This is a genomic window from Pseudomonas sp., assembly GCF_033723075.1.
Classification (GTDB): Bacteria; Pseudomonadota; Gammaproteobacteria; order Pseudomonadales; family Pseudomonadaceae; genus Aquipseudomonas.
The window spans coordinates 55395-111941 of sequence record NZ_JAWVXU010000002.1 but is presented as its reverse complement, the minus strand read 5'-3'; the positions used below and the strand labels follow the sequence as shown (position 1 = coordinate 111941).

The 56547-nt window shown below is 65.1% G+C and carries 48 protein-coding genes (2 of these 48 running past the window's edge); 24 read left to right on the top strand and 24 right to left on the bottom strand.

The genetic code is table 11. The features are described 5' to 3' along the window. The 7 genes from R3355_RS03130 to R3355_RS03100 form a co-directional block, all read left to right on the top strand. Positions 1-883, top strand: the 3' portion of a protein-coding gene (locus tag R3355_RS03130; protein WP_318960015.1) for a carbamoyltransferase. 872 nt of this gene lie to the left of the window's left edge; 883 of the gene's 1755 nt are visible here — the last part of the coding sequence; the start codon falls outside the window, past its left edge; the stop codon is at positions 881-883. After that, the gene (locus R3355_RS03125) at positions 870-1964 is read left to right on the top strand and encodes a glycosyltransferase (RefSeq protein ID WP_318960014.1); all 1095 of its coding nucleotides are present in this window, start codon (positions 870-872) and stop codon (positions 1962-1964) included. Before R3355_RS03130 ends, R3355_RS03125 begins: the two co-directional genes overlap by 14 nt. 2 nt (positions 1965-1966) lie before the next feature. Continuing rightward, positions 1967-2863, top strand: a complete 897-nt coding sequence (locus tag R3355_RS03120; RefSeq protein ID WP_318960013.1) for a DUF6625 family protein — start codon at positions 1967-1969, stop codon at positions 2861-2863. 151 nt (positions 2864-3014) lie between these two features. Next, complete coding sequence (locus R3355_RS03115) at positions 3015-4103, top strand: capsule biosynthesis protein (protein WP_318960012.1); 1089 nt, start codon at positions 3015-3017, stop codon at positions 4101-4103. Continuing rightward, positions 4104-4877 carry a glycosyltransferase family 25 protein gene (locus R3355_RS03110; RefSeq protein WP_318960011.1) on the top strand — a complete coding sequence of 258 codons (774 nt, stop codon included), beginning with the start codon at positions 4104-4106 and terminating at the stop codon, positions 4875-4877. Further along, positions 4874-6094, top strand: coding sequence for an O-antigen ligase family protein (locus R3355_RS03105; protein ID WP_318960010.1), 1221 nt, complete (start codon positions 4874-4876; stop codon positions 6092-6094). Before R3355_RS03110 ends, R3355_RS03105 begins: the two co-directional genes overlap by 4 nt. A gap of 554 nt (positions 6095-6648) precedes the next feature. Further along, on the top strand, positions 6649-7392 hold the full coding sequence (locus R3355_RS03100) for a glycosyltransferase family 32 protein (protein WP_318960009.1): 744 nt from the start codon (positions 6649-6651) through the stop codon (positions 7390-7392). Between the two features lie 125 nt (positions 7393-7517). On the opposite strand, the gene R3355_RS03095 is transcribed toward R3355_RS03100, so the two are convergent. Next, positions 7518-8120, bottom strand: a complete 603-nt coding sequence (locus R3355_RS03095; RefSeq protein WP_318960008.1) for a toluene tolerance protein — start codon at positions 8118-8120, stop codon at positions 7518-7520. Between the two features lie 35 nt (positions 8121-8155). Here R3355_RS03095 and msbA point away from each other — a divergent pair, with 35 nt between their 5' ends. Both msbA and hldE read left to right on the top strand, forming a co-directional pair. Continuing rightward, entirely contained in the window at positions 8156-9934 is a 1779-nt protein-coding gene (msbA, locus tag R3355_RS03090; protein ID WP_318960007.1) for a lipid A export permease/ATP-binding protein MsbA, read from the top strand. Positions 9935-9973: 39 nt separating this feature from the next. Further along, positions 9974-11395: a bifunctional D-glycero-beta-D-manno-heptose-7-phosphate kinase/D-glycero-beta-D-manno-heptose 1-phosphate adenylyltransferase HldE gene (gene hldE, locus R3355_RS03085; protein ID WP_318960006.1), complete on the top strand. Its 1422-nt coding sequence runs from the start codon at positions 9974-9976 to the stop codon at positions 11393-11395. Between the two features lie 134 nt (positions 11396-11529). On the opposite strand, the gene R3355_RS03080 is transcribed toward hldE, so the two are convergent. Continuing rightward, the gene (locus R3355_RS03080) at positions 11530-14811 is read right to left on the bottom strand and encodes a carboxyl transferase domain-containing protein (protein ID WP_318960005.1); all 3282 of its coding nucleotides are present in this window, start codon (positions 14809-14811) and stop codon (positions 11530-11532) included. Positions 14812-14860: 49 nt separating this feature from the next. Further along, the gene (locus R3355_RS03075; protein ID WP_318960004.1) at positions 14861-16552 is read right to left on the bottom strand and encodes an AMP-binding protein; all 1692 of its coding nucleotides are present in this window, start codon (positions 16550-16552) and stop codon (positions 14861-14863) included. A gap of 159 nt (positions 16553-16711) precedes the next feature. Here R3355_RS03075 and R3355_RS03070 point away from each other — a divergent pair, with 159 nt between their 5' ends. After that, complete coding sequence (locus R3355_RS03070; protein WP_318960003.1) at positions 16712-17632, top strand: LysR family transcriptional regulator; 921 nt, start codon at positions 16712-16714, stop codon at positions 17630-17632. Positions 17633-17836: 204 nt separating this feature from the next. On the opposite strand, the gene ispA is transcribed toward R3355_RS03070, so the two are convergent. The 5 genes from ispA to R3355_RS03045 form a co-directional block, all read right to left on the bottom strand. Further along, the gene (gene ispA, locus R3355_RS03065) at positions 17837-18724 is read right to left on the bottom strand and encodes a (2E,6E)-farnesyl diphosphate synthase (RefSeq protein WP_318960002.1); all 888 of its coding nucleotides are present in this window, start codon (positions 18722-18724) and stop codon (positions 17837-17839) included. After that, the gene (locus R3355_RS03060; RefSeq protein WP_318946237.1) at positions 18721-18963 is read right to left on the bottom strand and encodes an exodeoxyribonuclease VII small subunit; all 243 of its coding nucleotides are present in this window, start codon (positions 18961-18963) and stop codon (positions 18721-18723) included. The genes ispA and R3355_RS03060 overlap by 4 nt, the downstream gene beginning before the upstream one ends. Before the next feature lie 131 nt (positions 18964-19094). Beyond that, on the bottom strand, positions 19095-19865 hold the full coding sequence (locus R3355_RS03055; protein WP_318960001.1) for a sulfite exporter TauE/SafE family protein: 771 nt from the start codon (positions 19863-19865) through the stop codon (positions 19095-19097). A gap of 115 nt (positions 19866-19980) precedes the next feature. Continuing rightward, positions 19981-20508 (bottom strand): inorganic diphosphatase, encoded by a 528-nt coding sequence (gene ppa / locus R3355_RS03050; protein WP_318946239.1) that lies wholly within the window; start codon positions 20506-20508, stop codon positions 19981-19983. A 78-nt stretch (positions 20509-20586) separates the two neighbouring features. Then, on the bottom strand, positions 20587-21426 hold the full coding sequence (locus R3355_RS03045) for a zinc-dependent peptidase (RefSeq protein ID WP_318960201.1): 840 nt from the start codon (positions 21424-21426) through the stop codon (positions 20587-20589). Between the two features lie 120 nt (positions 21427-21546). Between R3355_RS03045 and R3355_RS03040 the strand changes: the two genes are divergently transcribed. Continuing rightward, positions 21547-23142: a protein kinase gene (locus R3355_RS03040; protein WP_318960000.1), complete on the top strand. Its 1596-nt coding sequence runs from the start codon at positions 21547-21549 to the stop codon at positions 23140-23142. 84 nt (positions 23143-23226) lie between these two features. Here the strand turns inward: R3355_RS03040 and R3355_RS03035 are convergent, their stop codons facing one another. From R3355_RS03035 to R3355_RS03025, 3 genes are all read right to left on the bottom strand, one after another. Beyond that, positions 23227-23682: a GNAT family N-acetyltransferase gene (locus R3355_RS03035; protein WP_318946241.1), complete on the bottom strand. Its 456-nt coding sequence runs from the start codon at positions 23680-23682 to the stop codon at positions 23227-23229. 164 nt (positions 23683-23846) lie between these two features. Then, the gene (gene eutC / locus R3355_RS03030; protein WP_318959999.1) at positions 23847-24695 is read right to left on the bottom strand and encodes an ethanolamine ammonia-lyase subunit EutC; all 849 of its coding nucleotides are present in this window, start codon (positions 24693-24695) and stop codon (positions 23847-23849) included. Between the two features lie 31 nt (positions 24696-24726). Continuing rightward, positions 24727-26121: an ethanolamine ammonia-lyase subunit EutB gene (locus R3355_RS03025; protein ID WP_318959998.1), complete on the bottom strand. Its 1395-nt coding sequence runs from the start codon at positions 26119-26121 to the stop codon at positions 24727-24729. 663 nt (positions 26122-26784) lie between these two features. Between R3355_RS03025 and mpl the strand changes: the two genes are divergently transcribed. From mpl to R3355_RS03010, 3 genes are read left to right on the top strand one after another with little or no spacing between them, the layout of a single operon-like run. Beyond that, the gene (mpl, locus tag R3355_RS03020) at positions 26785-28137 is read left to right on the top strand and encodes a UDP-N-acetylmuramate:L-alanyl-gamma-D-glutamyl-meso-diaminopimelate ligase (protein ID WP_318959997.1); all 1353 of its coding nucleotides are present in this window, start codon (positions 26785-26787) and stop codon (positions 28135-28137) included. Continuing rightward, a complete protein-coding gene (gene ubiX, locus R3355_RS03015) occupies positions 28138-28767 on the top strand; it encodes a flavin prenyltransferase UbiX (protein WP_318946245.1) in 630 nt (209 codons plus the stop codon). A 37-nt stretch (positions 28768-28804) separates the two neighbouring features. Further along, on the top strand, positions 28805-29056 hold the full coding sequence (locus R3355_RS03010) for a YceK/YidQ family lipoprotein (protein ID WP_318960200.1): 252 nt from the start codon (positions 28805-28807) through the stop codon (positions 29054-29056). A gap of 210 nt (positions 29057-29266) precedes the next feature. Here the strand turns inward: R3355_RS03010 and R3355_RS03005 are convergent, their stop codons facing one another. The 5 genes from R3355_RS03005 to R3355_RS02985 all read right to left on the bottom strand — a co-directional run bounded on the left by R3355_RS03005 (position 29267) and on the right by R3355_RS02985 (position 36536). Then, positions 29267-30133, bottom strand: coding sequence for an MBL fold metallo-hydrolase (locus tag R3355_RS03005; RefSeq protein WP_318959996.1), 867 nt, complete (start codon positions 30131-30133; stop codon positions 29267-29269). Positions 30134-30300: 167 nt separating this feature from the next. Continuing rightward, positions 30301-31479, bottom strand: a complete 1179-nt coding sequence (locus R3355_RS03000) for an acetyl-CoA C-acetyltransferase (protein WP_318959995.1) — start codon at positions 31477-31479, stop codon at positions 30301-30303. Positions 31480-31625: 146 nt separating this feature from the next. Then, positions 31626-33398, bottom strand: coding sequence for an acyl-CoA dehydrogenase C-terminal domain-containing protein (locus R3355_RS02995; RefSeq protein WP_318959994.1), 1773 nt, complete (start codon positions 33396-33398; stop codon positions 31626-31628). Positions 33399-33460: 62 nt separating this feature from the next. Continuing rightward, positions 33461-34834: a solute carrier family 23 protein gene (locus R3355_RS02990; protein WP_318959993.1), complete on the bottom strand. Its 1374-nt coding sequence runs from the start codon at positions 34832-34834 to the stop codon at positions 33461-33463. A gap of 79 nt (positions 34835-34913) precedes the next feature. Further along, positions 34914-36536 (bottom strand): acyl-CoA synthetase, encoded by a 1623-nt coding sequence (locus R3355_RS02985; RefSeq protein ID WP_318959992.1) that lies wholly within the window; start codon positions 36534-36536, stop codon positions 34914-34916. A gap of 257 nt (positions 36537-36793) precedes the next feature. On the opposite strand from R3355_RS02985, the gene R3355_RS02980 reads away from it, so the two are divergent. From R3355_RS02980 to R3355_RS02970, 3 genes are all read left to right on the top strand, one after another. Next, complete coding sequence (locus R3355_RS02980) at positions 36794-39067, top strand: PAS domain S-box protein (protein WP_318959991.1); 2274 nt, start codon at positions 36794-36796, stop codon at positions 39065-39067. A gap of 54 nt (positions 39068-39121) precedes the next feature. After that, positions 39122-39769: a response regulator transcription factor gene (locus tag R3355_RS02975; RefSeq protein ID WP_318959990.1), complete on the top strand. Its 648-nt coding sequence runs from the start codon at positions 39122-39124 to the stop codon at positions 39767-39769. A gap of 113 nt (positions 39770-39882) precedes the next feature. Further along, entirely contained in the window at positions 39883-42525 is a 2643-nt protein-coding gene (locus tag R3355_RS02970) for an EAL domain-containing protein (protein ID WP_318959989.1), read from the top strand. Between the two features lie 31 nt (positions 42526-42556). On the opposite strand, the gene R3355_RS02965 is transcribed toward R3355_RS02970, so the two are convergent. The 6 genes from R3355_RS02965 to R3355_RS02940 form a co-directional block, all read right to left on the bottom strand. Then, complete coding sequence (locus tag R3355_RS02965) at positions 42557-45154, bottom strand: EAL domain-containing protein (protein ID WP_318959988.1); 2598 nt, start codon at positions 45152-45154, stop codon at positions 42557-42559. A gap of 97 nt (positions 45155-45251) precedes the next feature. Then, positions 45252-45863, bottom strand: coding sequence for a class I SAM-dependent methyltransferase (locus tag R3355_RS02960; protein WP_318959987.1), 612 nt, complete (start codon positions 45861-45863; stop codon positions 45252-45254). A 19-nt stretch (positions 45864-45882) separates the two neighbouring features. Beyond that, positions 45883-46233 carry a DUF5629 family protein gene (locus tag R3355_RS02955; protein ID WP_318947935.1) on the bottom strand — a complete coding sequence of 117 codons (351 nt, stop codon included), beginning with the start codon at positions 46231-46233 and terminating at the stop codon, positions 45883-45885. A gap of 28 nt (positions 46234-46261) precedes the next feature. After that, positions 46262-46903 (bottom strand): oxidoreductase, encoded by a 642-nt coding sequence (locus R3355_RS02950; protein WP_318959986.1) that lies wholly within the window; start codon positions 46901-46903, stop codon positions 46262-46264. 50 nt (positions 46904-46953) lie between these two features. Continuing rightward, positions 46954-48729, bottom strand: coding sequence for a C13 family peptidase (locus tag R3355_RS02945; RefSeq protein ID WP_318959985.1), 1776 nt, complete (start codon positions 48727-48729; stop codon positions 46954-46956). 131 nt (positions 48730-48860) lie between these two features. Then, positions 48861-49316 (bottom strand): MaoC family dehydratase, encoded by a 456-nt coding sequence (locus tag R3355_RS02940; RefSeq protein ID WP_318959984.1) that lies wholly within the window; start codon positions 49314-49316, stop codon positions 48861-48863. A 509-nt stretch (positions 49317-49825) separates the two neighbouring features. Here R3355_RS02940 and R3355_RS02935 point away from each other — a divergent pair. Genes R3355_RS02935 through R3355_RS02925 form a run of 3 tightly spaced genes read left to right on the top strand, consistent with a single transcriptional unit; the run spans position 49826 to position 51515 of the window. After that, a complete protein-coding gene (locus tag R3355_RS02935) occupies positions 49826-50188 on the top strand; it encodes a CidA/LrgA family protein (RefSeq protein ID WP_318947943.1) in 363 nt (120 codons plus the stop codon). Then, positions 50185-50901 carry an LrgB family protein gene (locus R3355_RS02930; RefSeq protein ID WP_318959983.1) on the top strand — a complete coding sequence of 239 codons (717 nt, stop codon included), beginning with the start codon at positions 50185-50187 and terminating at the stop codon, positions 50899-50901. The genes R3355_RS02935 and R3355_RS02930 overlap by 4 nt, the downstream gene beginning before the upstream one ends. Positions 50902-50912: 11 nt before the next feature. Beyond that, on the top strand, positions 50913-51515 hold the full coding sequence (locus tag R3355_RS02925) for an LON peptidase substrate-binding domain-containing protein (protein WP_318959982.1): 603 nt from the start codon (positions 50913-50915) through the stop codon (positions 51513-51515). A 40-nt stretch (positions 51516-51555) separates the two neighbouring features. On the opposite strand, the gene R3355_RS02920 is transcribed toward R3355_RS02925, so the two are convergent. Both R3355_RS02920 and R3355_RS02915 read right to left on the bottom strand, forming a co-directional pair. Beyond that, positions 51556-52872, bottom strand: a complete 1317-nt coding sequence (locus R3355_RS02920; protein ID WP_318959981.1) for a bifunctional DedA family/phosphatase PAP2 family protein — start codon at positions 52870-52872, stop codon at positions 51556-51558. Beyond that, on the bottom strand, positions 52869-53585 hold the full coding sequence (locus R3355_RS02915; RefSeq protein ID WP_318959980.1) for a DNA-3-methyladenine glycosylase: 717 nt from the start codon (positions 53583-53585) through the stop codon (positions 52869-52871). Before R3355_RS02915 ends, R3355_RS02920 begins: the two co-directional genes overlap by 4 nt. Positions 53586-53777: 192 nt before the next feature. Here R3355_RS02915 and R3355_RS02910 point away from each other — a divergent pair, with 192 nt between their 5' ends. The 4 genes in view from R3355_RS02910 to rlmH are tightly spaced (at most 37 nt apart) and all read left to right on the top strand, a layout consistent with a single transcriptional unit that may run on beyond the window. Further along, positions 53778-55046 carry a glutamate-5-semialdehyde dehydrogenase gene (locus tag R3355_RS02910; RefSeq protein ID WP_318959979.1) on the top strand — a complete coding sequence of 423 codons (1269 nt, stop codon included), beginning with the start codon at positions 53778-53780 and terminating at the stop codon, positions 55044-55046. Next, complete coding sequence (gene nadD, locus R3355_RS02905) at positions 55039-55683, top strand: nicotinate-nucleotide adenylyltransferase (RefSeq protein ID WP_318959978.1); 645 nt, start codon at positions 55039-55041, stop codon at positions 55681-55683. Before R3355_RS02910 ends, nadD begins: the two co-directional genes overlap by 8 nt. Positions 55684-55720: 37 nt before the next feature. Further along, positions 55721-56086 carry a ribosome silencing factor gene (gene rsfS, locus R3355_RS02900; protein WP_318947969.1) on the top strand — a complete coding sequence of 122 codons (366 nt, stop codon included), beginning with the start codon at positions 55721-55723 and terminating at the stop codon, positions 56084-56086. Between the two features lie 12 nt (positions 56087-56098). Then, positions 56099-56547, top strand: the 5' portion of a protein-coding gene (rlmH, locus tag R3355_RS02895; RefSeq protein ID WP_318959977.1) for a 23S rRNA (pseudouridine(1915)-N(3))-methyltransferase RlmH. The gene runs 19 nt beyond the window's last position; the window shows 449 of its 468 coding nt (coding positions 1-449); the start codon lies at positions 56099-56101; its stop codon lies beyond the right edge, outside the window.

Here is a 56547-nt window from a genome sequence, read left to right as displayed (position 1 = left end):
CGAGAAGCTGGCGCTGCAGATGATGGATTACTACCTCGGCGACATCCTCAAGGAAACCGGCAAGATCGCCTTCGCCGGCGGCTGCGCGCTGAACGTCAAGCTGAACCAGAAGATCATCGCCCGCGACGAGGTCAAGGAACTGTTCGTCCAGCCGGCTTCCGGCGACGCCGGCACCGCGGTCGGCGCGGCCGCCTTTGTGTCGCATGCCCGCGGCGTGCCGGTGGAGAAGATGGAGCACGTTTACCTCGGCCCGTCCTTCTCCAACGAAGACGTGATCGCCGCCTGCGCCAAGCACCCGAGCAAGCCGGTATACAAACAGATCGACAATATGCCGCAGCGCATCGCCGAGATCATGGTCGCGGGCAACCCGGTGGCCTGGTTCCAGGGGCGCATGGAGTTCGGCCCGCGTGCCCTCGGCGGCCGCTCGATCGTCGGTTGCCCGAGCATCCCCGGGGTGGCCAACCGGATCAACGAACAGATCAAATTCCGCGAGCGCTGGCGGCCCTTCTGCCCGTCGATGCTCGACACCGTCGGTCCGCAGATGCTCAAGGTCGATCATCCATCGCCGTTCATGACCTTCACCTTCGAAGTCAACGAGGAATGGAAGACCCGCGTCAGCGAAGTGGTCCACGAAGACGGCACCTCGCGCGCCCAGGTGCTCAAGCGCGAATACAACCCGCGCTACTACGACATGATGCTCGAACTGGAAAAACTCACCGGCAACGGCGTGTCGCTGAACACCTCACTGAACCGCCGCGGCGAACCGATGATCTGCTCGCCCACCGACGCGCTGAACATGTTCTACGGCTCCGATCTGCAGTACCTGATCATGGAAGATATTCTGGTGGTGAAGGACGGCATGGACTGGCATGAGCAGGCCTGAGCCGCGCGTCCTGCAACTCTGTCACGGCTATGACGGGCCTTTCCTCGACTGCGCCCGGCAATATGCTGTGCTGTTCGCCGGCACTGAATACAAGGTGACGACGGTCTACCTGACCGGCGCGCCCAGTGCCGAGGTGGAGGCTGGCTCGGCCTCCGACGAAGTGATCTTTCTCGACTACTCGAGCCGCGAGGTTCGCGGCCTCAAGCTGAAAGCGATCCGCGATATCAGGCGAATCGTCGCGGGCCGCGATTTCAAATTCTGCATCGCCCACCGTTTCAAACCGATCTACATCAGTTTGCTCGCCTGCAAGCTGCCGGTGATCGGCGTGCACCATGCCTTTGGCGTATACAGCCGCTTCTCGCGTCGCCTGTTTATCAACCGCTTCAGGCCGCGCCTGTTGCTGCTCGGTGTATCCAACGCCGTGCGCGACGAGATGCGCGGCCACCTGCCTGACTGGGCGCCCGAACGCATCGAAACCCTGTACAACCGCATCGATGTCGAGGCGGTACAGGCCGAACAGGTTAGTCGCGAGACAGCCCGTGAAACCCTCGAACTGCCGCAGGACGCCTGGGTCGTCGGCAATGTCGGTCGCCTGCACCCGGACAAGGACCAGGCCACCCTGATCCGCGGTTTCGCCCGCGCCTTGCCGCAGTTGCCGGCCGGCAGCCTACTGGCGATCATGGGCAGCGGCCGCCTGGAGGCTGAATTGAAGGCGCTGGCCGCTGAGCTGGGCGTGGCCGCGTCGGTGCGTTTTCTCGGCCAGGTGCCAAATGCTCGGCGTTATTTCAAGGCTTTCGATGCCTTCGTCCTGAGTTCCGACCACGAGCCCTTCGGCATGGTGTTGCTGGAGGCCATGGCCGCGGGCGTGCCGCTGGTCTGCAGCGATTGTGGCGGTGGGCGGGAAGTGGTGGAGGGGGTCGGGCAGTTGTTTCCGTGGGGCGATGCCGCGGCGCTTGCTGGCGAGTTGCAGGCGCTTGCCAAGGCCGAAGCACAGGTGCAGCCAGCGTTGCTGCGATTGCGTGAATCCTTCGCCGATGAAGCCGTCAGATCCCGTTTCTGGGACTTATGCCGAGGACTTTAGCTGTGCGTAACCCACCGAGCATCATCTTGCTGATCCCTTATTTCGGTCAGTGGCCGTTCTGGATGCCTTTTTTCATCGAAAGCTGTCGGTGCAACCCGGATATCGACTGGCTGTTGATCGGTGATTGCGCGGAGCTTGATGATCTGCCGGATAATGTCCGGCAGCAGCGTATCGGCTTTGAGGACTACTGCCGTTTTGTCTCTTCGCGACTGGGGTTTCTGTTCGCCCCGGCAAACCCCTACAAGCTCTGCGACCTCAAGCCTGCCCTGGGATTCATCCATGAGGCCGAGATTAAGGGGTATGACTACTGGGGGTTCAGTGATCTCGACCTGATCTATGGCGACTTACGGGCCTATTTCACCGCGGAGAAACTACATCGCTTGAAGTTCTTTTCCACTCACGAACGCCGCGTATCGGGCCATCTGTGTTTGCTGCGCAACGAAAAACCATTGCGTGAGCTGTTCTGGAAAATTCGTGACTTCCAACAGCGGCTTGAGGATCAGAGAAATCATGCGCTGGACGAGGGCGGCTTTACCCGGCTGTTCCTGTGGCGCAAAAACTTCCCCAGGCCGTTGTTCAAACTGGTCGGGTTGCTCAATCCCTGGCGGCGGGTTGCCGAGTTCAGGGAAGCGTTCAGCACACCTAACTCGTCGCGATGCTGGACAGACGGTACGCGAGAGTTTCCTTCGTTTTGGGTGTGGCATAAGGGCGTTCTGCATAACGCCAAGGATGGGCAGATGACCTTCCCCTACCTGCATTTTCTGGGCTGGAAAAACAACGAATGGAAGGCTCTCCCCCGTCAGCCAGATGAAGGGTTGAAGGCGTTGGCGGCCTCACAGTGCTGGCGGGTCGATGCCCAGGGTTTCCATGCATTCGGTACCAACCACAGTGAAAGTTGAAACACCCTGGCAGGTGAAGGCCCGGCAGCTGGATCGCTACCGCTGGCTGCTGCTGCGCGAACGGCACGGTCGCCTCGGCAGCACTCTGCGCTTTGTCCGCGAGGCGCTTGTCGACCTCTGTTTCGGCCTGGGCGCCCGCCTGCGCCTGGCAATGCACATCGACGCGCAATCCTGTGACTTCCTGCTGCTGCAGTCTGCGCCCAAGGTGATCAAACTGCGGCGCAAGAAGCTGCTGATCGAGGCGCTTGCCCAGCGCGGTCACAGCCTGGTGGAAACTGCACTGCAGGAGGTCGGGATCATCCTCCGCCAGCGTCTGCTGGCCCGCCCCCCCGCGGCCGTTCCGCTGCGCTATTTCGGCTATGCCGCTCATGCCGAGTGGCTGGTGTCGCGATATCGACCAAAGGTGCTGCTCAACGATCGCAATGGCAGCCTGTATTCGCCTTTCCTGCGCTTGGCCCTCAATTCACGCGGCAGCCTGCTGGTACACCTCGCCCATGCGACCACATTGGAGGCATCGAGGCGGCTGGGGATGAATGACTATGACTACTATTTCCTGTTCGGCCAGAGCTCACTGCAGGCGCTGCAGGCGCGATCGCTTCGTTTCGGCGATTCCCAGGCGGTCCTCGCTGGCTCGCATATGATCGACCGATCTTATGACCAGCCTCTGGCCGAACCTGCTCAGCGGGTGATGCTGGTCCTGGGCGTCGGTCCGGACAAGGAGAAGGAAGCCGGTTACCAGCGTACCTACGCTCTACTGCGCGACTGGGCGACCGGCCACCCCGAGTACCGGGTGCTGGTTAAGGCCCACCCGCGCAGCCAGGTGCCTTTCTGGCGGCAGGCTGTCGCGGAACTTTCCAACCTTGAGGTCCTGCCCCGCGAGTGCAGTCTGGCCGAGGCGCTCGGGCGCGCTTCGCTGGTGGTCAATATCATGTCCAATGCGGTGATTGAGGCGGCGCTGGCGGGGCGCCCGGTGATCTACGCCAATGCCAGCGGGCAGGCCGATATTTTCGCCCAGGAGCAATACTTTGGAGGCTGCGTGGATTCGCCCGAGGGAATGGAGCGGCGTGGCCGGCAAATCGAGGCAGAGTATGTGCAAAATTGTGAAGCTGCGAGGCGTTTTGCCGACTATCACCTCGCTCAGGGGGTGGCCGGTCTCGAACGAACCCTGGAGCTGCTGGAGCGACTGCTGGCCGGCGAGGTGATCGAAAGTCAGTCACTGGTCGGGACTGTGGATATATAAATGCTAATGGATAACGACAAGTTGAAAGCCACTACTCCGGAGCCGATCAGGCGCATTGCCGATTGTGCCTATGTGATCAATCTGGACAGTCGGCCGGATCGCTGGGCGTGCATGCAGGACAACCTCCAGTCCGCCGGGCTGGAGGCGGAACGCTTTTGCGCGATCGGCATTGGGGATCTGGCCGATAATCCACCTCCACAGGCGCTGGGTGACTTTCTCCTGCGGGTGGACGGGCCTGGGCCGACCTTCGAGCACAAGCTGCAGGCTACCTGGGCCTGCATGCACAGCCATCTGGCGGTGATCAGTCGGGCCCGCGAGTGCGGCAAGGCTTCGGTGCTGATTCTGGAAGACGACTGCGAATTCGAGAGTTACACAAAGGTGGTTTTGCGCCGCGTTGCCGCTCAACTGGACGATCAGAAATGGGACCTGCTGTATCTGGGCGGCACCCTGAAGAAGGGCAGCCTGCGCAGGCGGGTCTCGAGCAATCTCCGTGCGGTCGATCGGGTACGCCTAGCCCATGCCTATGTGGTCAGTGCCAGCCTTTATGAGCGCATTCTTGCCGAGGCCCCGGCTTCCGGGTTGCCTCTCGACTGGTATTACTCCGAACAGTTGTTGCCCAGTGTGCGGGCCTTTATGGTCGAGCCCATGCTGGCTCGCCAGCGCCTATTGGACATGAGCGATATCGAGCAGGTCGAGCGCAAGCCCAAGCTCAAGACGCGCCAGCGTCTTCGTCGTTGGCTGGCCAAATTGCGCTATGGAGAGCTTTTCAATTGAAACGACCGCTTGATCTGACACAGGGGTGTTGGGCTGTACTCGATGCACGAGCCATTTTCCGTGTGTGGCTTGGTATCGGCCTATGCTGGCTGCTGCTGGGGATGCAGGTGCTTCCCACCAACAAGCTCTATCATCAGGGGCTGATTGCCTTTGCCTGGCTGCCGGGGCTGTTGGCGCTGTTGATAGTGCCGGAGGTTCGCCGAAATTGGGATCGGCCTCTCTTGGCGCTACTGATGTTGTTCGCCAGCTGGACTGCGCTATCGGTGTTCTGGGGGGGGGACGCAGGGCGCCTCAAGGTCATACTGTACGTATTCCTTGCAGCCAATGCCTGGGTTGCCCTGGCATCATTCGATAGCCGCTTGCTTTGGCGTCTTGTAGCACTGTCCGCTCTGCTGACTGGCCTGCTGTCATGGGCTGCCTTGATCAGCTTCTATGGCTGGCACGCGAGACCCTTGGGCGATCGGGTTGTGGCGCTTGGGCACCTGGATCATACGATACTGGCTTCCCAGGTCATTGGCGCCTTGGGCCTGCTACTGCTGTTTCTGCGCGAGTATCTTCCAGCCCGCATGCGCACCTGGATGTGGTTGGTTGCGTGCCTGGGGATCGTGGTTTTCCTGTTGATGTCCAAGAGCAAAGGGCCTTTGCTCGCCTTTGTGGGTGCCCTTGCTTTCGCTTGTGTGTGCAGGCCGTGCCGACGCACCCTGTTGCTGCTGTGCTGCGGGATATCGGTTGCAGCTCTGGCTGTGTGGCTCATGCCGGAGGTCTTGCTGCGTGGTGGCTTGTCCTATCGTCCACAGCTTCTCCAGGCCGGTTATCAGCAGTTCCTCAACCATCCGTGGCTGGGGTTGGGCGTTGGCGCAGACTACCGGCTGCCGGTCGCCGAGCTGAAAACATTCTTTGAGCATGCGCATAACCTGTATCTGCACATCGCCATACGGTTCGGCGCTATAGGGCTCGCACTCTGGTTGAGCCTGCAACTAGCAGTGTTTCTGAGGGTTCTGGCGTGGCGCGACTCCGCCAATGGCCTTGCCTTGTGCGTCCTGTATGGATTCAGCGCCATTGCGCTGTTCACCGATGGAATTGGCCCCTGGGTTAAGCCCAGGGAAGAATGGTTTGTCGTCTGGTTACCTCTTTTCATTTGTCTGGCGATGACGGCTGGATTGGCTGGGAGTGCGCGGAAGCCAGTGGGGACGTATCTTGAAGAAGACTCTCTGTGAAGGTGGTTTATCCGATCGGTAGCGTTAATGTCGGGAATGAGCTCAATGCCTGGATGTGGAGTCAGCTACTTAGCGGTCTTCCATGGGAGGATTTAGCCTTGCTGGGCGTCGGTACCAAGATATGACGCGGATTCTGGTTCTCGGTGCCGGAGCCGGATAAGTGGTTCTACTGGAGCGAGGCGTCGACTTGCCGCTGGAGATTGCCACGCTTCAGGGCTTCTATGATCCCTCGCATTATCTGTCCGACAAGTCCGCGCTGAAGCATCTGGGGCTGGATTGAAGGCCGGATTGGCCAGAGGTGGCTTGGGAAAAGGTAAGTGGAGCACTGTTACCCCTCCTGGTTGGCCGGTGAAGTCAGCCCTTGGGCGCCTGGCTCGAGATCTGAGCCATCGGGCCGTTCAGGAAGGGCAATTATCCAGTGGGTTAGTCCTGGAGGCTCGCGTTTCACAGCTATACGAGTGGCTTGATGACATGCGGCGTGACCATGGCCTGGGGCCAGTTGCACCCCTGAAGGGGGATCAGGGTTGCCTATTCAGTCCAACAGGAGTCGTTCAATGATCGCGCGGAAAATCCACTACTGCTGGTTCGGCGGGCGGCCGCTGCCCCTGCAAGCCAGGCGTTGTCTGGCTTCATGGGCCTACCACTTGCCTGACTATGAAATAGTGCGTTGGGATGAGTCCAACTTCGATCCTGCGCACCACCCCTTTACGTCAGCGGCCTATGCGGCCGGGCTTTACGCATTCGTCTCCGACTACGCCCGTATGTCCATATTGCAGGCGCATGGCGGTATTTATTTGGATGTCGACGTCGAGGTGTGTGGACGCTTCGATGCGCTGCTCGATCTTGACCTGTTTATAGGGCTGGAGGACAGGCAGCGTTTTGCAACTTCGATTATTGGGGTTACGGCTGAGCATTGGTTGCCATCGCTGATGCTTGAGTACTATGAACGCACTCCTTTCAATGAGGCGGGTTTGTCGGAGCTGGTAAATGTTAACGAGGTAAGTCGCCTGCTGCTCGCACAGGGCTTTTCCGGTTCAGGTGAAGATGAGCGGCGCGGTACCGAACAGGTATTGGCCATCGGCCGGTTGTCAGATGCTCGTGGCCAGGCTCCAGGCACGATTCGACCGTTGGCCAGGCATCTGTATGCCGGGAGCTGGCGCAAGCGCAGGGGCAAGAGTCCGCTCAGTAATGCCTGGCACGCATTGCGCAAGCTGCCGGAGCGTCTAGCCGCAATAGCTGGGCTGTATGCCTACAGGCTGGGAGCCGTTTGGCGAAAGCTGACTCAATGGCAGGGCTGATTTTTACCTCCCTACGCATGCAAGACGCTACGTATTTCGCGCAAGCTGGAAATCAGCCGGGCAGGCATGTCACATGGTCGGCGGATAAAACTGTGTGGTGCAAGGGCGCAGTAACGCCGTGGCTATCAGTGCTGTTCTTCGTAGAGTTTCAAAAGCTCTCGCAGGGGAAAGCCCTCCAGCTTTTTGCGGCCCAGATAGTTTTCGAGATGCTTGAAATTTCGCTGAATCTGCCATGCATTCAAAGGCAGTAGGTTGCGTTTCATGTCCAGGAAGTCGATTAGCCCGAAGCGCTCATCGGGTAGCAGAAGGATGTTACCGAGGTGCAGGGAGCGAAAGTAGACCCTTTTGCCATGCAGATGCTTGATGAACTCTGCCAGGCGCGGCAGTAGTTCGTTGAAGCGCTGTGGGCAATCGCTATAGACCTGCTCCAGTGCGATACCCGGCAAGGGGCTGTATATGCATCCGCTCAGGCCGCGGCCGGGATCCAGCCAGAACGTTTCCTCGATTGAGGGGCTGGCAATACCCAGTTGCTTTAGCAGATGCGCATTGCGCTCGAATCGCTTGGCGGCCGGTTGCAAGCGCGCCAGCCATGGATACTGACGGGTATGGAATATCTTCAGAAACAGCCCGTTGTCCAGCGCGACCACCTTGGGGCCGCGTGCATCCTTTTCCAGTACCTTGCCGCTGGTCAGCCAACTTTCCAGTTCCTGCGCTGTTACAATCCGCATCTTGTCTCTCTAGCCAGTCGTACGAGGCTCGCCTAATGGCCAACTCCGCACAGCAATCCAGTTTGAAGGTCTACCTGCGATTGCTGAAGTATGTCGTCCCCTATTGGGGCGCTTTCGCCGTTAGCATCATCGGTTTTCTGCTGTTTGCCTCAAGTCAGCCGATGCTGGCGCATATGCTCAAGCTGTTCCTGGACGGTTTGCAGAACCCTGAGCACGCTACCTTGCTCGGGGTGCCGATGATCTACGGCGTGCCGTTGCTGATTGTACTCATTGCTCTCTATCAGGGCATAGGCTCATTTCTGGGCAACTATTACCTGGCCAAGGTGGCGCGTGGAGTGGTGCACGATCTGCGCTGCAGCTTGTTCGACAATCTACTGACCCTGCCCAATCGCTATTTCGACAGTCACAACTCCGGTCATCTGATCTCGCGCATCACCTATAACGTGACCATGGTCACCGGCGCCGCGACCGATGCGATCAAGGTGGTGATTCGCGAGGGACTGACGGTCGTATTTCTGTTCGGTTATCTGCTCTACATCAATTGGAAATTGACCCTGGTGCTGCTCAGCATACTGCCGGTGATTGGTCTGATGGTGGGGTCGGCAAGCAAGAAATTTCGCAAGCAAAGCAAGAAGATCCAGGAGGCGATGGGTGATGTCACCCATGTCGCCTCCGAAACCATTCAGGGCTATCGGGTGGTGCGCAGTTTTGGCGGTGAAACCTACGAGCAGCAGCGTTTTCATCGCTCCAGCGCCGACAATATGAACAAGTCACTGAAGATGACGCGGACCCAGGCGGTCTATACGCCGATGCTGCAGTTGGTGATTTTCAGCGCCATGGCGGTGCTGATGTATCTGGTGCTTTACATGCGCGGCGATGCGTCGGTCGGCGAGTTGGTGGCCTATATCACCGCTGCCGGTCTGCTGCCCAAGCCGATCCGCCAGCTCTCCGAGGTCAGTGCGACTATTCAGAAAGGCCTGGCTGCCGCCGACAGCATCTTCGAGCAGCTCGATGAAGCCCCCGAGGTCGACCGCGGCACGGTCGAGCTCGAGCGGGTCAGTGGTCGTCTGGAGGTGCGCAATCTGAGCTTCCAGTACCCTGGTGCCGAGAAGCCGGTGCTCAACGATATCTGCTTCAGCGCCGAACCCGGGCAGATGATCGCCCTGGTCGGGCGCTCCGGCAGCGGCAAGTCGACCCTGGCCAGCCTGATTCCGCGTTTCTATCACCATGAGACCGGGCAGATTCTGCTCGATGGGGTGGATGTCGAAAGCTACACCTTGCGTAACCTGCGCCGCCATATCGCCCTGGTGACTCAGCAGGTCACCCTGTTCAACGACAGCGTGGCCAATAACATCGCTTACGGCGACCTGGCCGATGCGCCGCGTGAGGCTATCGAACAGGCGGTCGAGGCGGCCTACGCCAAGGAATTCATCGACAAGCTGCCGCAGGGGCTGGATACCGAAGTCGGCGAGAATGGCGTGCTGCTCTCCGGCGGTCAGCGTCAGCGTCTGGCGATTGCCCGGGCGCTGCTCAAGGACGCACCGATTCTGGTGCTGGATGAGGCGACGTCGGCCCTCGATACCGAATCCGAGCGGCATATTCAGGCCGCCCTGGATCGGGTCATGAAGGGGCGGACCACGCTGGTCATCGCCCATCGCCTGTCGACCATCGAGAAAGCCGACCTGATTCTGGTCATGGACCAGGGGCGGATCGTCGAGCGTGGCACCCATGCCAGTCTGCTCGAACAGAACGGTTTCTATGCGCGCCTGCATGCGCTGGGACTGGATGAAAGCGCGCCATTGGATATCGCCTGATAAACTACGCGCCCGCCACTTGAGGCCACCGGAGTTCACATGAAGTTGTCCATGCCCCGTTTCGACCAAGCCCCTGTCCTGGTGGTGGGCGATGTCATGCTCGACCGCTACTGGCATGGCGGCACCTCGCGGATTTCGCCGGAGGCGCCGGTGCCGGTGGTCAAGGTCGAGCAGATCGAAGACCGCCCGGGCGGTGCGGCCAACGTGGCGCTGAACATTGCCGCGCTGGGTGCACCGGCGCTGCTGGTTGGCGTGACCGGCGACGACGAGGCGGCCGCCAGCCTGAGCGACAGCCTGCAGGCGGTGGGGGTCAAGACCCATTTCCAGCGGATCGTCGGCCAACCGACCATCGTCAAGCTGCGAGTCATGAGCCGACATCAGCAACTGCTGCGCATGGACTTCGAGCAGCCCTTCAATACCGATGCCGCGGCCTTGGCGGTCGAGGTCGAGGCGTTGCTCGCCGGGGTCAAGGTGCTGGTGCTGTCGGACTACGGCAAGGGCGCGCTGCAGAATCATCAGGTGCTGATCCAGGCGGCGCTGGCCAAGGGCATTGCGGTGCTGGCCGATCCCAAGGGCAAGGATTTCTCGATCTACCGCGGCGTCAGCCTGATCACGCCGAACCTCAACGAGTTCGAGACCATCGTCGGCCATTGCGTCGACGAGGCCGAACTGGTGGCCAAGGGCGCACGCATGATGCGCGAGCTGGAGTTGGGCGCGCTGCTGATTACCCGCGGCGAGCACGGCATGACCCTGCTGCGCCCCGATCATCCGGCGCTGCACCTGCCGGCCCGCGCCCGTGAAGTGTTCGACGTCACCGGTGCCGGCGATACGGTGATCTCGACCCTGGCGGCCTCCCTGGCCGCCGGCGAGGAATTGCCCCAGGCCGTGGCCTTGGCCAACCTGGCCGCCGGTATCGTGGTCGGCAAGCTGGGTACCGCCGCCATCAGTGCACCGGAACTGCGTCGGGCGATCCAGCGCGAAGCAGGTTCCGAACGTGGGGTGCTGAGCCCGGATCAGCTGTTGCTGGCCATCGAGGACGCCCGCGCCCATGGCGAGAAGATCGTCTTCACCAACGGCTGTTTCGACATCCTCCACGCCGGCCATGTGGCCTACCTGGAGCAGGCCCGGGCCCAGGGGGATCGCCTGGTGCTGGCGGTCAACGACGACGCCTCGGTCAGTCGCCTGAAAGGCCCGGGTCGACCGATCAATTCGGTGGATCGGCGCATGGCCGTGCTCGCCGGCCTCGGCGCGGTGGATTGGGTGGTGAGCTTCAGCGAAGACACCCCGGAGAACCTGCTGCGCGAGGTCAAGCCGGACGTGCTGGTCAAGGGTGGCGACTACGGCATCGATCAGGTGGTCGGCGCCGACATCGTCAGCGCCTACGGTGGTGAGGTGCGGGTGCTGGGGCTGGTGGCAAACAGTTCGACCACCGCCATCGTCGAGAAAATCCGCAGCAACTGATCCGGCCGAGCGACCAGCGGCGTTGGCCTCGAGCCGTGATGACGCTCTGCTCATGTGCGCCTGATCCGGTTAGCCGCCTTGCAGGGCAGGCGGCCGCTGAGGCCGGGAGAGCGGTTTGCGCTGCGCTGGGCGCGCTACCAGGTATCGACAGGGTGCTTCTTGCCGTCGCGCGGCGCAGGCCCGGGCGTGGCATTCAGCCCGCGCAGCAGCCAGGCGCGGGTTTCCAGGGGATCGATCACCGCATCGATCTCGAGAAAGCTGGCCATGTTGATGCCCTTGCCGCTCTGGTAGGCCTTGGCCACCAGTTTGTCGAACAGCTGCTGGCGGGCGCCGGGCTCCTCGACGGCCGCCAGTTCCTTGGCGAAGCCCAGGCGCACCGCGCCCTCCAGGCCCATGGCGCCGAACTCTCCGCTGGGCCAGGCAATGGTGAACAGCGGCGAGTGGAAGCTGCCGGCGGCCATGGCCTGGGCGCCGAGGCCGTAGCCCTTGCGCAAGACCACGGTGAAGAAGGGCACCGTCAGGCTGGCGGCGGCGACGAACATGCGTGACACATGGCGCACCGTGGCCTGTTTCTCCGCCTCGGGGCCAACCATGAAGCCGGGGGTGTCGCACAGCGACAGCATGGGGATGTCGAAGGCATCGCACAGCTGCATGAAGCGCGCGGCCTTGTCGCCCGCCACGGCATCGATGGCGCCGCCCAGGTGCGCGGGGTTGTTGGCGAGCAGGCCGAAGGGCCGGCCTTCGATGCGCACCAGGGCGGTGATCAGGCCGGGGGCGAACTGCCGACGCAGCTCCAGCACCGAGCCGCTGTCGGCCAGGGTGGCGATCACCTGGCGGATGTCGTAGACGCGCAGGCGGTTTTCCGGGATCAAGTGGCGCAGCTCGCGCTGGTCGGCGCACTGCCAGTCGGCCAGCGGTCCCTGGAAGTAGCTCAGGTACTGCTTGGCCACCCGCACCGCCTCGGTCTCGTCGGCCACTTGCACGTCGATGACCCCATTAGGCCCCTGCACGCTGACCGGGCCGACTTCTTCCGGCTTGAAACTGCCCAGGCCGCCGCCTTCGATCATCGCCGGGCCGGCCATGCCGATGGTCGCGTTCTCCGTGGCGATAATCACATCGCAGCAGCCGAGCAGCGCCCCATTGCCGGCAAAGCAGCGGCCGGAGACCACCCCGACCAGCGGCACCAGCCCGGACAATTTGGCCATGCCGACAAAGGTGTGGCAGTCGAGCCCGGCGACGCCGACGAAATCGCTGTCGCCGGGTCGGCCGCCACCGCCCTCGGCGAACAGCACCAGGGGCAGGCGCCACTGTTCGGCTAGGCCGAGCATGCGGTCGGTCTTCTTGTGGTTCATCACCCCCTGGGTGCCGGCGAACACCGTGTAGTCGTAGGCGATGGTCATGCAGCGCGCGGCCTGGCTGCCGAACAAGTCGGCGTTGACCGTGCCGATGCCGGCCACCAGGCCGTCGGCCGGGCTCTGTTCGATCAGCTCCTCCAGCGAACGACGGCGGCGCTGGGCGGCCAGGGCCAGGGCGCCGTATTCACTGAAGCTGCCGTCATCGAGCAGCTCGGCGAGGTTCTCGCGCACCGTCCGTTGGCCGGTCTTGCGCCGCTTGGCCACGGCCTGCGGGCGGCGTTCGTCGCGGGTAATGGCGTGGCGTTCGAGCACTTCGGCCAAGTCCGCGCGAATGTGTTCGAGATCCAGGCTTTGCTCGCTCCGGGCCTGATCGCCGTCGACCTCGGCCGGTTCGATAAACAGCAGCGGCTGGCCTTCGCCGACCACGCTGCCGGGCTGCACGGCGAGGGCGCGGACGATTCCGCTGTGACTGGCCCTGACCACGAACTCCATCTTCATCGCCTCCAGCACGGCGATGCTCTGGCCGACCGCCACGGCATCGCCTGCGGCCACCTCCAGGCACACCAGCACGCCGCTGCTCGGCGCGTGCAAGGGCAGGCAGCCGGGCGGCGCATCGAGCGCCTGCTGCGCCGCACCGGCAGCCGCCGGGCTGCCGGCAAAGAACAGGTGGGGATGGGCCTGCTGCTGGGGCGCCAGCAATTGCTCCAGCCGGCTTTCGACGAAGCGCGTGCTGACCCGATTGGCGGCGACTTCAGGTAGACGCAGCAGGTTCTGCAGCAGGTGCAGGTTGCTCGCCACACCCTCCAGGCGGAACTCGCAGAGTGCGCGGTAGGCGCGGCGCAGGGCGCTCGGGTAGTCCGGCGCGTGGGCGATCAGTTTGGCCAGCAGAGAGTCATAAGCGGGGCTGACCGGGTAGCCGGCGTAGCCGTAGCCGTCAACGCGCAGGCCGGGGCCGCTGGGCGGCTCGTAGGCCGTCAGGGTGCCGCTGGCCGGACGGGTACCGCCGTCGGCGTTCATGCTTTCCAGGTTGATCCGCAGTTGCACGGCGCAGCCATGGATCGGCGACGGCGGCAGCAGATGCAGTTGCTCCAGGCTGTGCCCGGCAGCCAGCCTGAGCTGGGTCTGCAGCAGGTCGATGCCGGTGACCTGCTCGGTGACCGTGTGCTCGACCTGGATGCGCGGGTTGGCCTCCATAAAGTAGAAGCGCTCGGGCTGCTGGTTATCCAGCAGGAACTCGAAGGTGCCCAGGCCCTGATAACGCGCCGCGCCGGCCAGCTTGAGCGCCGCGGCGATCATCCGCGCGCGGGTGGCGGCCGGCAGATCCGGACTGGGGGCGATCTCCACCAGCTTCTGCTGGCGCCGCTGCAGGCTGCAATCGCGTTCCCACAGGTGGCTGACCGCGCCCGTATGGTCGCCCAGCACCTGGATCTCGATATGCCGGGCATCGCCCACCAACTGCTCGATATAGAGCGAGTCACTGCCGAAGGCCGCCCGGGCTTCCGACTGACAGCGGGCGAAGGCCTGGTCCAGCTCGGCGGCCGCAAACACCGGGCGCATGCCGCGACCGCCGCCGCCGGCCAGGGCCTTGAGCATCACCGCGCCGCCGTCGCCCAGGCTGCGCAGAAAATCATGGGCCTCGGCCAGGCTGACCGCGTGATTGAGCCCGCGCACCAAGGGCACGTCGCAGCGTTCGGCCAGCGCGCGCGCGGCGGCCTTGTCGCCGAACAGTTCCAGCACCTCGGCGCTGGGGCCGATAAAGCACAGGCCGGCGGCCTGACAGCGGCGGGCGAACTCGGCGTTCTCGGCGAGAAAACCGTAACCGGGATGGATCGCCGCGCAACCCTGTTCCCGGGCGATGGCGATCAGCTGGTCCATGGCCAGATAGGCCGCCACCCCGCGCCCCGCGAGGGCGACCGCGCTGTCGGCCTTGCGCACATGCAGGGAGGCGGCGTCGTCCTCGGCGTACACCGCCACCGAGCGAATGCCCAGCTCTGCGGCGGCGCGGGCGATACGGATGGCGATCTCGCCGCGGTTGGCGATCAGCAGGGCGGCAAAGGGCATGGCGGCTCCGTAGGGTGCGCCGTGCGCACCGGTTGGATTGATTGGGGGACTAGAGCAGAGCTTCCAGTTCGTTCTTCTTCACCTTGCCGGTGGCGGTCAGCGGCAGGCTGTCGAGCAGGCGGATCTGTGGCACCTTGTAGACCGCCATGGCCTCGCGGCACCAGGCCTGCAGACTGTCCGCGCTGGCGCCGCTGCCGGGTTTGAGCACCACGAAGGCCACCGGGCGCTGGCCGCTGTGTTCGTCGCTACAGCCGAGCACGGCGCTGGCGAGGATCGCCGGGTGCTGGCCGAGCAGGGCCTCCAGTTCGCTGGGGAATACGCTCATGCCGTTGACCTTGAGCATCTCCTTGCGCCGGCCGAGGTAGCGGATAAAGCCCTGTTCGCTGATCTGACCGAGGTCGCCGCTGTGCAGCCAGCCGTCGCGCAGCGCGGCGGCGGATTCCTCCGGGCGATTCCAGTAACCCTTGAGCAGCGACGGGCTGCGCAGGCACAGCTCGCCCTCCTGACCGAGCGGCAGCAGTTCGCCGCTGGCGAAGTCACAGACCTTGAACTGGGTGCCCGGCACCGGCAGGCCGACGAAGGTCGGCGCGCTCCTGAGGTCGAAGTCGTCGTCCTGCAGGCCGGCGGTGAAGGTGTCGCAGGTGTGGCTCTCGGTCATGCCGAAGCTGAACTCGAACAGGCTGGTGCCGGTCAGCGCGCGCCAGCGCGCACGGTAGTCGGGGGTGAGCTTCTTGATAAAGGAGATGCTGCCGGTCTGCTGCAGCGAACTGAAATCGAAGTCGCCGACCCGTGGGTGTTCCAGCACCTCGGCGGCGTTGTCCACCAGCAGGCCGCAGTGGCTGACCCGGTAGTGCTCGACCGCCGCCATGAAGGCCGGGGCGTCCCAGCGCGCCAGCAGCACCAGCTGGCAGCCGCTGAATACCGGGAACAGCAGGCCGGCGTTCTCCCCGGCGATCCAGAATTCCGGGAGGAAGTTCAGCAGCACACTGTCCGGGCGCAGTTGCAAGGCCACCGCGAGGAAGCTGGCGCAGGTGTAGAGCATGTCGCCGTGGCTATGCACGCAGCCCTTGGGCAGACCGGTGGTGCCGCCGGTGTAGTTGAGCGCGGCGATGTCGTCCAGTTGTGGGCGGTGCGTCGGCGTTGGCGCCTTGCAGGCCGTCAGCGCCGGGTAGAAGTCGATGAAGTCGTCTCCCGTGATCTTCGCCGCCAGCAGCAGCTCCGGCACCGGGATGCTCGGCTCGGCCGGGCACAGCTCGGACAGGCTGGTCGCCAGCACCTGGGCAAGCTGGCAGTCCTCGCGCACCGCGCGTACCAGCGGCAATAGTTGGTCGAAACAGAGAATGACCCGCGCGCCGCTGTCCTTGAGCTGGTAGCTCAGCTCCAGCGCCTTGCTCAGCGGGCTGACCGGCGCATAGACCGCACCGCACTTGAGGATGGCGTAGAAGGCGATATGCAGTTGCGGACAGTTGGGCATGAACAGCGCGACCCTATCCCCCGGCGCGACCCCCAGCTCCACCAGCAGCGCGGCGCAGCGATCGGGCAGGCGATCCAGTTCGGCATAGCTCAGGGACAGGCCGTAGAAGTCCAGGGCCGGCGCCTCGGGCTGCAGGCGGGCCCAGGCGCGCAGGTACTCGGATAGCGGCTGCTGGCCGTGCGGGTAAGACGGCTCGCGCGGGGTGCCAGCCGGCCAGGCGGCGGTCTGCAATGCATGCAGCTGTTGCAGGTAGAGGTCTTCGGTCATCTGTTGTGCCCCTGTCGTTTGGCTCTGCGGGCAGCTTAGGCGGTCGGGGCAGGGAGCAGAACTGATGCTTATGCATCGCCATCCATGAATGCTATGCATGGTTCGCTCCAAGCCTGGCACTGCTAGGCTCGGAGTGATTCGGATAATGCGGAAATAATCATGAATCAAGCGCATGAATGGCCAACCTTGGAGCGCCTCGACCTCAACCTGTTCCGCGTGTTCGAGGTGGTCTATCGCGAGCGTAACCTGACCCGTGCGGCGCTGCTGCTGCACCTCAGCCAGTCGGCAGTCAGCCACGCCCTGGCGCGCTTGCGCGAGCAACTGGGCGATCCGCTGTTCGTCCGCGCGGGGCGCGGGGTGGCACCGACGCCCCTGGCCGAGCAGTTGGCGCCGGGCATCCAGGATGCGCTGAGCGGCCTGCGCCACAGCGTGACCCGCGGGCGGCTGTTCGACCCGCGCTGCGACAGGCGCAACTTTACCCTGAACATGCCGGAACAGATGGAGCCTCTGGTGCTGCCGGCGCTGCTCGACCATCTGCGACACCTGGCGCCGCAGGTGGAAGTGCGCAGCGGCAGCCTGCACTGGGCCGAGTTGCGGCGTGAGCTGGCGAGCGGTCGGGTCGATCTGGCCATCGAGATCGCCCGCCCCACCGATGCCGAACTGCGCCAGCAGCTATTGCTGCAGGAGCCGCTGTGCGTGGTTGCCGGCCCGGCCTTCGCGGGCGAGCTGAGCGCCGAGCGCTACTTGGCCGCCGAGCATGTGGCGGTCACCTCGCGGCGCCGCGGGATCTGCGTGGAAGATCTGGCCCTCGGTCATCTCGGCCTGGTTCGCCAGGTGCGCCAGCGCTGCCAGCATTACCTGACTGCGGCGCTGCTGCTGGCACACAACGACTGGCTGCTGACCATGCCGCGGCGCTATGCCGAGCTGATCAATGCCGGGCTGGACAACCGCCTGCTGGCGATGCCCCTGGAACTGCCGCCGGTGACGCTCAATCTGTACTGGTCGCAGCAGGCCGAGAATGAGCCGGGCAGTCAATGGCTGCGCGGGCAGTTGCTGGAGCTGGCGCGGCAGCGGTTTTGATCGGGTGACCGCTGTGTCGGAGCGGGGAGGGCGCCTAGTTGCCATGCCCGCGATGCTTTTTGCAGGCATGCCCTATCGCGGCCATGGGCCGTTCCTACGTCACGCCCGAAAACCGTAGCCCAAGGCAATCCGGGAGCGGTTGCTCGACACTGGAGTTCCCCCGGATTTCATCCGGGCTACAAGAGCGTTTGACCCGACGGTCTGCTAGTGCTGGCGTTCGACGATATAGCGGGCCAGCTCGCGCAGCGGTTCGGCGGCGTGGTCGAAGGGGCGCAGGGCGTGCAGCGCCTGATCGCGCAGCTCCAGGGCGTAGGCCTTGGCGGCGTCGAGGCCGAGCAGCGCCGGGTAGGTCGGCTTGTCGTGAGCCTGATCCTTGCCTTGGGTCTTGCCCAGGGTGGCGGTGTCGCTTTCCACGTCGAGGATGTCGTCCTGCACCTGGAACGCCAGGCCGATGGCCCGGGCATAGCGGTGCAGGGCTTGCAGCGTACGGTCGTCGGCGCGGGCGCTGGCCAGGGCGCCGAGGCGCACGCTGGCTTCGATCAGGGCGCCGGTCTTGTGCCGGTGCATGATTTCAAGGGCTGCCTGATCGAGCTTGTGGCCGACCGATCCGAGGTCGATGGCCTGGCCGCCGACCATCCCGGCGGGGCCGGCGGCGCGGGCCAGGCTGGCAATCATCGCCAGGCGCAGCTCGGCGCCATGCGGGTTGCAGTGAGCATCGGCGAGCACTTCGAAGGCCAGGCTCTGCAGACCATCACCGGCGAGGATAGCCAAGGCTTCGTCGAAAGCCTTGTGGGTGGTGGGCTGACCACGGCGCAGGTCGTCGTCGTCCATCGCCGGCAAATCGTCGTGCACCAGCGAGTAGGCGTGGATCAGCTCGACCGCGCAGGCCGCGCCATCGGCCTGTTCCGGCTCGCCACCGAGGGCTTCGCAGGCGGCGTAAACCAGCAACGGGCGCACCCGCTTGCCACCGTTGATCACGCTGTAACGCATGGCTTGGTAGAGCCGCTGCAATTCGTCAGGGGGCGCCTCGAACAGGCTTTCCAGCGCCGCATCGACACGCCGCTGGCAGTGCGCCTGGTAGGTCGCGATCATGCTTGTCGATCCGCGTCGAAGGGGGCTTCCTCCAGCTCGCCGTCGCGCTCCATGAGGATTTGCACTTTCTGCTCGGCCTGAGCCAGGGCTGCCTGGCAGTCGCGGGTCAGGCGGACGCCCTGCTCGAAGGCGGTCAGCGAGTCCTCCAGCGACAGCTCGCCGTTTTCCAGGCGCTCGACCAGGTTCTGCAAGTCGGTGAGGGAGTGCTCGAAGTCGAGCGCGGCTTTTTTACGGGCCATGGCGGGCATTCTCTGGCGGGGGTTCGGGCAGGCGTTGTAACCGGCGCGACACTAGCAGAGCCGCGCCGTGCGGGCAAATCGACGGAAGTCGCACAGGGGCAGGCTGACTGCGAGAAAATCCCGCCCTGCCCTCATCCGGCGAAATAGGTCACCCAGAAATAATAGAGGGTCATGCTGGCGCCCACCAGGATGACCAACGCGCGCAGCAGCGCCGGCGGCAAGCGCTGGCCCAGGGCGCCGCCGGCATAGCCGCCGATTGTCGCGCCGACCAGCAGGACTGCCAGCTCGTACCAGCTGACCCGCCCGGCGACGATAAAGGTGATGCTGGCGACGCTGTAGATCACCGCCGAGATCAGATTCTTCAGGGCATTGGCGCGGCCCAGCGGGTGGCCTTCGATGGAAAATGCCGCCAGCTGCAGGATGCCCATGCCGGCACCGAAGTAGCCGCCGTAGATCGACACGCTGATATGCGCGGCGAGCGACAGTTTGCCGTGCGGCGGTTGCGCGGCTTCGGCGCGGCGCGCTGCCAGCCAGCGACTGAGCCAGGGGCTGGCGGTGAACAGTACGGTGGCCGCGAGCAGCAGCCAGGGGATCAGATTGGCGAACACATCATCGCCGCCGGCCAGCAGCAGCAGGCCGCCGAGCAAACCACCGCATAAACCGGCCAACAGCAGCGGCAGCAGATAGCGGCCGAGCGGGCGCAACGAGGCCCGCGCCGCCCAGGCCCCGGCCAGGCTGGCCGGCCACAGTGCCACGGCATTGGTGGCGTTGGCCGTCACCGGCGGCAGACCGGCCGCGAGCAGGGCAGGGAAGGAGAAGAAGGTGCCACCACCGGCCAGGGCATTCATGCCGCCAGCGGCGAAACCGGCAAGCACCAGCAGGAGGATGTCTGAATAGGGCATGGACCGTGCTCACGGCAAAAGCGTGCAGAGTAAGGCCTGACCACCGGGCCAGCCAAGCGCGAACTGCAGGCATAAAAAAACCGGCTTGTGGCCGGTTTCAGGGGGTGGTGTCGGCTTATTTTTGGTAAGCCGCCACTGCCTTGATGATTTCGGCGCGGGCTGCGTCGGCGTTGCCCCAGCCTTCTACCTTGACCCACTTGCCTTTCTCGAGATCCTTGTAGTTCTCGAAGAAGTGCTTGATCTGCTCGAGCAGCAGGGCTGGCAGGTCGGTGTATTCCTTTACGTCCACATACAGCTGGCTGAGCTTGTCGTGGGGCACGGCGATCAGCTTGGCATCGCCGCCGGCTTCGTCGGTCATGTGCAGCACGCCAACCGGACGCGCGCGGATCACCGCGCCGGGGGCTACTGGATACGGGGTCACGACCAGCACGTCGAGGGCGTCGCCGTCGTCGGCCAGGGTGTTGGGGATGTAGCCATAGTTGGCCGGGTAGAACATCGGCGTGGCCATGAAACGATCGACGAACAGGCAATCGCTGTCCTTGTCGATTTCATACTTGATCGGCGCGTGGTTGGCCGGGATTTCGATGGCGACGTAGATGTCGTTCGGCAGGTCGAGACCGGCTGGAATCTTGCTGTAGCTCATGGAGTGACTCCCGGGGGATGGGCTAAAAAAGTGGCGCGATTATAGGCGTATTCCCCGGCCGTTGCTATGCCGGGGTGCCTAGCCATTGGTCGTGTGCTGGCTGTCTTTGGATGTAGCTCGATAGTCAGGATGCGTCGCCTGCAGGCGCTGCAGGCGCGTCAGCGGGTCCTGGCGGTAGAACAGCGCGAGCTGCGCATAGACCGCGGGGAAGGCCTCGACCAGCAGGTCCGGGGCGCTGAAGAAGTACTCGCTGGTTACCGCGAAGAATTCCGCCGGGTTTTCCGCGGCGTAGGCGTCGATGACGCTATCGGCATGCGGATCAGCGTCGAGCCGGGCATTCATGGCGTCGTAGGCGCTTTGCATGGTGCTGGCCCAGTCGCTGATGCGCATGCTGCGGTGCAAGGGCGGCAGGCCGTTGGCGTCGCCATTGAGCATGTCCAGCTTGTGTGCCAGTTCGTGAATCACCAGGTTGTAGCCGTCCCAGCCGCCACTGGCCTGGACCCCGGGCCAGGCGAGGATCACCGGGCCCTGCTGCCAGGCTTCGCCGCTGTGCGCGGCATCCCATTCGTGGACCACGCCGCTGGCGTCGCGATGGCGTTGCGGGCTGACGAAGTCGTCGGGGTACAGCACGATCTCGTGGAAGCCCTGGTACCAGTCGAGTTCGGCCAGGTGCAGCAGCGGCAGCTCGGCCTGCGCCGCCAGGGTCAGGCGGTCGATGGCGTCCAGTTCGACGCCGGGCAGAGCGCTCAGGTGCTTGTTGTGGAGGAACAGCACGGCGCGTTCGCGCAGGCGCTGCTCTTCGCTGTCGCTGAGGCCATCGAGCAGCGGCAGGCGCCGACGCACCTCGGCCCAGGTTGGCGGGGTGATTGGCTGGCGGGCAAGAATGCGCCGGCGGCGCCAGGCGCGGAACGACCACATGGGGACGGGCTCGGGATGCACGGCTGCTCACCATAAGCGGCGGCTGTGAATGCGGCAAGCTGCGGCGAATCGGCATAAAGGCTGCAACGGTCCTGGCAGAACTGTCCAGGAGGGCTACCGATGTCGATAGAACGCATGGACCATCCTGCCGTCAGCCTGCTGCTGGGCGGCGGCATCGACCTGCCAACCCAGGCGGCACGGGCGCGGGCGATGTGGCTGGCGGGTCGCCAGGGACGACCACCGCTGTTGCTGGTGGCCTTGTTGTGGGCGCGCGACTGCCCCGATGTGGTGCAGCAGCTGCAGGGTTATCTGGATGCGCTGTTTGCCGACTATCGCTGTACGCCCGCGGGCTGGAGCGAGGCGCAGGCGGCGCGGCAGGTGCTGGCGGCGCTCAATCAGCAGCTGTTCCGCAGCCTGCGGACGGGGCGCAGTGTGCCGCGTCTGGATGCCGGGTTGCTGTTGCTGCAGGGTGACAATGCGCAGTTCCTGCAGGCCGGTGCGGTGGGGCTGCTGCGCCACAAGGGCGGCAGCCTGCAGTGTCTGCCGGGGCGTGAGGACATGCAGTTGGGCATGCAGGCCGAGCTGGCGCTGGTGCAGCACAGCCTGCCGCTGAGTGAGGGCGAGGCACTGTTGCTGGCGCCGCAGCCATTGCTCGGCGTGGCCGATCTGGACGCCTTTCGCGCCAACTGCCAGACGCTTGCCGTGGCGAGCCTGCCGGCGCTGCTGGCGCCCTTGCTCAAGGCGCCCGGCGCGGCGGCGCTGCTGCTGCCGGGAGCGGCCGCAAGCCTGGCGCCGGCTGCGCCGCGGGAGCAGTGGCCGGCGCTGGCCGAGGCCGTGACCGGCATGCAGGTGGATGGCTGGACGCTGCTCGGCGAGTGCCCGTTCGGCCCACCCGGTCGGTTGTTCCGAGCGCGCGACGAAAGCGCCCGCGAAGCCTTGCTGTGGCTCGCCGAGCAGGCCGCCGACGAGGTGTTCTGGCAGCGTGAATGGGCCTTGCGGCGCAGTCCGGTCGCCAGCTTGCCGCGGGTGTTGTCGTCGCACCGGCCACGCCAGCATGCCTTCATGCTGTTCGAGCCGCCTGCACCGGGGCTGCGCAGCCTGGTCGACTGGGCCGCGGCCCATGGGCCTGTGGATGGGGCTACCCTGCTGGCCTTGCTCGATCAGGCGATTGCGGCCGTGCGCGCCCTGCAGCGCCGGGGCATGCAGGGGCTGTGGCTGAGCCCGCGGAATATCCTGATCAGCGCGGGCGGGCGTCTGTTGCTGTTGCCGGAACATGCCGCGCTATTGCCGGGCGTGCCCCGTCAGCAGCTGCCCGCCGAGGCGATCCCGCTGGCGCCGGAGTTGCGCGGCGAGCGGCGGGTGGATGGGCGCGCCGATCAGTTCGCCCTGGCGGCCCTGGCCTATTGGTTGATCTGTGGCCAATGGCCGGAAATCGCGTGCCCGGAAGGTGGGTCGCTGAGCCGTTATGTGCCGCTGGCCAGCTTCACCACCCACTTGCCGGCCGGTTGGGACGGCGTACTGGCGCGGGCCTTGGCGCCCCAGCCGGCCGCGCGGTTCGAGGCCTTGTCGGAGTTTCGCCAGGCGTTGCAGCAGCCCCTGGCGCATCCACCGGTCCCGGTTCGGGTCAACCTGCGTGCACAGCCCTGGCGGCTGGCGTTGCTCGGCGCCTTGGTGGTTCAGCTCGTGGTTGGCTTGTGGCTTAGCCTGCAGGGGTAGGCGGACGGCCACAGTAGGCGAGAGTTTTTTCACCGCCTCTCAACCCGGCTGCCGACCCGGCAGCCGGGCTGGCTTTTTACCCGGTCAATCGCCGTTGATGGGCAGCACGTAGTTCTTGAACTGCTCGTCTTCGACGAAACCGATCGATTCATAGACCTTCTGCGCCACCTCGTTATCCCGGCTGGTGGCAACGCGCATGCGCACGGCGTTGGTTTCCTTGGCCATTTTCTTGGCGGTTTGCAGCAGGCGGTCGGCGACCAGTTGCCGGCGGGCGTCCTTGGCGACATAGATGTCGTTGAGGATCCATACGCGTTTGAGCGCAAGCGACGAATAGCTGGGGTAGAGCTGGCAGAAACCGAGCAGCTTGTCCTCATCGTCGGCCAGGGCCAGGTAGATCGTCGACTCCTTGCGGCGCAGGCGGGTTTCCAGGAACTTGCGCGAAGAGTCCGGGAAAGGCAGTTCGCCATAGAACTCACGGTACTCGACGAACAGCGGAGTCAGCAGGTCCAGGTGCTCCAGGGTGGCTTGGACTATGCGCATGGCGGGCCTCGGCATTAGTGATGGGCTGGGTTGGCAACGCAGAAGCTATGCCATGGATGACCGGATGCTGCCTAAAGCTTTTGGAAAGCGCAATCCAAGCAAGCGTTTGATTTTATTTTTCTTCGCGCGGTGCCCAGGTGCAGGCTTTCGGTGCGCTGGTGGTGTCAGCCAGGCGGCTCCGCCAGCAGGAAGTTGCTTGCCGCTGGAGGCTGAGGATCCGACTCGAGGGCGTGCAACTCGGCCTCGTCTTTCAGGTTGACCCCGGAAAGTTGGCGGTGGCAGGCCTCGCGCATCAGGTAGAGCAGGCGGTGGGCGGCCATGCCGTAGCTCAGCCCCTCCCGGCGCACATTGGAGATGCAGTTGCGGTAGGCGTCGGTGAGGCCGACCCTGGGGGCGTAGGTGAAGTACAGGCCGAGGCTGTCCGGCGAGCTCAGGCCGGGGCGCTCGCCGATCAGGATTACCACCATGCGTGCGCCGAGCAGTTCGCCGACCTCGTCGGCCACCGCCACCCGCGCCTGTTCCACCAGCACCACTGGCGACAGCGACCAGCCTTCCAGGCGCGCCAGCTCTTCCATGCGCGAGAGAAACGGCAGGCTATGCCGATGCACCGCGAGTGCCGAGAGGCCGTCGGCCACCACCACCGCCAGATCGACACCGCCGGGATGCGCCTGGGCATGGTCGCGCAGGCGTTGCACCGAGGCCGGATCCAGGCGCCGGCCCAGATCCGGGCGTTGCAGGTAGGTATGCCGATCCGCCGCGGCACTGTGCAGCAGCAGGCTGGCACGCCCGCGCTCGGCCAGGCCGGCGCCGAGACCCTGGTGGTCGAAGGCCAGGTGCACGGCATCGCGGGCCTGGGCGTGGGCGTACTGGAAATCCAGCAAGGCCTCGGTCGGCAGGCTGGTACCGCTGCGGCCCAGGCCGATGCGCGCCGGGGTCAGCCGGCGCAGCGCCTGCCAGGGTTTGGCGTTGGCATCGGCGTCTAATGCTGGAGGATTGTTGTCCTGCTCGATCATGCACATCTCAGTTGTCCTCGCCCAATCCTCATTAACCCAATTGCGCCAAGGCCTGGCGAAATGCCGGCGGCAGCTCTTTGCCGAAACGCACACGGCCGTCGGCCTGGCTGAATATGCCCATGCGTTGCAGCCAGGCTTCGAACTCGGGCGCGGGTTTTAGCCCCAGGGTTTGTCGCGCATAGAGCGCGTCGTGAAACGAGGTGCTCTGGTAGTTGAGCATCACGTCGTCGGATCCGGGGATGCCCATGATGAAATTGATGCCGGCCACGCCCAGCAGCGTGAGCAGGGTGTCCATGTCGTCCTGGTCGGCCTCGGCATGGTTGGTGTAACAGATGTCGCAACCCATCGGCAGGCCGAGCAGCTTGCCGCAGAAGTGATCCTCCAGGCCGGCGCGGATGATCTGCTTGCCGTTGTAGAGGTACTCGGGGCCGATAAAGCCGACCACGGTATTGACCAGGAACGGCTTGAAATGCCGGGCCACCGCGTAGGCGCGGGTTTCGCAGGTCTGCTGATCGAGGCCGTGGTGGGCGTTGGCCGACAGCGCGCTGCCCTGGCCGGTTTCGAAGTACATCAGGTTGTCGCCCAGGCTGCCGCGTTTGAGCGAAAGCCCCGCCTCGTAGCCTTCCTGGAGGATCTTCAGGTCGATGCCGAAGCTGGCGTTGGCCGCCTCGGTGCCGGCAATCGACTGAAACACCAGATCCAGCGGCACGCCGCGCTCGATCGCCTCGATCGAGGTGGTGACATGGGTCAGCACGCAGGCCTGGGTGGGGATTTCGTAGCGCTGGATGATCGCATCGAGCATCTTCAATAGTTCGCAAATGCCGGCGGTGCTGTCGGTGGCCGGGTTGATCCCGAGCATGGCGTCGCCGTTGCCGTAGAGCAGGCCGTCGAGGATGCTCGCGGCGATGCCGGATGGCTCGTCGGTCGGGTGGTTCGGCTGCAGGCGGGTGGACAGGCGCCCGCGCAGGCCGAGGGTGTTGCGAAAGCGGGTGACCACGCGGATCTTCTGCGCCACCAGGACCAGATCCTGTACGCGCATCAGCTTCGACACGGCAGCGGCCATTTCCGGGGTCAGGCCCGGGGCCAGGGCGCGCAGCGAGCTTTCGTCGGCCGCGTCGCCGAGCAGCCAGTCGCGCAGGCCGCCGACCGTCAGGTGGCTGACCGCGGCGAAGGCTTCGCGGTCATGGCTGTCGATGATCAGCCGGGTGACTTCGTCGGCCTCGTAGGGAATCAGCGCCTCGTCGAGAAAATGCCTGAGCGGGATATCCGCCAGGGCCATCTGCGCGGCGACTCGTTCGGCGTCACTGCTGGCGGCGACCTCGGCCAGATAATCGCCGGAACGTGCCGGGCTGGCCTTGGCCATGACGTCCTTGAGGCTGTCAAAACGGTAGGTTTCACCGCCGATGCTATGTCGAAAACCAGGCATTCCGCGTCTCCATCCTTGTCCAAGGTTGTTGGTTGCCGGGCAGGGCAGGCCGGCCCCGAGCGCCCTGCACTGGGCAGGGCGGTACGAATTGCCCCGAATAAGTGCGCAGTGCCCGGCGGGCGGCGCTGGCCGTAGCCGCGCCATGCCGGCAGGCCGGCCTGCACAGCGCATCTTGTGCGGCCGTGGGCAGTATGGGGTAGCGAGCAACAGCTGTGCCAACGCCCGGGCTGCCCGGTGCTGCAGGTGTCGCGCAGGCGGTTCGGTTGAGGGCCGAGGTGTTCTGGAGCACTCCCCCGCGGGTTGATGGCGTAGCGGATCGGCAGGTTCCTGGTCTGCTGGTGGCGCGCTGGAACTGCCGGCGTTGCGCGCGGGTGACGCGCGGCCTGACGGCAGCTTCGCGGGCATGGTCCGCTCCTGCGGTGCCGGTGGCGGATCATCGCGACTTTTCTCGCGAGGATGCGGTCGAACAGCGGCGGTTGAGGTGCAGGCCGTGCCAGGGGCCACTGTGCTAATCTGCGGCGAGTTTCCGGGCCCGGATGCGCTTGTCGTGGGAGCGGCTGCAGTCGCGGCTGAGGTCACTCCCAGGAGTGCCAAAATGCCCGCAGCCCGTGGTTGGGATAGCCTTCCCGGTGGCCTCAGTCTATTGGTCTTTCGAGGTTTTTCATGCATATCCATATTCTCGGCATCTGCGGCACCTTCATGGGGTCGCTGGCCGTGCTGGCCAAGGAACTCGGCCATCGGGTCACCGGCTCCGACGCCAATGTCTACCCGCCGATGAGCACCCAGCTGGAGGCCCAGGGCATCGAGTTGACCCAGGGCTACGCCGCCGCCCAGCTCGATCCGGCGCCGGATCTGGTGGTGATCGGCAACGCCCTGTCGCGCGGCAACCCGGCGGTGGAGTACGTGCTGAACCAGGGCCTGCCCTATGTCAGCGGCCCGCAGTGGCTGGCCGACCATGTGCTGCAGGGCCGTTGGGTGCTGGCGGTGGCCGGCACCCATGGCAAGACCAGCAGCGCCAGTATGCTGGCCTGGGTGCTGGAACACGCCGGCATGAGCCCGGGCTTCCTGATCGGCGGAGTGCCGCAGAATTTCGACATCTCCGCGCGGCTGGGCGGCACGCCGTTTTTTGTGGTCGAGGCCGACGAGTACGACAGCGCCTTCTTCGACAAGCGCAGCAAGTTCGTTCACTACCGCCCGCGCACCGCGATCCTGAATAATCTGGAGTTCGATCACGCGGACATCTTCCCGGATCTGGCAGCCATCGAGCGGCAGTTCCATCATCTGGTGCGGACCATTCCCGGCGATGGCCTGATCATCCACCCGGCTGCCGACGTGGCGCTGCAGCGGGTGATCGAGATGGGCTGCTGGACGCCGGTGCAAACCACCGGCGAAGGCGGCCAGTGGCAGGCACGCCTGCTCAGCGCCGATGGTTCGCGTTTCGAGGTGAGCTTCGCCGGCAAAACCGCCGGCATGGTGGACTGGCAACTGACTGGCCAGCACAACGTGGCCAATGCCCTGGCGGTCTTGGCAGCGGCGCGGCATGTCGGCGTGGTGCCGGAACTTGGCATCGCCGCGCTGTGCAGTTTCATCAACGCCAAGCGGCGCATGGAGAAGGTCGCCGAAGTCAATGGCGTGACCATCTTCGACGACTTCGCCCACCATCCGACCGCCATCGCCACCACCCTCGACGGCCTGCGCAAACGCATCGGCAGCGCCAAGCTGATCGCCATCGTCGAGCCGCGTTCCAATTCAATGAAACTCGGCGCCCATCGCGATGGCCTGCCGGAGTCCGTGGTGCAGGCCGATTCGGTGTACTGGTACGCCCCGGCCAACCTCGGCTGGGACCTGGCGGCGACTGTCGCCACCTCCACGGTGCCGACCCGGGTCTGCGATTCTTTGGAGGCGATCATTGCCGGGGTCAAGGCCGAAGCCACGCCGGGCACCCAGGTGGTGGTGATGAGCAACGGCGGTTTCGGCGGCTTGCACGGCAAGCTGGCCGCGGCCCTGGAGGGGTAAATGTCTGGACCCGAACGTATTACGTTGGCCATGACCGGCGCCTCCGGCGCCCAGTACGGCCTGCGCCTGCTCGACTGCCTGGTGCAGGAAGAGCGCGAGGTGCATTTTCTGATTTCAAAGGCCGCGCAACTGGTGCTGGCCACCGAAACGGACGTGACCCTGCCCGCCAAGCCCCAGGCCATGCAGGCATTTCTCAATGAGTACACCGGCGCTGCGCCTGGGCAGATTCGCGTCTATGGCAAGGAAGACTGGATGGCTCCGGTGGCCTCCGGCTCGGGCGCGCCCTCGGCGATGGTGGTGGTGCCCTGCAGCACCGGCACCCTGTCGGCGATTGCCACGGGTGCCTGCAACAACCTGATCGAGCGCGCCGCCGATGTGGTGCTCAAGGAACGGCGTCAGTTGATCCTGGTGCCGCGCGAGGCGCCGTTCTCCAGTATCCATCTGGAGAACATGCTCAAGCTGTCGAACATGGGGGCGGTGATCCTGCCGGCAGCGCCGGGTTTCTATCACCAGCCGCAGACCATCGACGACCTGATCGACTTCGTCGTGGCGCGCATCCTCAATTGCCTGGGCGTGCCCCAGGACATGCTGCCGCGTTGGGGCGAACATCATCAGGTGTCGGGTGAGTAACCGAGTCGTGCGTACGGGCTGCCTGCTGCTCATCCTGATGAGCAGCGGTTGCGCCACGGTGCGCACCCTGGATGCGGCCAAGCCGGGCGCGCCGGTGATCTACGCCGGCACCCGCCTGGATCTGTATGCGCTGAACAACGGCTGCTGCGCCCAGCAGCGTTTCGGTGCCGAGGCGCCCAGCTACCCCGGCCTCGACCTGCCCGCCAGTGCCCTGCTGGACACCCTGTTGCTGCCTTTCTCGCTGGCGACCGAATTGGGCGTGAGCCTGGGCGTCAGCGGCGGGCTTTAACGGGGGCGGTGCACGTGGCGCACCCTACAAAGGCGCGGCGGCTGTGTAGGGTGCGCCGCGCGCACCAAGTCACTGAGAGCTTGTGAAAAAACTCTCGCCTACTGCGACCGCCTCTGCGAACGCCTCCAAACCCCCGCTACGGCGTTGCGTTACGTGAACGCCTGGAGACGCTCTCGCTACGGCGCTCGATTTTTTCACAAGCTCTGACTGCTATTCGGCCAGCTTGCACACGGCGGCCTGGGCATCCGCAAGGCCGTAACGACCCTTTTCATCACGCACCACCTTGCCCATGGCGATCTGCGGATCATGGGTGAACAGCAGACGGCCGCCGCGCTCGAACAGGTCGGCCAGGAGTGTCGTTTTCTCCTCGATCAGGCCTTCGGGAAAGCGGTCGTAGCCCATGGTGATCGGCAGGTGCACCCAGGGTGCGCCGGGGATCAGGTCGCTGGGGAACAGCACCGGGCCGCCGGGCATGGCCACTTCGGGCAGCAGCAGTCCCGGGGTGTGGCCGTCGCTCCAGTGCAGGCGCCAGTTTGGGCCGAGCAGTTGGCACTGTTCGGTCTCCTCCAGCAATGTCAGGCGGCCGCTGCTTTCCAGCAGGGCCAGGAGTTCCGGGATATACGAGGCGCGGTCGCGGGCGTGGGGCTGGCAGGCGCGTTGCCACTGGCGCTGGCCGGTGACGTAGCGTGCATTGGGGAACAGCAGGCGCGCCGGTTGATCTTTTGCCCAGGCGGCGAGCAGGCCGCCGGCGTGGTCGAAGTGCAGGTGGGTGAGCACCACGATGTCGATGTCGGCATCACTCAGGCCCAGTTCGGCCAGGCTATCGAGCAGCACGTGGCGCTCTTCCTGGACGCCGAAACGGTCTTTCAGTTCGGGGCTGAAGAAGGCGCCGATACCGGTCTCCACCAGGATATTGCGCTCCTCTTCCTGCACCAGCAGGGCGCGGCAGCCGAGGTCGATGCGGTTCTGCTCATCGGGCGTCATCCAGCGCTGCCAGAGGGCCTTGGGTGCGTTGCCGAACATGGCGCCGCCGTCGAGTTTCTGGCTGTTGCCGGTGAGGGTGGTCAGGGTGCGCATAAAGTTTCCGTGGGGTGCGGCCTGCGCACCCGTGTTCGTTGCTGTTGCCCGTCGTGCGCATGGCGATTCGGCGAGCGCGGTGGCTGTCAGGGCCTAGGATGGTGGGCGCGTTGCATATCCACCATGCCACCTTCGGTGGGTGGGGCACATCCGACGCACCCAGTGCCTCAGCGCTCGATGGCCAGGGCCACGCCCTGACCGCCGCCGATGCACAGGGTGGCCAGGCCCTTGTGCGCGTCGCGGCGAACCATCTCGTGAATCAGGCTGACGAGGATACGACAACCGGAGGCACCCAGGGGATGGCCGAGGGCGATGGCGCCGCCGTTGACGTTGACCTTGGCGCTGTCCCAGTCGAGTTCGCGGCCGACGGCAATGGCCTGGGCGGCGAAGGCTTCGTTGGCCTCGATCAGGTCGAGCTGGTCGAGGCTCCAGCCGGCTTTTTCCAGGGCCTTGCGCGTGGCGAACACCGGGCCGATGCCCATGATCGACGGGTCGACCCCGGCGCTGGCGTGGGCCTTGATCCGCGCCAGTACCGGCAGGCCGAGGGCGGCGGCTTTCTCGGCGCTCATCAGCAGCACGGCGGCCGCGCCATCGTTGAGGGTCGAGGAGTTGCCGGCGGTGACGCTGCCGTCAGCCTTGAAGGCCGGCCGCAGTTTGCCCAGCGAGTCGAGGCTGGTGCCGGCGCGGGGCTGTTCATCCACCTGGAACCGCAGGCTGTCGGCATGGCGCTGGGGGATTTCGATCGGGGTGATTTCCGCGGCGAAGCGCCCCGCCTCAATGGCAGCGCAAGCGCGCTGCTGCGAGCGGGCGGCGAAGGCATCCTGCTCTTCGCGAGTGATGCCGTATTGCGCGACCAGATTTTCCGCGGTGATGCCCATGTGGTAGTCGTTGGACGCATCCCACAGGCCGTCGTGGATCATGCTGTCGAGCAACCGCCCGTGGCCCATGCGCAGGCCGTTGCGCGCCTGCTCCATGACGTAGGGCGACAGGCTCATGTTTTCCTGGCCGCCGGCGATGATCGCCTCGGCATCGCCGCAGCGGATCGCCTGGGCGGCGAGGATCACGGCCTTGAGGCCGGAGCCGCAGACCTTGTTCAGGGTCATGGCCGGCACCCTGTGCGGCAGACCGGCCATGAGCACCGCCTGGCGCGCCGGATTCTGCCCGGCACCCGCGGTCAGTACCTGGCCGAGGATTACCTCGTCGAGTTGCTCGGCGGGCAGGCCGCTGTCGGCGAGCAGGCGGCGGATCACCGCGGCGCCCAGCTCTGGCGCCGGGATGCGGCTCAGCGAACCCTGGAAGCTGCCAACGGCGGTGCGGGTGGCGGCGACTATGACGACTTCACGCATAAGATTTCCTCGCAGGCGGCGCGTTGCGCGCCTGGCGGTATTGTCTGGTGCGCACGGCCTCGGCGGCCCCACGTACCCTACGGCTCGAATAAAAAAGCGCGACGCCTTGGGGACGCCGCGCAAACGCTCAACTATTGCTGCGCCGCTTAGAACTGCTCGGCGTCCAGCTCATACAGCGGCGCGCTACCGGCGCGAATGCTGGCTTCCAGGCTCAGGGTGCGCGGTAGCAGGCGGGCGAAGTAGAAGGCCGCGGTGGCCAACTTGCCGCCGTAGAAGGCGGGGTCCTCGGCGCGCCTGGCCTCGGCCACCGCCGCCATGCGCGCCCACATGTAGGCGTAGGCGACGTAGCCGAACAGGTGCAGGTACTCCACCGAGGCGGCGCCGACTGCATTGGCATCCGTCTTGGCCTGGTCCAGCAGCCAGCCGCTGACCGCTTCCAGGCGTTCCAGGGCGGTGACCAGCTCGCTGCCGTAGGGCGTTTCGTGCTGGTGGGCGAAGTGGCGGACTTCGGCCGCGAACTGGCGCAGCCCGGCACCGCCGTTGGCCACCACCTTGCGTCCGAGCAGGTCGAGGGCCTGGATGCCGTTGGTACCTTCGTAGATCTGCGCGATGCGTACGTCGCGCACCAGTTGCTCCTGGCCCCACTCGCGGATGTAGCCGTGGCCGCCGAATACTTGCTGGCCGTGTACGCAGCTTTCCAGGCCGATGTCGGTGAAGAAGGCCTTGGCCAGCGGGGTGAGCAGGGCGACCAGGGCGTCGGCCTGCTGGCGTTCCTCGGCATCGGCGGAGAACTTCGCCAGGTCCAGTTGCTGGCCGACGTAGCAGGCAAACGCGCGGCCGCCCTCGGTCATGGCTTTCATGCTGAGCAGCATGCGGCGTACGTCGGCATGCACGATGATTGGGTCGGCGGCCTTGTCCGGCGCGACCTTGCCGGTGGCGGCGCGGCTCTGCAGGCGGTCGCGGGCGTAAGCGGCGGCGGCCTGGTAGGAGGCTTCGGCGCAACCGATGCCCTGGATGCCGATCGACAGGCGCTCGTAGTTCATCATGGTGAACATAGCCGCCAGGCCCTTGTTGGCTTCGCCGATCAGGTAGCCGTTGGCGCCGTCGAAGTTGATCACGCAGGTGCTGGAGGCCTTGATGCCCATCTTGTGTTCGATCGAGCCGCAGCTCACCGCGTTGCGTGGGCCCAGGCTGCCGTCGCCATTGACCATGACTTTCGGCACCAGAAACAGCGAGATGCCTTTGGGCCCGGCCGGCGCGCCCGGCAGCTTGGCCAGCACCAGGTGGATGATGTTCTCGGTCAGGTCCTGCTCGCCGCCGGTGATGAAGATCTTGCTGCCGCTGATGCTGTAGCTGCCGTCGGCCTGGGGTTCGGCCCTGGTGCGGATCAGGCCCAGGTCGGTGCCGGCATGGGCTTCGGTCAGGCACATGGAACCGGCCCAGCGGCCTTCATACATGGGCGGCAAATAGGTGGTCTTCAATGCTTCACTGGCATGCGCGTCTATCGCCAGACAGGCGCCGGAACTCAGCGCCGAATAGAGGGCGAAGCTGGAACCGGCGGCGTAGAGCATCTCCTCGAATTGCACCGCGAGCATCTTGGGCATGCCCATGCCGCCGTAGGCCGGGTTACCGGCCAGGCCGACCCAGCCGCCTTCGATATAGGTGGCGTACGCCTGCTTGAAGCCGGCCGGGGTGTGCACCTCGCCGGCGACCCACTGTGCGCCTTCTTCGTCGCCGCTGCGGTTGAGCGGGGCGATCAGGCTGCTGGTAACCTTGGCCGCCTCTTCGAGAATGGCGTCGGCGGTGGCGGCATCCACGGTCTCGCTCAGGGCCGGCAGACGTGCCCACAGGGTGGGGGCGTCGAAGACTTCGTGGAGGACGAAACGCAGGTCGCGCAGGGGCGCGTTGTAGTCGGGCATGGGGCACCTCAAAGCAGAGTGCCGCAGGCGAGCCTGCGGCGGGTGAATAGGGTTATAGCGCGTCAGTCGACCTCAGGGGCGCCGCTGGTCTTGTCCTTGCTCGAGGCGAACCTGAGCAGGTGGGTGCGCTCGACCAGGATGTACAGCGCGGCACCGGCGGCCAGGCCCCAGCCCGCGCCGTAGACGGCCAGGACCACGCCCATGGTGCCGGCGACGCCGCGTTCGGTGTTGTTGTTGAGCTGTTCGAAGCCGACCATCAGACAAATATAGCCGGTGAGAATCAGGGTCAGGGACAGGGCGATCGGCAGTACCGGCTGGAAGAAGCTCACCAGCGGCAGGGCGAACAGGGCGATGAAACCGGTGATCCAGAAGGTGCCGGCGCCGCTGTAGATCGAGTCCATTGCCTTGCGCCCGTACTTGTAGCGCTCGGCCATGGTCGCCGCCACGGCGGTCCACAATGGTCCGGCCAGGCCCGGGTAGGGGGCGAAGAAGGCGTGCAGGGCGTTGCGCAGGGCGGTCACCAGGTGCACGCGGTCGATGTTGTTCTCGATCACTTCATCGGTGCGCAGTTCATCGGCGCGCTGCATCAGCGACTGGCCGACGATGATGTCGCCGAAGGCAATGATGTAGGCGATCACCGCGGTGGGCACGGCCAGGAGGAACACGTCCAGGCCGGGGAAACCGACGTTGAACGGCAGGTAGTTCCACATCTCGGCGAAGGCCGGTGCGGTGATGCCGAAGCGCACGTCGGGCATCTTGTATTCGCCGACGGCGATGCCGATGAAGATGGCGATCAACATGCCCGGCACCATGCCGTAGTTGACGATCTTGCGGGCGAAGGGCACGCGCTCGGTGAGGCCCTTGAACGACACCGAGAACATCAGGTAGAGGCAGATCAGGCTGCCCAGCACCAGGGAGATCGGCGTGTTGGCCAGGCGCCCGCCGCTGGAGATTTCGCCCATCAGCGCGGCGATGCCGGCGCCGATGATGATGCCGCCTTTCATCGAGTTGGGAATGATCTTGACCAGGGTGCTGCCCAGACGGGTGACGCCGAGCACCAGGAAGATCACGAACACCAGAAACTGCAGGGCGAACAGCGCCTGGATCGCTTCCGGGCCGGGCTTGAAGTTACCCAGAAACAGCAGCACCACCGGGATGCCCGGGGTGATCCAGCCGGGCACGAAGGGCACCCCGAGCAGCGCCGGCAGCATGAAGCCGATGCCGCACACCACCACATAGGCCAGGGCCACGTCGTAGGGCAGGCCGAGGTATTTCTCCAGCAGCGGAATCATCGCCAGGCTGACCACGAACATGATCAGCGCCTGGAGCATCTCGGCGGTTTCCCAGCGGTAGTGGATAAACGGCAGGCGCACCTTGAATGGGCCGAGCGGCCAGTAGGGTTGTTCTTCGCCGTCGCGGCGCTTGAAGACTTGCATGAGGGTTCTCCGTCGGCCACCTGGGCCGGTTATTGTTGTTGTGCAAACGGTGTCTTGGGTTCGTAGCCCGGATGCGGGATCAGAGCGCCTTGGCCATGTCGCGCAGGACGAACTTCTGGATCTTGCCGGTGCTGGTCTTTGGCAACTGGGTGAAGACCACGCTTCGCGGTACCTTGAAACCGGCCAGGTGTTCGCGGCAGAAGCCGATGATGTCGGCCTCGCGGGTGCCCTGCTGGTCGACCTTGAGGGTGATGAAGGCGCAGGGCGTCTCGCCCCACTTCTCATTCGGGCGGGCGACCACGGCCGCTTCCAGCACGGCCGGGTGGCGGTAGAGCACGGCTTCCACCTCGATGGTGGAGATGTTCTCGCCGCCGGAGATGATGATGTCTTTCAGGCGATCCTTGATTTCCACGTAGCCATCGGGGTGACACACGGCCAGGTCGCCGGTGTGGAACCAGCCGCCCTCGAAGGCCTCGGCGGTGGCGCTGGGGTTCTTCAGGTAGCCCTTCATCACGGTGTTGCCGCGCATGAAGATCTCGCCGATGGTCTCGCCATCGCGCGGGGTCGGCTCCAGGGTTTTCGGATCGCCGACCATCAGCCCTTCCAGGGTCGGGTAGCGCACGCCCTGGCGCGACTTGATCTGTGCCCGCTTTTCCAGCGGCAGCGCATCCCATTCGGCATGCCAGGCGCACACGGTGACCGGGCCGTAGACCTCGGTCAGGCCGTAGACGTGGGTGACCTTGATGCCCATCTCCTCGACCGCGCCAATCACCTTGGCCGGCGGCGCCGCGCCGGCCACCATGGCATTGACCGGGTGCTCGATGGCCGCCTTGGCCGACTCGGGCATGTTGACCAGGGCATTGAGCACGATGGGCGCGCCGCACAGGTGGCTGACCTTGTGCTCACGGATCAGGTACAGGATTTTCTGCGGGTCGACGCGGCGGAGGAACACATGCGCGCCGGCCAGGGCGGTGATGGTCCAGGGGTAGCACCAGCCGTTGCAGTGGAACATCGGCAGGGTCCAGAGGTACACCGGGTGGTGGCCCATGGCCCAGGTCATCTGGTTGCCCAGGGAGTTGAGGTAGGCGCCGCGGTGGTGGTAGACCACGCCCTTGGGGTTGCCGGTGGTACCGGAGGTGTAGTTGAGGCTGATTGCCTGCCATTCGTCCGTCGGCCATTGCCAGGCGAAGTGCGGATCGCCTTCGGCCAGCAGGGCCTCGTAGTCGAGGTCGCTGACCGCCTGGCCTTCGCCGTATTCCGGGTCGTCGACGTCGATCACCAGCGGCGGGTGATCGAGCATGCCGACGGCGGCGTGGATCACTTCATGGAACTCGCGGTCGGTGATCAGCACCTTGGCTTCGCCGTGCTGCAGCATGAAGGCGATGGCCTCGGCGTCCAGGCGCACGTTGAGCGGGTTGAGCACCGCGCCGATCATCGGCACGCCGAAATGCGCTTCGAGCATCGCCGGGGTATTGGGCAGCATCAGCGCCACCGTGTCACCCTGGCCGATGCCGCGGCCGGCCAGGGCCGACGCCAGGCGCCGGCAGCGGGCGTAGGTCTCGGCCCAGTCGCGGCGAATCGAACCATGGATCACCGCCGGGTAGTGCGGGTACACGCTCGCGGTGCGCTCGAGAAAGCTCAGCGGGGAGAGGGCGATGTGGTTGACGGCAGCAGGCGCAAGGCCCTGTTCGTAGATCGACATGCGGGTACCCATGGCAGATTGTTTGCTCTTGTAGTGCCTGCTCGACGGGCGAACAGACGCTTTGATGTTGCAACTGGAGGGTATTTATATATTCACCTAGTAAAATATGGAAGTTAAACCATAGTTCTATAGTATGTTTGCTAGATGCTTTGATCGGGTATAGGCCTTGGTCGCTTTGCATTCCGCGCGCGTTGCCCCGATGCTCGCGGCTGGTCAACACACGCCTGCGGGCAGCGGGCTGCGAGGAAGCAGATTCGATGAGTGAAATCCGTGTGCAGTTGCACAGCTGGCTGGCGTTGCAGCGCGAGGCACTACCCCTGGCGGTGCGCGCCGATGCCTTGCGCCGCACCTTGCACGCCTGTCCCGAAGTGCGTCAGGCGTTCTTTCTCGGCTGGCAGCCAGGCACCGGTATCTACAGCCATGAAGGCAGCGCCCCGCACCTGCCGCCGGGTTTTGGCGATCCCTTGCAGGCCAGCGATCAGCTGTTGTTCGAGGCGCTGGCGCAGCAGCCGCGGCTGGACCTGGCCGAGTTGCGCGGGTTGCCCTGCTGGCTGGCCGGACGGGTGCGCCGCGCCGCCCTCAGTCATGGCCAGGTGCTGGCCCTGGAGCTGGACGAGGGGCGCCCCGGCTTGCTGCTGATCGAACTGCAGGAGGGCGTCAGCCTCGATTGGCTCGGCTTTATCCACGAGCTGCTGCTGGCCCTGCTGGCCTGCCTGCCCGCGCAGGTGCGCGGCACTGCCTTGCTCGGTGCCGATCCGCAGCCGAGTCTGCTGCTGGATGCGCAGGCGCAGCCGCTGCAATTGAATGCGGCCATGCTCGAGCTGCTCGGCGAGCGGCCGTTGCCGGCGGTAGCCGAATTTCTGCCGGTCAACGCGGCGCAGCTGGTGCGCGCCTGCCTGCAGCAGGATCGGGCGATCGAGGAGGTCGAGGCGCAGGTCGACGGGCAGATTCTGATCTGGCTGTTCGTGCCCGATCCGCTCGAGCAACGGGTGCTGGCCCGTTGTCGCTTGGCCACCGCCCAGGTTCGCGCCGAACGCGAGGCGGCCAAGGCCAGCCGGCTGTATCGCCTGATCACCGAAAACACCACCGACCTGATTTCCCGGCACACCCCCGACGGGCGTTTTCTCGACGCCTCGCCGGCCAGCTGGACCCTGCTCGGCTACTGGCCCGAAGAGTTGCGCGGCACCCTGGTGCAGGCGCTGTTCCATCGTCAGGATCAGGCCCAGCTGGTGCGTAGCACCCGTGAAGCGCTGGAGCAGGATGGCTATCACACCATGACCTTCCGCATTGCCCATCGCGACGGCCACTACCTGTGGTTCGAGACCGCCAGCCGGGCGATCCGCGAAACCTACACCGGTGCGGTGGTGGAAGTGGTCAGCGTGTCGCGCGACATCACCGCGCGGGTGCAGGCCGAGGAGAACAAGCGGCGATTGGCCGAAGTGGTTGAGGCCAACACCGACCTGGTGCTGTTCATCGACCCGGCCGGACGCCTGACCTACCTCAATCCGTCGGCCCGGCATGCCCTGAATATCGCCCCGGACCAGCCGCTGCCGGAGCTGGACGCGCTGCTCGCCGAAGACGATTTGCAGCAATTGCAGGCCCGGGGTTGGGTCGCCGCCGATAGCCGTGGCGTGTGGAGTGCCGAGGTGCGCCTGCTGCCGCTGGGGCAGCGCGCGCCCTTGCTTGTTTCACTGGTGCTGCTGGCCCACCGCGGCAGTGGCGGCGAGCACTACTATTCGCTGGTGGCCCGGGACATGACCGAGCGCGAATTGCGCGAAGCCCAGCAGCGCCACCACCAGGACGAACTGGCGCACACCGCGCGGCTGGTTACCCTCGGCGAGCTGGCCTCGGGGATCGCCCACGAGATCAACCAGCCGCTGGCGGCGGTGGTCAACTACGCCAGCGCCAGCCAGCGCTACCTCAAGGCCCTGGGCACTAACCCGCAGGCGGCAGACAAGGTCGCCCAGGGCCTGGAGCGCATCACCGAACACGCCAACCACGCCGCCGAAGTGATCAAACGGCTGCGCGCCTTCCTGCGCAAGGGCCAGCGGCGCACCCAGGCTCTGGACATCGCCCAGGTGGCCCGCGAGGCGATGCGTCTGTGTCAGTGGGAGGCGAGCAACTGGCAGGTGAATATCGTCGAACAACTGGCGGATAATCTGCCGCCGGTGTATGCCGACCGGGTGCTGCTCGAGCAGGTGCTGCTCAACCTGCTGCGCAACGCCATCGACGCCAACCGCGAAGCCCATCCGGGCCAGCCCTCGCGCATCGAACTGAGCGCCGGCGAGCGGGGCGGCCAGCTGTGCGTCTGGGTCAGTGACCAGGGCCCGGGCGTGGCGGCGGCGCAGCTGGAGCACATCTTCACCCCGTTCTACACCAGCAAGGCGGAAGGTCTGGGCCTGGGGCTGTCGATGAGCCGCAGCATTATCGAAGGCTTCGGTGGCGCCCTGGAGGCCCGCCCAGGGGAGGCCGGCGGACTCTGCCTGGAATGTCGCCTGCCATTGGGGCGTGGTGAGGACGTCGAGGCCTGAGAGGCTTTGTGTGGGAGGGGCCGGGTCAATGCATAACAACAGAAGGAGCGGGGCATGAGCGCGCAACAGCAACAACAGGTGTATGTGGTCGATGATGACCAGGGCATGCTCGATTCCACCGTCTGGCTGCTGGAATCGGTGGGGCTCAAGGCCTTGCCCTTTACCAGCGGCCGGGCGTTTCTCGAGGCCTGCGCGGCCGAGACCCGCGGCTGTGTGCTGCTGGATGTGCGCATGCCCGGCATGGGCGGCTTGAATGTGCAGGAAGCCCTGCGCGAGCGCGGCATCGACATGCCGATTATCTTCGTCAGTGGCCATGCCGATGTGCCGATCGTGGTGCGCGCCTTTCGCGCCGGCGCGGTGGACTTTATCGAGAAGCCCTACAACGAGCAGTTGCTGCTCGACAGCGTGCAGCAGGCGCTGAGTCGGCCGTCGGCGATCCCGGCGCCGGATCAGCGCCTGCAGGCGGTGCAGGCGCGCCTCGACAGCCTCACCCCGCGTGAGCGCGATGTGTTGCTGCCGCTGGTGTGCGGTTACACCAATCGGCAAGTGGCCGAACAGCTGGCGATCAGCGTCAAGACCGTCGACCTCTACCGCTCGCGGGTGATGAAGCGCATGCAGGCCGAGACCCTCGCCGATCTGGTCGGCATGGCCATCGCCGCCGGCCTGGTGGATGCCCTGCAGCTGCGCGAGTCATCCAGCTAGCAGCAGTTGACCGATCTACGGTCTGAGCTGGGCGCTGGTAAATTGCTATCATGCGCTTTTGCTGGCCCCTGCCTCGCTACCTGCCAGTGTTGGTAACCCCGTAGAGTTGTTCCATGATTCTGAAATTTATCGAAAGCGCGGCTCTGCTGATCGCGTTGTGCTGGCTGCATGCCCTGAATATGCGGCATGTCCAGCGGCAACTGTTGCGCCAGCTGCTTGCCGGTGGCCTGTTCGGGGCTATCTGCGTGGTCGGCATGTTGGCTCCGCTCACCCTCCTTGAGGGGCTGATCTTCGATCCGCGCAGCGTGGTACTGAGTATGGCCGGCCTGTTCGGCGGCCCGCTGGTGGCGGTCGTCGCCGGGCTGATGGCCGGCGTCTATCGGCTCTGGCTGGGTGGCGTGGGGGTCATTCCGGGCCTGTTCAATATCGTCATGCCGGTGCTGCTGGGCCTGGCCTATCGGGCAGCCTGCCAGCGCAACTGGCTGCGCATCGGCGTCTGGCAGCTGCTGTTGTTCGGTGCGCTGGTGCATCTGTTGCTGGTGCTGAGCCTGAGCCTGTTGCCCGCCCAGGATTTCAGTCAGGCGTTGCAGCAGGTGGCCGTGCCGATTTTTCTGGTATTGACGCCGGCCACCCTGCTGTTGGGGCTGCTGTTGCAGGATATCTATCAGCAGGCCAGCGATCGCCAGGCCCTGCGTGAGAGCGAGGCGCGCCTGCGGGCGATCAGCGAGGCCAGCCCGGACCTGACCCTGGTGCTGGACGAGGAGGGGCGCTACCTGGAAGTCATGGCTCCCGATCCGCAGCTGCTCTATGGCGGCGGTGAGGGCCTGGTCGGCAAACGCCTGGCCGATGTGCTGTCGGTGGGTCAGGTGGAGCGCTTCATGGCCTTCATTGCCCGCACCCTGGCCAGCGACAGCCCGCAAACCCTGGAATACGGCATGCGCACGCCCTCCGGCCACCGGCTGTTCGAGGGGCGCGCCAGGCGCCTGGATACGCTGCTGCAGGGCAAGCGGGCAGTGGTGGTCATTGCCCGTGATATTACCGATCGGGTCAATTTAGAGCTGGATCGGCGGATCGCCGCGATTGCCTTCGAATCCCAGCAGGGCATGCTGATCACCGATGCCAGTACGCGGATCCTCAAGGTCAATCGCGCCTTCAGCCAGATCAGCGGCTACAGCGCTGCCGACGCCATCGGCCAGACCACCCAGATGCTCAGCTCCGGGCGCCAGGGCCCGGAGTTCTATCAGGCCATGTGGGAGACCCTGATCGAGACGGGCATCTGGGAAGGGGAGATCTGGAACCGGCGCAAGAGTGGCGAAGTCTTTCCCGAGTGGCTGGCCATCAGTGCGGTGCGCGATGAGCGCGGGCGGGTCAGCAACTACGTGGCGTCGTTGACCGATATCAGCGAGCGCAAGTCCGCCGAGGAGAAGATCAAGCACCTGGCGTTCTACGATGCCCTCACCGGCCTGCCCAATCGCCGTCTGCTGCGCGACCGCCTGCAACAGGCGCGGGCGTTGAGTCGGCGCAATGGCCAGCATGCCGCGCTGGTGTTCCTCGATCTCGACAACTTCAAGAATGTCAACGATCTGCATGGTCATCAGATTGGTGACGAGCTGCTGTGCCAGGTTGCCGAGCGCTTGCGCCATAACCTGCGTGAGCGCGATACCGTGGCCCGTCTGGGTGGTGACGAGTTCGTCCTCATGCTCGAAGGGCTGGAGAGCCATGCCGAGGAAGCCGCCTCCCAGGTCGAGCACCTGGGCACCAAGGTGCTTGATGCCCTGCGCCAACCCTACCTGGCCGGCGGGCACAGCCTGTTCAGCAGTGCCAGCCTTGGCGTGGTGCTGTTCAATGACGAGCAGCATTCGGTGGATGAACTGATGCAGCGTGCCGACCTGTCGATGTACACGGCCAAGGCCGCGGGCAAGAACGCCCTGAGTTTTTACGACCCGCAGATGCAGGAGGCGGTCAGCGCCCGCCTGCAGCTGGAAGCGGATATGCGCCGGGGGCTGCAGAGCGGCGAGTTCCTGCTGTATCTGCAACCGCAGCTGGATCAACTGGGGCGCCTGAACGGTGCCGAGGCGCTGGTGCGCTGGCAGCATCCGCAACGCGGTTTGCTCGGGCCTGGCGCCTTCATAACCATCGCCGAACGCTGCGGGCTGATCGAAACCCTGGATATGCAAGTGCTCGGCGCCGCCTGCGAGCTGCTCGCGCAGTGGGCGCAGCAGTCGCACAGCGCCGGCTTGAGCCTGTCGGTGAATCTCAGCGCGCGTCTGCTCTATCAGGCGAACTTTGTCGAGGCGCTGCAACAGACCCTGCAACGTAGCGGCGCCAACCCCCAGCGCCTCAAGCTGGAGCTGACCGAATCATTGCTGCTGACGGACATGGACGAAGCCATAGTGCGCATGCAGATGCTAAAAGACATGGGCATTCGATTCTCCATCGATGACTTCGGCACGGGTTATTCGTCCATGGCCTACCTGCAGCAGTTGCCGCTGGATCAGTTGAAGATCGATCAGTCGTTCATTCGTGAGTTGCCGGGCAATTCCAGCAGTCTGGCCATCGTGCGCGCGATTATCGCCCTGGCGCAGAGCCTCAAGCTGGAGGTGATCGCCGAAGGTGTGGAAACCCAGGCGCAACGCGACAGCCTGCTGAACAATGGCTGTTTGCATTACCAGGGCTATTTTTTTAGCCGACCCATGGCCGTGGCGGATTTTGCCGCGTCCGATCTGTTGCGGCTCAGAGCTGCGTCTGAGGCTTGAGTGGTGTCAGCCATTGGCCTGATACGACGGCTCAGGCGCTGCTGGCGCCGGCCGGTATGGGCCACTGTTCGAGCTTTTGCGCCGGTTCCGGTTTGCCGAACAGATAGCCCTGGAATCGCTGGCAGCCCAGGCGCAGCAAGGCGTCGCGCTGGGCCAGGGTTTCCACGCCTTCGGCGATCACTTCCAGGTCCAGGCTGACGCCCAGGGCGACTATGGTGCGCACGATGGCCGCATCGTTGGGGTCGCTGAGTAGGTCGCGGACGAAGGAACGGTCGATCTTCAGCTGGTTCAGCGGCAGGCGCTTGAGGTAGCTGAGCGACGAATAGCCGGTACCGAAGTCGTCCAGCGCAAAGCGCACGCCACGGGCCTTGAGCAGGCCCATCTTGATGATCATGGTCTCCACGTCCTGCACCAGGTGGCTCTCGGTCAGTTCCAGCTCCAGGCGCTGGGGGTTGGCCCCGGTTTCATCGAGCACAGCGAGCGCGTCGTCGACGAAATCGCGGTGGTGGAACTGCCGCGCGCTGACGTTGACCGCCATGGTCAGTTGCCCGCGCTTGGGGTCTGCAGCCCAGGTCACCAGTTGCTGGCAGGCGCTGTAAAGAATCCAGCGCCCCAGCGGCAGGATCAGGCCGGTACTTTCCGCCAGCGAAATGAATTCGCCAGGGGCTACCAGGCCGCGGCTGGGGTGTTGCCAGCGGACCAGGGCTTCGGCACCGAGCAGTTGGCCCTGCGCGTTGACCTGCGGCTGGTAGTGGAGGACGAACTGACGTGCGCCCAGGCTCTGGCGCAGGTCGTTTTCCAGGGTGGCGCGGGCGCTGACTTCGGCCTGCATCTCGGGGTTGAAGAACCTCAGGGTGTTGCGTCCGGCGGCCTTGGCCTGGTACATGGCCAGGTCGGCGCGCTTGAGCAGTTCATCCACCGTGCCCCGGGCCTCGGAAAACAGGGCGATGCCGATGCTGGCGGTGCTGGTGTGGCTGCGTCCCTGCAGCACATAGGGTTCGGCCAGAACCTGGATCAGCTTGGTTGCCACCGTTTCGATTTGGGCGATGGCCTCGGGGTGCTGCAGGTGCAGCCCTTCGAGCATGAGCACGAACTCGTCACCGCCGAGGCGGGCCAGGGTGTCTTCTTCTCGGACATGGCTGCTCAGGCGCTGGGCCACCTGTTGCAGCAGTTGGTCGCCCATATCGTGGCCGAGGGTATCGTTGAGATCCTTGAAGTTGTCCAGATCGATGAACAGCAGGGCGCCGTCCAGCTGGTTGCGGCCGCGTTGCGCCAGGGCATGCTGCAGGCGGTCGAGCAGCAGGCGGCGGTTGGGCAGGCCGGTGAGCAGGTCGTAGAAGGCCAGACGATGGATCTGTTCGAGGTTCTTCTTGTGCTCGCTGATGTCGGTGGAGATGCCGCACAGGGCATAGATGCTGCCGTCAGGGTGGCGTAGCGGCAGCTTCACCGAGAGGTAGGTCTGTTCGAGGGTGCCGTCCGGGCTGCGGTTGATTTCCTCGGTATCCACTCGCTCGCCGAGCAGCACGCGGCGATCGTTGTCACGCAGGTTGGCCGCGGTGGCGGCGTCGAAGAAGCGTTCGTCGGTCTGCCCCACCACCTGCGCCAGCGGCAGGCCGAACAGCTCGCAGACCTTGCGGTTGGCGTACTGGTAACGCAGCTCGGGATCCTTGATGTAGATATAGGCCTCGACGCTGTCGAGGATGGTGTTCAGGCGCCGCTCGCTGGCCTTCAGGTGGCGGGTCTTCTCGGCGACCTGGCGGCGCAGCAGCAGGGCGCCACCGAGCGCCGTCAGCAGCAGGCCGGCCAGGATGGCCAGGCCCCACCAGGCGGCGGTCGGCACCAGCAGCCGTGGTCGTTCGCCGCCCCAGCGCTGCAGGGTCTGGTAGTAATAGGATGAGGGGGAGTCTTGCCACTCGCGCAAATACCGGTCGATGCCGGCCAGCAGGTCGGCGTTGGCGCCCTTGCGGGTGCCATAGAACAGCTGCGCGGGCTGGAACATGATCGGCGTGCTGCGCAGCCGGTAGTCTGGCGCCTGGTAGTCGCCGAAGCGCTGGTTGGCCACCGCTGCATCGGCCTGCCGGTTGGCCACCAGTTCGAAGCCCTCGGCCAGGTTTTGTACGGGAATCAGCCGGGCGTGCAGGCCAAAGCTGTCGAGCAGCGTTTGCAGGTAGTTCTGCTGGATGGAGCCGGCCAGCACGGCGATGCGCCGATCCTCGAGGTCGAGGACCGATTGCAGGTCGACCTCCTTGCGGCTGTACAGCTGCGACCAGCTATACAGCGAGGGCTGCTGGTGAAAGTCCAGCTGCAGGGCGCGCTCTGCGCTGAAGGCCACATCCGGCAGCAGGTCTATCGTGCCCTCTTTTGCCAGCTCCAGGCAGGCCTGCCAATCGCAGGGCACCGGGATCAGGCGCCAGTTCTCCTGGCGGGCGATTTCCCCCAGCAACTCGCCGAGGATGCCGGAGATTTGCCCGTTCTGGCCCAGCAGGATTTTCGGCTCGTTGGCGTAGACGCCCACCCGCACCTCGCGCGGTTGTGCCCAGGCCGGCGCGGCGCAGAGCAGGCACAGTGCCAGTAAGCCACCCAGGCGGGCGTAGCGGATGGTGAAGGGGCGTGTCGAGGGTGGCTTCATGCGCTAACCGCTATCAATCCAATGAACTTATCCAGCAACCATAGACAGCATACGGCGCTATTGCTTGCGGCAGAAGGCCATCATGGCTGCGTCAAGCCTAGTGAGCCCAGCCGCTATAGACGAAGGTCATCGGTCTGGGGCCTTTCAGATAGCCCGCCTGCAGCTGCTCGATGCTGAACCCGCCTGCCCCGATCAGCGCCGGGATGTCGCGATTGAGGTGGCAGCCGCCGGCCAGGGGCTTCCAGTAGGGCGTGAGACGGTTCTGCCAGCGCACCACGGGAGCATCCGGGGCCAGACCGTGTTCGCAGAACAGCAGGCGGCCGCCGGGTTTCAGTACCCGGCGCATCTCCTTCAATGCGGCCACGGCGTCCGGGATGGTGCACAGGGTAAAGGTACAGACGATGCTGTCGAAGCTGGCGTCGGCGGCCTGGATCTGGCCCAGCTCCAGGGCGATCATCTGCACCGGTATGACGCTGCGCGCGGCGCGGGCTCGGGCCAGGCGTTGCATCTCGGCCGAGGGGTCGACGCCGACGATCGCGCTGACTTGCGCGGCGTCGTAGAACGGCAGATTCAGCCCGCTGCCGATGCCGATTTCCAGCACCCGGCCCCGGGCCAGCGGGACGATCTGCGCGCGGGCCTGCATCACCTCGCCCATGCCGCAGGCGAACTCGATCAGGTGCGGCAGGATGTAGCGGTCATACAGGTGCATGGCGCGCTCCGCCGGAGAGTCAGTCGTCGCTGGCTTCGTCGTCGCTGTCGAGGTTGTCGCCGCTGATCGCCGCGAAGCATTTGATCCGGTGCTCCGTGCTGCCATCGGTGAGGAGCCAGCTGTCCGTCTCGGCATCGAAGCGCGCCGCCCTCACCGTGGCCAGGGAGAACTGCCAGTGGCGGCGAGCGCTGCCGTCTGCGCAGTCGATGCTCAGCAGTGGCTGATCCTTGCTGTCGGCGCTGGCCGAGCCGGCGCTGACCTGGGCCAGCAGCTCCTTGTCCAGATTGAATTGCCAGGCGTAGAGGTCGTCGATTTCCAGCATGTCGGCGGCTTCGAGGGCTTCGATCAGGCTGCTGTGGGTTGTGCTCATGGGTTGGCTCGATAGGGGGGTAAGGGGATCAACGGCCGAGGCGGCGCAGCCGGTCGGACTCGATGACGCGCAGGCCGCGGTCTTCTTCCAGGGCCAGGCGCCAGAGGGCGCGGGCCAGGACGGTGGCTTCGATGCCGTGGTATTTGCCCGGCAACCAGCGCACCAGCGGCGCGGCCAGGCGTTCGCCGAGGCGGAACTCGTTGCGCGGGCCGAGCAGCAGGGAGGGCCGTACCAGGGTCAGCTGCGGCCAGCCCTGGGCTTGCAGCGCTTGCTCCATTTCACCCTTGACCCGGTTATAGAACACCGTGGACTGGGCGTCGGCGCCAAGGGCGCTGACCACCAGCAGGTGACGCGCCCCGAGCTCGCGGGCACGCTGGGCGAAGGCCACGACCAGGTCATGATCGACGGCGCGAAAGGCCTCCTGCGAGCCGGCTTGCTTGATCGTGGTGCCCAGGCAGCAGAAGGCCGTGTCGATGGGGCCGTTGAGCTGCGGCAACAGATCGCGCAGTTCACCCACCGGGTTTTCCAGGTGCGGGTGCTCGGCCAGTGGCCGGCGGCTCGGCGCCAGCACGCGCGCGACCGTAGGTTCGTTGAGCAGGCGATCCAGCAGGTGTTCACCGGTCAGGCCGGTGGCACCCGCGAGGAGGATGTGCTGGGGCGTCAAATACATGGTCGTGGGGTCTCCGCTGATATCCATCAGCTTAACAGGCCATTGAAAAACTACTGCGTGCTGCGCTCGATACTTTGCTCGATAGGTGGAGCGGGGCGGGTGACGGTCTGGTCGCCGCTGGCGGTGTTCAACGCTCGGCTGGCTTGCTGCTCGCGCAGGGCGCGCCAGTGTTGCAGGACCGCCTTGGCTGGCCAGATTTGCGGCTCGGAGGCCTCGAAGCCATCGGCTTGCTCGCGTTCGGCGACTGTTGCTTTGGCCAGCTCGAAGGCGCGCTGCAGGTCATCGGTCTGGTTGAGGGCTTCGGCGAACAGGGCGCGGCCGAAGTAGGTGAAGTCGTTCTCCTCCGAGCAGCCGAAGGACACCCGGTCGGCCCGCGCGGCGGTCATCACCAGGGTCTTGTCGTCTTGCAGCAGGGGAATGAAACCGCCGGAGTAGCAGGCCGAGATCACCACCACCTTGTGCCGCTCACGCAGCGGTTGCAGCAGCACGGCCAGTTCGCTGGCCGGCAGGTCGTCGAGCTGCAGGCGCGGCTGGTCGAGATTCAGCTCGTGCTGGCGCGAGCCGTGGCTGGTCAGGTAGATGAAGATCAGGTCCTCCGCCCCGCTGCGTTCGGCCAGTGCCTGCAGCGCGCGGCGCAGGCTTTCGCGGGTGGCCAGCGGGCGCTGGCTGATCTGCTCGCGGTGATTGGTCAGGCTGATGCGGCCATGGGCGGCGAAGCGTTCGCCGAGCAGATCGGCGACGTAATCGGCTTCGCGCATGAACACGCTCTGCTTGCCGTCGCCTGCCAGGGTCAGGGCGTACAGTTCGATGGCGGGGGTGGAGGCGGGCAGGTCGGCGATGGCCTGGTCGAGCAGGCGGCCCTGCGCCAGCAGGCCGAGCTCCAATGGGTCGGGCAGCATGCGCCCCTGTTCGTCGCGCAGGCGTCGGCCACGTTGCCAGGTGCCGCTCTGCTGGTTGCCCTTGGCGAGGGTCAGGGTGCCGTTACCGGCGTACTCGCCATGCTCGAAGCGGCCCTCGTAGAGGCTGCCATCGGCCAGGTGCAGGCGGCCTTGGCCGTGGTAGCTCCAGTCGCGGAATTCGCCGAGGTAGCGCTCGCCCTCGGCGCCCTGAAACTCGCCCGGGCCGTTTAGCGCGCCCCCGGCGAACTGTCCGCTCCAGACATCGCCGGCAGCGGTCTGGTAGCGGCCTTTGCCGTGGAACTGGTTGTCACGGAACGCGCCGCTGTAGAGGTCACCATCGCTGCTCTTGAAACTGCCGGAGCCTTTCAATAGGCCCTTGGCGAACTCGCCGCTGAACTGGTTGCCATGCTCGTCGTTATTGACGCCCTGACCATTCGGCAAGCCTTTGCTGAACTGGCCGTGAAAGCTGCTGCCATCGGCGCGTTCGAGGGTGCCCAGGCCATGGAACAGATCGTCTTTGAATGCGCCGCGATAAACCAGGCCGTCCTGCTTGAGCGTACCTTCGCCGGCAAACCGACCCGCGGCGAAACCGCCCTGGTAGCTGCTGCCGTCACGGTAGTGCAGCGTGCCCCGGCCATGAAAGGCGCCTTGCGCGAACTCTCCAATATAGTGCTCGCCATCCGCGCCGTGCCATTCACCGGGGCCATGCCGCTGGCCATCCTTGAAGGAGCCGACGAACCGGCTGCCGTCGCGGTAATCCAGGCGGCCGGGGCCTTGCAGCAAACCGTCGACCACCTCGCCGCGATAGCGCGCGCCGTCGGGCAGGGTCGCGTCCGCGGGTAACAGGGGTTCGCCGTCGCCGCAGGCGGCAAGCAGCAGGGCGAGGCTCAGGGGAGCCAGGTGGGCGAGGTGGGCGAGGTGGCGCATGGCAAGCATCCAGATCCGGGTGTTGCCGGAAGTATGCCGTAAACCATGGGCTCCGCGCTGCCGCGCCGCACAGAGCCGATGCATAGCCGGCGTTCGCTCGGTTGAGTGAACGCCGGTTATGCCGACGCAGATCAGACGAAGCAGAGGGTCAGGGGTTCGGCCACATAGGCCGGTTTATCCTGGCCTTCGATTTCCAATACCGCGCGGGCCTTGAGCAGCCACTGGCCGGGATTTTTTTCGGTGGCGTCGGTCAGGGTCACCACCAGGCGCACCTTGGAGTCGACTTTGACCGGCTGGATGAAGCGCAGGCTGTCCAGGCCATAGTTGACGGCCATTTTCAGGCCCTCGGGCATGATCATGATGTCTTCCATCAGCATCGGCATCAGCGATAACGACAGGAAGCCGTGGGCGATGGTGCCGCCGAAGGGAGTCTGCTTGGCTTTTACCGGGTCGACGTGGATGAACTGATGGTCGCCGGTGCATTCGGCGAATTGATTGATGCGTTGCTGATCGACGGTCAGCCAGGCGGAGCGTCCCAGTTCCTTGCCTACATAGTTGTTGAGTTCTGCTACGGGTACTGACGGCATAGTTCCTCCTTGAGGAAGCGGGGGGTTGTTGTTCGAGTCGAACCGCTGAGGCCCTAGATCATCATGCGCCATGCACCGGGTCAAGCCTGCAATGCCTTGCTGAATAGCGGGTTATACAGACCGCGTGAGAACTACTGCGCTCGGTTAGGCGGCGTTAAAAACAGGTTCGACAAGCAGCTTGCGGCTAACGCGCTTTAGCGCGGCCCCATAGGGGCGAGCGCAGCGAGTCATGCTCATGTACAACTCGTACACTTCGCTTTACCCGCTGTGCTCGCCCTGCGGGCCAGCCGTTGGCTGTTACTCCGCTTCGCTGCGTTTCTCACCTGTTTTTGCCTTGCCTAACCTTTGCCCGCTACGTTCTCGCCCGGTCTTTTTCGCCGGGTGCTTTGCCAGCCTATAATGGCCGCGGTGCGCCGTGGACTGAGGTCCGGGCGCTACGCTTTTGCGGGAACTGCTGGTCGGTTGTAGCGCCGCGATGCTGCTCGTCACTTCACTCGGAGATTCACCCCATGTTGTTACGCGGCTTGTCCTGGCTGGTGCTGTGCCAATTGCTCGGCACCGGACTCAACGTCCTGTTACTACCGATGTTGCCGGGGCCGATCATCGGCATGCTGTTGCTATTGCTGTTCCTGCTGGTGCATGGCGAGGTTAACGAGCCCTTGCACGTTGCCGCCAGCAGCCTGCTCAAGTACCTACCACTGTTGCTGGTGCCGCCAGCGGTCGGGGTGATGGCCTATGCCGATGCGATTGCCGCGGACTTCTGGGCGGTGGTCGGTGCCTTGGTGCTGTCGCTGGCGCTGTCGGTGGTATTTGCCGGCTGGATGATGCAGAAGCTGATCGAGCGCCAGCAGCGTCGCCGGGAGGATGCATGAGTCTCGACTGGTACGGTGCCTGGCAGGCGATCATCCACCACCCCTTGTTCGGCATAGGGATCACCCTGGGCGCATTCCAGTTGGCGATTGCCGCGTACGAGAAAACCCGCTGGATGTTCCTGCAGCCGGTGCTGGTGTCGACGGCGATCGTTATCGGCGTGCTGTTGCTGTGCGGCCTGAGTTTCGCCGAGTACCGGGTCAGCGCCGAAGCCCTGACCCTGTTCCTCGGCCCGACCACTGTGGCCCTGGCGGTGCCGTTGTTCCTCAACCTGCGACGGATCCGCCAGTTACTCTGGCCGACCGTACTGACCTTGCTGATCGGCGGGGTAGTGGCTACGGTGTTGGGCGTGGCGTTGGCCTGGGGCTTCGGTGCCGACTCGCTGATGTTGATGAGCATGGCACCGAAGTCGGTGACCTCGCCGATCGCCATGCTGGTGGCCAGCCAGATCGGTGGTATTGCCGCGTTGGCCGCGGTGTTCGTGATGATCACCGGGGTGGTCGGAGCGATGCTCGGGCCGTCGCTGTTGCGCTGGTGCGGTGTGCGCCATCACGCGGCAATCGGCATGGCCCTGGGCATGACCGCGCATGCGGTCGGCACCGCACGAGCCATGCAGGAAAGCGAAGAATGCGGCGCGTTCGCCGCGCTGGCGATGAGCCTGATGGGCATGCTTACTGCAGTACTGCTGCCGCTGGCGATCATCTTCCTGGTTTGAGAGGCAACCCCATGAACCTATCCCTGTTTCCGCTCAATACCGTGTTGTTTCCGGGTTGCCTGCTCGATTTGCAGATTTTCGAGGCGCGCTACCTGGACATGATCAGCCGCTGCATGAAGCAGGACGAGGGCTTCGGCGTGGTGTGCCTCCTCGAGGGGCAGGAAGTCGGCGAGGCCGCCGGCCAGTTCTCGGCGATTGGTTGTGAGGCGCGGATCTGCGACTTTCAGCGGCGGCCCAATGGCTTGCTGGGAATTCGGGTCGAAGGTGGCCGCCGCTTCAAGGTTCGCCGCGCCCAGGTGTTGCCGGATCGACTGACCGTCGCCGAGGTCGACTGGCTGGAGGAGGCGGCGGAGCAACCTCTGGGACTTGAACATGCGGATCTCGTCGCGTTGCTCGAGGCCCTGGCCGAGCACCCGCTGATCGCCGCATTGGGCATGACTGACGGGGTCAGCGATCAAGCGGCCCTGGCCAATCAACTGGCCTACCTGTTGCCATTGGCGCTCGAGCAGAAACTCCAGTTGCTCGAACTCGACACCCCGCAGGCGCGCCTGAGTCAACTACAAACCTGGCTCGACCAACTGCAGGGCGAGAGTGGCGCGCCTCGGATGTCGTGAAAATATCGAGCGTAGTGGGCGAGAGTTTTTTCACGGCATCTCAATAGCGATAGAGCAGCACGCCCTCCGACAGTTGCCAGGTGGCAATGGCCCCGAGTAACCCCAGGCACGCCGGCAGGATCAACCACCAGACCTTGGCGGGTAACGCCGGCAGTGGCGTGGACCATTGCGTCAGGCTCAGGCTGAGTGCGCACAGGCCTCCTGCCAGCAGGGCACCGGCGATGATATCGCTCGGCCAATGCACGCCCAGGTACACCCGCGACAGGGCAATGGCCATGGCCGGGAAACTGGCCAGCAACAGCCAGGCCAGGCGCAGGCGCGCAGGCTGGCCGCGGCCAGCGAGTACGCCGAGGGCCAAAAAGAAAGCGAACGCCGCCGAACTGTGCCCGCTGGGCAGGCTGAAGCTGTTCAAGGGTTCGAGCAATACATCCGGGCGATGGCGGGCGAACAGGGCCTTCAGTGCGCCGTTGGCCAGGGCGGTAGTGAGCAGGGTGCCGCCGCCGAACAACAGCGCCCGCCACTGCCGAGTCAGCAGCAGTAACAGGCAGAGCAGTGCGGCAACGGCCAGTTGGCTGTGGAAGTCGCCGAGACGGGTGATCAGCACCATCAGGGTGTCGAGGCTGGCGCTGCGCTGTTCCTGCACCAGGGCGAGCAGGCCGTGGTCGAGCTGGTCGAGGCGCGGCCAACCGATAAACACACCGAACAACAGCAACAGGCTCAAGCCGGCGGTGATCCAGCTGGCGCGACGGCGTTCGCCCAGGCTGTCATGCACGCTGAGCAGCAGCAAGGCGGCCAGGCCGGCGGCAAGTACCGCGGCTTCGGGCCAGAAACCTGCGGGCAGTGGCAGGCGCAATGCCGCACCAGTCGCCCAGCCCGGCAGCAGGTAGGCGAGCACCCAGCCGGCCGAGGCGAGCAGGCTGACCAGCACAAAACGCCCGAACGGCATGTTGAGCATGCCGGCAATCATCGGCAGCATCGGCCGCAGCGGGCCGATAAAGCGGCCCACCAGCAGGCTGGCGATGCCGTAGCGCTGAACGTAGATTTCCGCCCCCGCCAGCCATTCCGGGTGGTGGCGCAGCCCCGGCAGACGGCGGATGTCCTGGTGAAAGTAGCGACCGGTGGCATAGGACAGCAGGTCGCCGAGCAGTCCGCCGCAGTAGGCCAGGGCCAGGGTTTGACTGAGCGTCAGGGCACCGTGTCCGGCGAGCACGGCGACGGCGAACAGCAAGATGGTGCCTGGCACCAGGATCCCGGCAATCGCCAGGCACTCGAGAAAGGCAATCAGGAAAATCGCCAGGCCGAGCCACTCGGGGCTGGCCGTGAGCCAGAGGGTCAAGCTGTCGAGCCACTGGCTCATCGATGTGCATCCGTGGGGCCGAGTAGATAAAAGTCGCGACCTTCGACCTGGCCGCGCCGCAGTGGGTTGCGGGTGCAATGGCGGGCAAAGGCGGCGTCGACGAAGCGGTAAGGCAGATGTTCGTCGCGCCCGGCGGGAATACCCAGGCGCGATGTCTGCACGATCTGCAGCGGACGCTCGCCGAGATCCTCGACGAACAGGCGCTGCGGGTCGAAACGCCGGGCATCCCAGTCCGGCACTTTCAGGCCCAGTGCCTTGCACAGCAGGGTCTGTCCGCCACACAGGCGTTCGAATGGTCGCGGCCGGCCCTGGGCATCCGGGTTGTTGGCCTGCATCTGCGCCAGGCTGGCAGAATCCGAGTACGCGTCGAGCCAGGGGTAGGCCGATTTGATCAGCACCGCGTTGCCCGGGCCCTGGGCGCTGAAGTTCAACGAGTCGCCGCCGCGGGCGTAATACATGTAGATGTGTCCGCCGCCCTGGAACAGTGCCTTGCGTTTTTCCGTATAGCCGAGCGAGGCGTGGCTGCCTTTCTCGTCCAGGTAATAGGCTTCGGTCTCAATGATCCGTGCACTCAGCCAGCGTTCGCCGTCACGGTAGCGAATCACCTTGCCGAGCAGTTCGCGGGCGAGCAGGCGCGCATCGCGGTCGAAGAAACTGTCGGTCAGGGGACGGGCATGTGCCCAGGGCAGGCTTCGGGAGGGTTCGTCAGACATGTGAGTTCACTGGTTGAAGGCAGGCCTCAGGTGGCTCGCGATGATAGCAACAAGAGCCGTATCGATGTCTGAACCTGCCTTGGCCGGCAGATCATTGCTACTGCTTGTCCACTATCCGCCCGGCGCCGCTGTGCGTGGGGCGGTGGCACCGCTATAATCAGCCGCTTTAGTTATTGCCAGGCTACCGAGACCATGACCGAGTCCGTACTCGACTATATGACCCGCCTGGGCCGTGCGGCCCGCGCCGCCTCGCGCGTGGTCGCCAGCGCCAGCACCGCGCAGAAGAATCGTGCCCTGCAGGCCACTGCCGAGGCCCTGGGTGCCGCGCGCACCGAACTGGCCAGCGCCAACGAGCTGGACCTGGCCGCCGGCCGGGCCAATGGCCTGGAATCGGCACTGCTGGACCGTCTGGCGCTGACCCCAGCGCGGATCGACGGTATGATCGAAGGCCTGCGCCAAGTCGCGGGGCTGGCCGACCCGGTCGGCGCAATTCGCGACATGAGCTACCGTCCGTCGGGTATTCAGGTCGGCAAGATGCGCGTACCGCTCGGCGTGATCGGCATCATCTACGAGTCGCGGCCCAACGTGACCATCGACGCCGCCAGCCTGTGCCTGAAATCCGGCAACGCCACTATCCTGCGTGGCGGCTCGGAAGCCATTCATTCCAACCGTGCCATCGCCGCCTGTATCCAGCGTGGCCTGGCCGCAGCCGATCTGCCGGCCGCCGCCGTGCAGGTGGTGGAAACCACCGACCGCGCCGCCGTCGGTGCGCTGATCAGCATGCCCGAGTTCGTCGACGTGATAGTGCCGCGCGGCGGCAAGAGCCTGATCGAGCGGGTCAGCCGCGACGCGCGGGTGCCGGTGATCAAGCATCTGGACGGCATCTGCCATGTGTATGTCGACGCCCTGGCCGAGTTGCCCAAGGCCCAGGCCATCGCCTTCAATGCCAAGACCTACCGCTACGGCATCTGCGGTGCGATGGAAACCCTGTTGGTCGATCAGGCCGTGGCGGCGGCATTTCTGCCGGCCATGGAGTTGATGTTCGTCGAGAAGGGCGTCGAACTGCGCGGCTGCCAGCGCACCTGCGCGCTGATCCAGGCCAAAGCGGCGACGGAAGAGGACTGGAGCACAGAGTATCTGGCGCCGATCCTGTCGATCCGGGTGGTCGACGGCCTGGATCAGGCCATCGAACACATCAATCGCTACGGCTCGCACCACACCGACGCCATCGTCACCGAACACCAGGGCCGCGCCCGGCGTTTCCTCGCCGAGGTCGACTCCAGTTCGGTAATGCTCAATGCACCCACCTGCTTCGCCGACGGCTTCGAGTACGGCCTGGGCGCGGAGATCGGCATTTCCACCGACAAGTTGCACGCCCGCGGCCCGGTGGGCCTGGAAGGCCTGACCTGCGAGAAGTATGTGGTGATCGGCGACGGTCAACTGCGCGGGCAGAATGCCTAAACGCATCGGCATATTCGGCGGCACCTTCGATCCGGTGCATATCGGCCACCTGCGCAGTGCCCTGGAAGTGGCGGAATTCATGGTCCTCGACCAGTTGCGCCTGATCCCCAGCGCGCGGCCGCCGCACCGCGAGGCGCCGCAGGTTTCGGCGCAGGATCGCCTGGCCATGGTCGAACTGGCGGTGGCCGGCTTGTCGCCGCTGTGTGTCGACGACCGCGAGCTCAAGCGTGACAAGCCGTCGTACAGCATCGACACCCTGGAGTCGTTGCGCGCCGAGCTGGCGGCCGACGACCAGTTGTTCCTGCTCATTGGCTGGGATGCCTTTTGCGGGCTACCCACCTGGCATCGCTGGAGCGAGTTGCTGGAGCACTGCCATATCCTGGTGTTGCAGCGTCCGGATGCCGACAGCGAAGCGCCGGAAACCTTGCGCAACCTGCTGGCAGCCCGCAGCATCAGCGACCCGCTGGCCATGGAGGGGCCTAGCGGACAGATTTCCTTTATCTGGCAGACGCCCCTGGCGGTGTCCGCCACGCAGATCCGCACGCTGTTGGCGAGCGGCAAGTCGGTACGTTTTCTGGTACCCGATGCGGTACTCAGCTATATCCATGCGCACGGACTCTACCGTGCGTCGAACTGAACACAAGGCAAACGAGTTACTTATGAAGACGCAAAAAATGCTCAGCGAAGACCTGGTCAAACTGGCCATCGCTGCCCTGGAAGACATCAAGGCGCAAGACATCACCACCATCGATGTGCGCGACAAGACCAGCATCACCGACTACATGGTGATCGCCAGCGGTACCTCCAGTCGTCACGTCAAGTCGCTGGTCGACAACGTGCTGGAGAAGGTCAAGGAGCAGGGTGTGCGTCCGCTCGGCAGCGAAGGGTTGGACACCGGCGAATGGGCGCTGCTCGACCTGGGCGATATCGTCGTCCACGTGATGCTGCCCACCGCCCGTCAGTTCTACGACCTCGAGCGCCTGTGGCAGGGTGCCGAACAGAGCCGTGCGCAGTTCAGCCCCGAGCCGGAACAAGAGTAAGGACGCAGCAGCGTGCGGATCAAACTGATTGCCGTCGGCTCGAAGATGCCGCGCTGGGTCGAGGACGGTTGGCAGGAATACGCCAAGCGCATGCCGGCGGAACTGGCCCTGGAGCTGGTCGAGATTCCCTTGACCACCCGCGGCAAGAACGCCGACGTGGCGCGGATGATGCGCCAGGAAGGCGACGCCATGCTGGCCAAGGTTGCGCCTGGGGAACGCATCGTCACCCTGGAAGTCGAAGGGCGGCCGTGGAGCACCGAGCAGTTGGCGGTCGAGCTGGACAAGTGGCGCCTGGATGCGCGTACCGTCAACCTCATGGTCGGTGGCCCCGAAGGTCTGGCGCCGGAAGTACAGGCGCGCAGCGAACAGCGCTGGTCGCTGTCGCCCTTGACCCTGCCGCACCCGCTGGTGCGGATTGTGCTTGGCGAGCAGCTGTATCGGGCCTGGACCGTATTGTCCGG

What these genes read in the sequence shown, in the direction of transcription:
- R3355_RS03000 (WP_318959995.1), bottom strand. Translation starts at nt 31,479, where the DNA reads ATGCGTGAAGTCGTCATAGTCGCCGCCACCCGCACCGCCGTTGGCAGC.
- R3355_RS02970 (WP_318959989.1), top strand. Translation starts at nt 39,883, where the DNA reads ATGATTCTGAAATTTATCGAAAGCGCGGCTCTGCTGATCGCGTTGTGC.
- R3355_RS02955 (WP_318947935.1), bottom strand. Translation starts at nt 46,233, where the DNA reads ATGAGCACAACCCACAGCAGCCTGATCGAAGCCCTCGAAGCCGCCGAC.
- R3355_RS02995 (WP_318959994.1), bottom strand. Translation starts at nt 33,398, where the DNA reads ATGCCCGACTACAACGCGCCCCTGCGCGACCTGCGTTTCGTCCTCCAC.
- R3355_RS03060 (WP_318946237.1), bottom strand. Translation starts at nt 18,963, where the DNA reads ATGGCCCGTAAAAAAGCCGCGCTCGACTTCGAGCACTCCCTCACCGAC.
- R3355_RS02920 (WP_318959981.1), bottom strand. Translation starts at nt 52,872, where the DNA reads ATGAGCCAGTGGCTCGACAGCTTGACCCTCTGGCTCACGGCCAGCCCC.
- R3355_RS03010 (WP_318960200.1), top strand. Translation starts at nt 28,805, where the DNA reads ATGAGCAGCGGTTGCGCCACGGTGCGCACCCTGGATGCGGCCAAGCCG.
- msbA (WP_318960007.1), top strand. Translation starts at nt 8,156, where the DNA reads ATGGCCAACTCCGCACAGCAATCCAGTTTGAAGGTCTACCTGCGATTG.
- eutC (WP_318959999.1), bottom strand. Translation starts at nt 24,695, where the DNA reads ATGATCGAGCAGGACAACAATCCTCCAGCATTAGACGCCGATGCCAAC.
- R3355_RS02940 (WP_318959984.1), bottom strand. Translation starts at nt 49,316, where the DNA reads ATGCCGTCAGTACCCGTAGCAGAACTCAACAACTATGTAGGCAAGGAA.
- R3355_RS02965 (WP_318959988.1), bottom strand. Translation starts at nt 45,154, where the DNA reads ATGAAGCCACCCTCGACACGCCCCTTCACCATCCGCTACGCCCGCCTG.
- R3355_RS03095 (WP_318960008.1), bottom strand. Translation starts at nt 8,120, where the DNA reads ATGCGGATTGTAACAGCGCAGGAACTGGAAAGTTGGCTGACCAGCGGC.
- R3355_RS02990 (WP_318959993.1), bottom strand. Translation starts at nt 34,834, where the DNA reads ATGCAAGTCTTCAAGCGCCGCGACGGCGAAGAACAACCCTACTGGCCG.
- R3355_RS03115 (WP_318960012.1), top strand. Translation starts at nt 3,015, where the DNA reads ATGCACATCGACGCGCAATCCTGTGACTTCCTGCTGCTGCAGTCTGCG.
- rsfS (WP_318947969.1), top strand. Translation starts at nt 55,721, where the DNA reads ATGCTCAGCGAAGACCTGGTCAAACTGGCCATCGCTGCCCTGGAAGAC.
- R3355_RS02950 (WP_318959986.1), bottom strand. Translation starts at nt 46,903, where the DNA reads ATGTATTTGACGCCCCAGCACATCCTCCTCGCGGGTGCCACCGGCCTG.
- R3355_RS02925 (WP_318959982.1), top strand. Translation starts at nt 50,913, where the DNA reads ATGAACCTATCCCTGTTTCCGCTCAATACCGTGTTGTTTCCGGGTTGC.
- ubiX (WP_318946245.1), top strand. Translation starts at nt 28,138, where the DNA reads ATGTCTGGACCCGAACGTATTACGTTGGCCATGACCGGCGCCTCCGGC.
- R3355_RS03035 (WP_318946241.1), bottom strand. Translation starts at nt 23,682, where the DNA reads ATGCGCATAGTCCAAGCCACCCTGGAGCACCTGGACCTGCTGACTCCG.
- R3355_RS03080 (WP_318960005.1), bottom strand. Translation starts at nt 14,811, where the DNA reads ATGCCCTTTGCCGCCCTGCTGATCGCCAACCGCGGCGAGATCGCCATC.
- nadD (WP_318959978.1), top strand. Translation starts at nt 55,039, where the DNA reads ATGCCTAAACGCATCGGCATATTCGGCGGCACCTTCGATCCGGTGCAT.
- R3355_RS03125 (WP_318960014.1), top strand. Translation starts at nt 870, where the DNA reads ATGAGCAGGCCTGAGCCGCGCGTCCTGCAACTCTGTCACGGCTATGAC.
- R3355_RS03025 (WP_318959998.1), bottom strand. Translation starts at nt 26,121, where the DNA reads ATGCCTGGTTTTCGACATAGCATCGGCGGTGAAACCTACCGTTTTGAC.
- R3355_RS03075 (WP_318960004.1), bottom strand. Translation starts at nt 16,552, where the DNA reads ATGACCGAAGACCTCTACCTGCAACAGCTGCATGCATTGCAGACCGCC.
- R3355_RS02980 (WP_318959991.1), top strand. Translation starts at nt 36,794, where the DNA reads ATGAGTGAAATCCGTGTGCAGTTGCACAGCTGGCTGGCGTTGCAGCGC.
- R3355_RS02915 (WP_318959980.1), bottom strand. Translation starts at nt 53,585, where the DNA reads ATGTCTGACGAACCCTCCCGAAGCCTGCCCTGGGCACATGCCCGTCCC.
- R3355_RS03070 (WP_318960003.1), top strand. Translation starts at nt 16,712, where the DNA reads ATGAATCAAGCGCATGAATGGCCAACCTTGGAGCGCCTCGACCTCAAC.
- R3355_RS03005 (WP_318959996.1), bottom strand. Translation starts at nt 30,133, where the DNA reads ATGCGCACCCTGACCACCCTCACCGGCAACAGCCAGAAACTCGACGGC.
- R3355_RS03110 (WP_318960011.1), top strand. Translation starts at nt 4,104, where the DNA reads ATGCTAATGGATAACGACAAGTTGAAAGCCACTACTCCGGAGCCGATC.
- ppa (WP_318946239.1), bottom strand. Translation starts at nt 20,508, where the DNA reads ATGAGCTACAGCAAGATTCCAGCCGGTCTCGACCTGCCGAACGACATC.
- R3355_RS02910 (WP_318959979.1), top strand. Translation starts at nt 53,778, where the DNA reads ATGACCGAGTCCGTACTCGACTATATGACCCGCCTGGGCCGTGCGGCC.
- R3355_RS03055 (WP_318960001.1), bottom strand. Translation starts at nt 19,865, where the DNA reads ATGCCCTATTCAGACATCCTCCTGCTGGTGCTTGCCGGTTTCGCCGCT.
- R3355_RS02930 (WP_318959983.1), top strand. Translation starts at nt 50,185, where the DNA reads ATGAGTCTCGACTGGTACGGTGCCTGGCAGGCGATCATCCACCACCCC.
- R3355_RS03040 (WP_318960000.1), top strand. Translation starts at nt 21,547, where the DNA reads ATGTCGATAGAACGCATGGACCATCCTGCCGTCAGCCTGCTGCTGGGC.
- R3355_RS02975 (WP_318959990.1), top strand. Translation starts at nt 39,122, where the DNA reads ATGAGCGCGCAACAGCAACAACAGGTGTATGTGGTCGATGATGACCAG.
- R3355_RS03045 (WP_318960201.1), bottom strand. Translation starts at nt 21,426, where the DNA reads ATGTGGTCGTTCCGCGCCTGGCGCCGCCGGCGCATTCTTGCCCGCCAG.
- R3355_RS02945 (WP_318959985.1), bottom strand. Translation starts at nt 48,729, where the DNA reads ATGCGCCACCTCGCCCACCTCGCCCACCTGGCTCCCCTGAGCCTCGCC.
- hldE (WP_318960006.1), top strand. Translation starts at nt 9,974, where the DNA reads ATGAAGTTGTCCATGCCCCGTTTCGACCAAGCCCCTGTCCTGGTGGTG.
- mpl (WP_318959997.1), top strand. Translation starts at nt 26,785, where the DNA reads ATGCATATCCATATTCTCGGCATCTGCGGCACCTTCATGGGGTCGCTG.
- R3355_RS02960 (WP_318959987.1), bottom strand. Translation starts at nt 45,863, where the DNA reads ATGCACCTGTATGACCGCTACATCCTGCCGCACCTGATCGAGTTCGCC.
- ispA (WP_318960002.1), bottom strand. Translation starts at nt 18,724, where the DNA reads ATGATCGCGACCTACCAGGCGCACTGCCAGCGGCGTGTCGATGCGGCG.
- R3355_RS03100 (WP_318960009.1), top strand. Translation starts at nt 6,649, where the DNA reads ATGATCGCGCGGAAAATCCACTACTGCTGGTTCGGCGGGCGGCCGCTG.
- R3355_RS02985 (WP_318959992.1), bottom strand. Translation starts at nt 36,536, where the DNA reads ATGTCGATCTACGAACAGGGCCTTGCGCCTGCTGCCGTCAACCACATC.
- R3355_RS02935 (WP_318947943.1), top strand. Translation starts at nt 49,826, where the DNA reads ATGTTGTTACGCGGCTTGTCCTGGCTGGTGCTGTGCCAATTGCTCGGC.